This window comes from Mycobacterium intermedium (assembly GCF_002086275.1).
GTDB classification, from domain to species: Bacteria; Actinomycetota; Actinomycetes; order Mycobacteriales; family Mycobacteriaceae; genus Mycobacterium; species Mycobacterium intermedium.
This window is the reverse complement of the sequence record NZ_MVHT01000012.1, coordinates 1-57193: the sequence shown is the minus strand read 5'-3', so window position 1 is coordinate 57193 and position 57193 is coordinate 1. Positions and strand designations below refer to the sequence as shown.

General features: G+C 64.9%; 53 protein-coding genes and 1 riboswitch (1 of these 54 cut by a window edge). Of the genes, 27 read left to right on the top strand and 26 right to left on the bottom strand.

All coding sequences use genetic code 11. The annotated features are described in order from the left end of the window. From BST27_RS06920 to BST27_RS06900, 5 genes are all read right to left on the bottom strand, one after another. On the bottom strand, positions 1–332 hold the 5' portion of the coding sequence (locus BST27_RS06920; RefSeq protein ID WP_069418270.1) for a hypothetical protein. 88 nt of this gene lie to the left of the window's left edge; the window shows 332 of its 420 coding nt (coding positions 1–332); it begins with the start codon at positions 330–332; its stop codon lies beyond the left edge, outside the window. Between the two features lie 35 nt (positions 333–367). Beyond that, a complete protein-coding gene (locus BST27_RS06915) occupies positions 368–805 on the bottom strand; it encodes a nuclear transport factor 2 family protein (protein ID WP_069418271.1) in 438 nt (145 codons plus the stop codon). Between the two features lie 11 nt (positions 806–816). Continuing rightward, positions 817–1257, bottom strand: coding sequence for a flavin reductase family protein (locus tag BST27_RS06910; protein WP_069418320.1), 441 nt, complete (start codon positions 1255–1257; stop codon positions 817–819). A gap of 73 nt (positions 1258–1330) precedes the next feature. Then, a complete protein-coding gene (locus BST27_RS06905; protein WP_069418272.1) occupies positions 1331–2467 on the bottom strand; it encodes an FAD-dependent oxidoreductase in 1137 nt (378 codons plus the stop codon). Further along, complete coding sequence (locus BST27_RS06900) at positions 2464–3345, bottom strand: DUF1295 domain-containing protein (RefSeq protein ID WP_069418273.1); 882 nt, start codon at positions 3343–3345, stop codon at positions 2464–2466. Before BST27_RS06900 ends, BST27_RS06905 begins: the two co-directional genes overlap by 4 nt. A 199-nt stretch (positions 3346–3544) precedes the next feature. Here BST27_RS06900 and BST27_RS06895 point away from each other — a divergent pair, with 199 nt between their 5' ends. The 5 genes from BST27_RS06895 (at position 3545) to BST27_RS06875 (ending at position 7333) form a co-directional block, all read left to right on the top strand. Next, complete coding sequence (locus BST27_RS06895; RefSeq protein ID WP_232007216.1) at positions 3545–4408, top strand: hypothetical protein; 864 nt, start codon at positions 3545–3547, stop codon at positions 4406–4408. Between the two features lie 49 nt (positions 4409–4457). After that, positions 4458–4952, top strand: a complete 495-nt coding sequence (locus BST27_RS06890) for an SRPBCC family protein (RefSeq protein WP_069418274.1) — start codon at positions 4458–4460, stop codon at positions 4950–4952. A 227-nt stretch (positions 4953–5179) separates the two neighbouring features. Continuing rightward, on the top strand, positions 5180–5599 hold the full coding sequence (locus tag BST27_RS06885) for a TIGR03618 family F420-dependent PPOX class oxidoreductase (protein WP_069418275.1): 420 nt from the start codon (positions 5180–5182) through the stop codon (positions 5597–5599). A gap of 111 nt (positions 5600–5710) precedes the next feature. After that, positions 5711–6817 carry a type III polyketide synthase gene (locus tag BST27_RS06880; RefSeq protein ID WP_079219775.1) on the top strand — a complete coding sequence of 369 codons (1107 nt, stop codon included), beginning with the start codon at positions 5711–5713 and terminating at the stop codon, positions 6815–6817. A 12-nt stretch (positions 6818–6829) separates the two neighbouring features. Next, positions 6830–7333 (top strand): isoprenylcysteine carboxyl methyltransferase family protein, encoded by a 504-nt coding sequence (locus BST27_RS06875; protein WP_069418276.1) that lies wholly within the window; start codon positions 6830–6832, stop codon positions 7331–7333. A gap of 4 nt (positions 7334–7337) precedes the next feature. On the opposite strand, the gene BST27_RS32315 is transcribed toward BST27_RS06875, so the two are convergent. From BST27_RS32315 to BST27_RS06865, 3 genes are all read right to left on the bottom strand, one after another. Continuing rightward, positions 7338–7502: a hypothetical protein gene (locus BST27_RS32315; RefSeq protein WP_170062278.1), complete on the bottom strand. Its 165-nt coding sequence runs from the start codon at positions 7500–7502 to the stop codon at positions 7338–7340. A gap of 171 nt (positions 7503–7673) precedes the next feature. Then, on the bottom strand, positions 7674–8549 hold the full coding sequence (locus tag BST27_RS06870) for an NYN domain-containing protein (RefSeq protein ID WP_069418277.1): 876 nt from the start codon (positions 8547–8549) through the stop codon (positions 7674–7676). A 58-nt stretch (positions 8550–8607) separates the two neighbouring features. Continuing rightward, the gene (locus BST27_RS06865; protein ID WP_069418278.1) at positions 8608–9450 is read right to left on the bottom strand and encodes an SDR family NAD(P)-dependent oxidoreductase; all 843 of its coding nucleotides are present in this window, start codon (positions 9448–9450) and stop codon (positions 8608–8610) included. Between the two features lie 131 nt (positions 9451–9581). Between BST27_RS06865 and BST27_RS06860 the strand changes: the two genes are divergently transcribed. Then, on the top strand, positions 9582–10880 hold the full coding sequence (locus BST27_RS06860) for a fatty acid desaturase family protein (protein ID WP_079219770.1): 1299 nt from the start codon (positions 9582–9584) through the stop codon (positions 10878–10880). Here the strand turns inward: BST27_RS06860 and BST27_RS06855 are convergent. Next, positions 10801–11604: a transglutaminase-like domain-containing protein gene (locus BST27_RS06855; protein ID WP_069418279.1), complete on the bottom strand. Its 804-nt coding sequence runs from the start codon at positions 11602–11604 to the stop codon at positions 10801–10803. The genes BST27_RS06860 and BST27_RS06855 overlap by 80 nt on opposite strands. Positions 11605–11707: 103 nt before the next feature. Here BST27_RS06855 and BST27_RS06850 point away from each other — a divergent pair, with 103 nt between their 5' ends. Together BST27_RS06850 and BST27_RS06845 are read left to right on the top strand one after the other, a co-directional pair. Then, complete coding sequence (locus BST27_RS06850) at positions 11708–13906, top strand: molybdopterin-dependent oxidoreductase (RefSeq protein ID WP_079219771.1); 2199 nt, start codon at positions 11708–11710, stop codon at positions 13904–13906. Positions 13907–13920: 14 nt separating this feature from the next. After that, on the top strand, positions 13921–15528 hold the full coding sequence (locus BST27_RS06845; protein WP_069418281.1) for an arylsulfatase: 1608 nt from the start codon (positions 13921–13923) through the stop codon (positions 15526–15528). A gap of 24 nt (positions 15529–15552) precedes the next feature. Here the strand turns inward: BST27_RS06845 and BST27_RS06840 are convergent, their stop codons facing one another. Further along, the gene (locus BST27_RS06840; protein ID WP_069418282.1) at positions 15553–15825 is read right to left on the bottom strand and encodes a DUF4235 domain-containing protein; all 273 of its coding nucleotides are present in this window, start codon (positions 15823–15825) and stop codon (positions 15553–15555) included. A 290-nt stretch (positions 15826–16115) separates the two neighbouring features. Here BST27_RS06840 and BST27_RS06835 point away from each other — a divergent pair, with 290 nt between their 5' ends. Further along, positions 16116–17108 carry an alpha/beta hydrolase gene (locus tag BST27_RS06835; RefSeq protein ID WP_069418283.1) on the top strand — a complete coding sequence of 331 codons (993 nt, stop codon included), beginning with the start codon at positions 16116–16118 and terminating at the stop codon, positions 17106–17108. 11 nt (positions 17109–17119) lie between these two features. On the opposite strand, the gene BST27_RS06830 is transcribed toward BST27_RS06835, so the two are convergent. Then, positions 17120–17335 (bottom strand): hypothetical protein, encoded by a 216-nt coding sequence (locus tag BST27_RS06830; RefSeq protein ID WP_069418284.1) that lies wholly within the window; start codon positions 17333–17335, stop codon positions 17120–17122. Between the two features lie 101 nt (positions 17336–17436). Between BST27_RS06830 and BST27_RS06825 the strand changes: the two genes are divergently transcribed. The 3 genes from BST27_RS06825 to BST27_RS06815 all read left to right on the top strand — a co-directional run bounded on the left by BST27_RS06825 (position 17437) and on the right by BST27_RS06815 (position 22323). Continuing rightward, a complete protein-coding gene (locus BST27_RS06825) occupies positions 17437–18840 on the top strand; it encodes a serine/threonine-protein kinase (protein WP_069418285.1) in 1404 nt (467 codons plus the stop codon). A 16-nt stretch (positions 18841–18856) separates the two neighbouring features. Then, positions 18857–19570: an acetoacetate decarboxylase family protein gene (locus tag BST27_RS06820; protein ID WP_069418286.1), complete on the top strand. Its 714-nt coding sequence runs from the start codon at positions 18857–18859 to the stop codon at positions 19568–19570. Positions 19571–19749: 179 nt separating this feature from the next. Beyond that, positions 19750–22323 (top strand): FHA domain-containing protein, encoded by a 2574-nt coding sequence (locus tag BST27_RS06815; protein ID WP_069418323.1) that lies wholly within the window; start codon positions 19750–19752, stop codon positions 22321–22323. Between the two features lie 12 nt (positions 22324–22335). Here the strand turns inward: BST27_RS06815 and BST27_RS06810 are convergent, their stop codons facing one another. The 5 genes from BST27_RS06810 to BST27_RS06790 form a co-directional block, all read right to left on the bottom strand. Further along, a complete protein-coding gene (locus BST27_RS06810) occupies positions 22336–24042 on the bottom strand; it encodes a PPE family protein (RefSeq protein WP_069418287.1) in 1707 nt (568 codons plus the stop codon). A 179-nt stretch (positions 24043–24221) separates the two neighbouring features. Further along, positions 24222–24402, bottom strand: a riboswitch (cobalamin riboswitch). A 41-nt stretch (positions 24403–24443) separates the two neighbouring features. After that, positions 24444–25106, bottom strand: coding sequence for a GAF and ANTAR domain-containing protein (locus tag BST27_RS06805; RefSeq protein WP_069418288.1), 663 nt, complete (start codon positions 25104–25106; stop codon positions 24444–24446). Positions 25107–25298: 192 nt separating this feature from the next. Further along, positions 25299–26246, bottom strand: coding sequence for a M48 family metallopeptidase (locus BST27_RS06800; RefSeq protein WP_069418289.1), 948 nt, complete (start codon positions 26244–26246; stop codon positions 25299–25301). 150 nt (positions 26247–26396) lie between these two features. Continuing rightward, on the bottom strand, positions 26397–27230 hold the full coding sequence (locus tag BST27_RS06795) for a hypothetical protein (protein WP_069418290.1): 834 nt from the start codon (positions 27228–27230) through the stop codon (positions 26397–26399). Further along, positions 27227–27820, bottom strand: a complete 594-nt coding sequence (locus BST27_RS06790) for a TetR/AcrR family transcriptional regulator (RefSeq protein ID WP_069418324.1) — start codon at positions 27818–27820, stop codon at positions 27227–27229. The genes BST27_RS06795 and BST27_RS06790 overlap by 4 nt, the downstream gene beginning before the upstream one ends. A gap of 165 nt (positions 27821–27985) precedes the next feature. Here BST27_RS06790 and BST27_RS06785 point away from each other — a divergent pair, with 165 nt between their 5' ends. From BST27_RS06785 to BST27_RS06775, 3 genes are read left to right on the top strand one after another with little or no spacing between them, the layout of a single operon-like run. Further along, positions 27986–29623, top strand: a complete 1638-nt coding sequence (locus BST27_RS06785; RefSeq protein WP_069418291.1) for a class I adenylate-forming enzyme family protein — start codon at positions 27986–27988, stop codon at positions 29621–29623. Next, positions 29610–30383: a class II aldolase/adducin family protein gene (locus BST27_RS06780; RefSeq protein ID WP_069418292.1), complete on the top strand. Its 774-nt coding sequence runs from the start codon at positions 29610–29612 to the stop codon at positions 30381–30383. The genes BST27_RS06785 and BST27_RS06780 overlap by 14 nt, the downstream gene beginning before the upstream one ends. 30 nt (positions 30384–30413) lie before the next feature. Further along, positions 30414–31682: an amidohydrolase family protein gene (locus tag BST27_RS06775; RefSeq protein ID WP_069418293.1), complete on the top strand. Its 1269-nt coding sequence runs from the start codon at positions 30414–30416 to the stop codon at positions 31680–31682. A gap of 6 nt (positions 31683–31688) precedes the next feature. Here BST27_RS06775 and BST27_RS06770 read toward each other — a convergent pair whose 3' ends face one another. Further along, a complete protein-coding gene (locus tag BST27_RS06770; protein ID WP_069418294.1) occupies positions 31689–32471 on the bottom strand; it encodes an SDR family oxidoreductase in 783 nt (260 codons plus the stop codon). An 18-nt stretch (positions 32472–32489) separates the two neighbouring features. Next, complete coding sequence (locus tag BST27_RS06765) at positions 32490–34457, bottom strand: flavin-containing monooxygenase (protein ID WP_069418325.1); 1968 nt, start codon at positions 34455–34457, stop codon at positions 32490–32492. 148 nt (positions 34458–34605) lie between these two features. Here BST27_RS06765 and BST27_RS06760 point away from each other — a divergent pair, with 148 nt between their 5' ends. From BST27_RS06760 to BST27_RS06745, 4 genes are read left to right on the top strand one after another with little or no spacing between them, the layout of a single operon-like run. Beyond that, entirely contained in the window at positions 34606–34929 is a 324-nt protein-coding gene (locus BST27_RS06760; protein ID WP_069418295.1) for a hypothetical protein, read from the top strand. A gap of 2 nt (positions 34930–34931) precedes the next feature. Further along, positions 34932–35207, top strand: a complete 276-nt coding sequence (locus BST27_RS06755; protein ID WP_069418296.1) for a hypothetical protein — start codon at positions 34932–34934, stop codon at positions 35205–35207. Between the two features lie 57 nt (positions 35208–35264). Beyond that, positions 35265–36086, top strand: a complete 822-nt coding sequence (locus tag BST27_RS06750; protein ID WP_069418297.1) for a class I SAM-dependent methyltransferase — start codon at positions 35265–35267, stop codon at positions 36084–36086. Between the two features lie 30 nt (positions 36087–36116). Continuing rightward, entirely contained in the window at positions 36117–36914 is a 798-nt protein-coding gene (locus BST27_RS06745) for an SDR family NAD(P)-dependent oxidoreductase (protein WP_069418298.1), read from the top strand. On the opposite strand, the gene BST27_RS06740 is transcribed toward BST27_RS06745, so the two are convergent. Then, a complete protein-coding gene (locus BST27_RS06740) occupies positions 36896–38140 on the bottom strand; it encodes a cytochrome P450 (protein WP_069418299.1) in 1245 nt (414 codons plus the stop codon). The genes BST27_RS06745 and BST27_RS06740 overlap by 19 nt on opposite strands. Positions 38141–38354: 214 nt before the next feature. Between BST27_RS06740 and BST27_RS06735 the strand changes: the two genes are divergently transcribed. Continuing rightward, positions 38355–39026, top strand: a complete 672-nt coding sequence (locus BST27_RS06735; RefSeq protein ID WP_069418300.1) for a hypothetical protein — start codon at positions 38355–38357, stop codon at positions 39024–39026. Here BST27_RS06735 and fadD1 read toward each other — a convergent pair. Both fadD1 and BST27_RS06725 read right to left on the bottom strand, forming a co-directional pair. Then, positions 39023–40639, bottom strand: coding sequence for a fatty-acid--CoA ligase FadD1 (gene fadD1, locus BST27_RS06730; protein ID WP_069418301.1), 1617 nt, complete (start codon positions 40637–40639; stop codon positions 39023–39025). The genes BST27_RS06735 and fadD1 overlap by 4 nt on opposite strands. After that, entirely contained in the window at positions 40636–41268 is a 633-nt protein-coding gene (locus BST27_RS06725) for a TetR/AcrR family transcriptional regulator (protein WP_069418302.1), read from the bottom strand. The genes fadD1 and BST27_RS06725 overlap by 4 nt, the downstream gene beginning before the upstream one ends. 105 nt (positions 41269–41373) lie before the next feature. Between BST27_RS06725 and BST27_RS06720 the strand changes: the two genes are divergently transcribed. From BST27_RS06720 to BST27_RS06700, 5 genes are all read left to right on the top strand, one after another. Further along, the gene (locus BST27_RS06720) at positions 41374–42618 is read left to right on the top strand and encodes a hypothetical protein (protein ID WP_069418303.1); all 1245 of its coding nucleotides are present in this window, start codon (positions 41374–41376) and stop codon (positions 42616–42618) included. A gap of 257 nt (positions 42619–42875) precedes the next feature. Continuing rightward, a complete protein-coding gene (locus BST27_RS06715; protein ID WP_069418326.1) occupies positions 42876–43985 on the top strand; it encodes a ferredoxin reductase in 1110 nt (369 codons plus the stop codon). Between the two features lie 15 nt (positions 43986–44000). Continuing rightward, the gene (locus BST27_RS06710) at positions 44001–45404 is read left to right on the top strand and encodes a fatty acid desaturase family protein (protein WP_069418304.1); all 1404 of its coding nucleotides are present in this window, start codon (positions 44001–44003) and stop codon (positions 45402–45404) included. A gap of 56 nt (positions 45405–45460) precedes the next feature. Further along, the gene (locus BST27_RS06705; RefSeq protein ID WP_069418305.1) at positions 45461–46696 is read left to right on the top strand and encodes an FAD-dependent oxidoreductase; all 1236 of its coding nucleotides are present in this window, start codon (positions 45461–45463) and stop codon (positions 46694–46696) included. Then, on the top strand, positions 46689–47708 hold the full coding sequence (locus tag BST27_RS06700; protein WP_069418306.1) for a Gfo/Idh/MocA family protein: 1020 nt from the start codon (positions 46689–46691) through the stop codon (positions 47706–47708). The genes BST27_RS06705 and BST27_RS06700 overlap by 8 nt, the downstream gene beginning before the upstream one ends. On the opposite strand, the gene BST27_RS06695 is transcribed toward BST27_RS06700, so the two are convergent. From BST27_RS06695 to BST27_RS06680, 4 genes are all read right to left on the bottom strand, one after another. Further along, complete coding sequence (locus tag BST27_RS06695; protein WP_069418307.1) at positions 47697–48515, bottom strand: sugar phosphate isomerase/epimerase family protein; 819 nt, start codon at positions 48513–48515, stop codon at positions 47697–47699. The genes BST27_RS06700 and BST27_RS06695 overlap by 12 nt on opposite strands. A 347-nt stretch (positions 48516–48862) precedes the next feature. Next, a complete protein-coding gene (locus tag BST27_RS06690; protein ID WP_069418308.1) occupies positions 48863–49990 on the bottom strand; it encodes a glycosyltransferase in 1128 nt (375 codons plus the stop codon). 91 nt (positions 49991–50081) lie between these two features. Continuing rightward, complete coding sequence (locus BST27_RS06685) at positions 50082–50789, bottom strand: DUF4344 domain-containing metallopeptidase (RefSeq protein ID WP_372515546.1); 708 nt, start codon at positions 50787–50789, stop codon at positions 50082–50084. 396 nt (positions 50790–51185) lie between these two features. Further along, positions 51186–52232 (bottom strand): hypothetical protein, encoded by a 1047-nt coding sequence (locus BST27_RS06680; RefSeq protein WP_232007217.1) that lies wholly within the window; start codon positions 52230–52232, stop codon positions 51186–51188. Positions 52233–52470: 238 nt separating this feature from the next. Here BST27_RS06680 and BST27_RS06675 point away from each other — a divergent pair, with 238 nt between their 5' ends. Further along, positions 52471–55269 carry an MMPL/RND family transporter gene (locus BST27_RS06675; RefSeq protein WP_069418311.1) on the top strand — a complete coding sequence of 933 codons (2799 nt, stop codon included), beginning with the start codon at positions 52471–52473 and terminating at the stop codon, positions 55267–55269. A gap of 10 nt (positions 55270–55279) precedes the next feature. Beyond that, complete coding sequence (locus BST27_RS06670; protein WP_069418312.1) at positions 55280–56155, top strand: SDR family NAD(P)-dependent oxidoreductase; 876 nt, start codon at positions 55280–55282, stop codon at positions 56153–56155. On the opposite strand, the gene BST27_RS06665 is transcribed toward BST27_RS06670, so the two are convergent. Beyond that, positions 56156–57082 carry a putative antibiotic biosynthesis monooxygenase gene (locus tag BST27_RS06665; RefSeq protein WP_079219773.1) on the bottom strand — a complete coding sequence of 309 codons (927 nt, stop codon included), beginning with the start codon at positions 57080–57082 and terminating at the stop codon, positions 56156–56158. Positions 57083–57193 lie beyond the last annotated feature (111 nt).

The following is a 57193-nucleotide window of genomic DNA, read 5'->3' as shown; positions in this document are numbered from 1 at the left end:
TTCACGCAGCCGATGCAGGCCACACATCGCGAGCAGCCGATACACGCCAGGCACGCCACGCATTCCACGACGGCAGCGCACAGAACGGTGAGCAGGCTGGTGATCACGCCAACGCTACCCGCGGTCGCGACCGAACCGGCGACGGCGACGCTGCCGGCCGTCGCGGCCGAGCCCGCCACGGCGACGCTGCCGGCCGTCGCGGCCGAACCCGCCACGGCGACGCTGCCGGCCGTCGCGGCCGAGCCCGCCACCGCGACGCTCTCAACAGTGGCTACCGAGCCCACCACGGAATCAGGTTCGACGGCGGATGCGGATTCCAACGCGAGTGTCATGTGCACATCATCGCAAAACGACTCTGCCAGCGGGACTATGGATTTGCCAACGCCGAGTTGGGCGCCGTCCAATCCGTCGACACCTTGCGGTGTTTGATCCGCCACGTGTCACCGTCGGGAACCAGGATGTCGCGATAACGGCCGAAATGGTCCAAACCGTTGTGGGTCACCACGGTGAAATACGACGAGACCTGCGCCTGGTCGGGAGTCATATCGGTGAACAGCACGTTGGCAACATTGTGTCGCACGACGCGCCGCACATCTGGACTGTCCGTGACGTTTTCGGTGACGCCACCGAGAAACCCGATGATCTCGGAGTGCCCGCGCAATGGTTCAAAGCCGCGTATCTCGAGTACCCCGTCGGCACAGAAGGTTTCCGCGAGGTCGCCCACCCGGCCGGCATCGCCAGACCAGTTGTATCGCGCGAGTGTGTCGCGAATCTGTTCCCGCGCAATCAGTTCCCAGGTTTCCACCCATGCCTCCTTTACGCCTCGTGGCCCGGCTCCATGTCACGGACGTCGGAAAACGTCACCCAATGTTCCAGCTGCTCCGGTGGGCTGCCGGCCACCGGCTCCAACAGGTGCCCGACGTGGTCGCCGAGGGAAAAGCGATCAATGACTTTTCCGACGAACCAGGCGGCCGCGTCGTCGAGGATGGGCAACTCGGCCGGGCCACGGTGCCAGGAGCAGCGCTCGAATTTGTTGATTTTGTCCCCGGTATGGCCACCGAAGAGTTTTACGACCTCCAAGTGTTCGCGATCGAAGACGTGCACCGCCAGATGGGTGGCGTCGGCCGCCACTCTCAACGTGTGGTTCCGCTTCGAGAGGCCGACCAGGAAACGGGGCGGATTGATGCTGGTTTGGCTGGCGAAACCCACCAGGCAGCCGGCCAGAACGCCGTCGCCATTCGTGGTGACGACGAACATCGGATAGTCCAACAATCCGACCAGCTTCTCGAATGGCTCAACGGCTACATCGTTCACGGGGTCAGTGTCTCATTCAGACCAGGGGTCGGTTTTCCCGCACACCGCGGTACATGCCCCAGCGGACGATCCACGGCATGACCACGCGGTCGACGGACCACGGCGGCAAGCGGAACGCCTGCCCGGTCGGCAGAAACACTTCCAACCCCTCGGGCTGGATGCCGAACAACGATCCCCAGCGTCGACCCGGCGTCCGAAGCGCGCGCAGCGGCCGGTCGTCGAACTCGGCGCGAATGTTGCGGGCCACCAATGCATCTCCACGATTACGGGCCGAGCTGCGCAGCGAGTCGCTGGCCGCCACGTCGCCGACCGCGAAGACGCCGCGATGACCGGGCACCCGCAGTTCCGGTGTCACGACAACAAATCCGCGCTCGTCGAGCAGGTCCGGTGGTAGCCAGTCGGTGTTGGGCCGTACCCGTCCGATCGCCCAAAGCACCGCATCTGCGGACGCCGGAGGTTGTCCGGTGCTCCAGTGGACCGGTCCGCCGGTGATCTCGTCGCCCGCAAAGCCGTTGATGATGGCGGCACGGTGGCCAGGGTGCAGGTTGACGTTGAGGTGGGTCAGCCGGTCGTGGACACGCCGCCAAATCCGCGGGTGGTACTCGGCCAACGCGCGCTCACCGGGGTAGTACAAGTCAATCCGCTTGTCCGGCCAGGTCGTTGCGAGGTTGGCGGCGCTGGTGATTGCCGCCGCGCCGCCTCCGACGACGATGATCGAGTCGGCGGCGGCCAGCCGTTTGTGTGCGGCACGCAGCTCGGCGCCGATTTCGGCGGCGGACTGAACTGTGGGCCGTCGCCAGAAGCCGTTGCTGACACCGGTGCAGATGACCAACGCGTCGTACGGTTCGGTGACCGTGGCGCCATCCCCAGAGCCGTCGTCGCGGCGGGCGAAGACGGTGCGCGCGTTCAGGTCGACCCCGGTCAGCCTGGCTTGCAACGTCCGCACGCCATCGAGCCGTCGGAACCGGTCGAACGGAATCCAGTAATCACGAGCCCAATCGCTGGGCCGGGCCAGGCGCACGCCGAGTTCTTGACCGCTGACCAGCCCCGGCTTCACCGAGATGCCGACGACGTCGAAACGGCGGGTAAGCCTGATGGCGGTCAGGATGCCGACGTCGCCCAACCCCGCGACCACGACTCGCTTACGGCTCACGCCGGTCTCCGGCGCGGCGGCCTGGGCACGAACCGCGGTACCCGGTCGATGACGGCGTGATAGCCCGGTCGTCGTTCCAGGCTGCGCGTCTCCATCATGGGGATGCTGGCACCAAGGAACATGGCCAGCATTGCCAATGCGCCCGCAAACAACCACCACGCGTCCCGTGGCGACGCCGCGACCCCGAACAGCGCCAAGGCGAACCAGAAACTGAACTCCCCGAAGTAATTTGGATGCCGGGACCAGCTCCACAGGCCGCGGTCCATCACTTCACCTGGCTGCCGGACGCGGACGAAGCGGTGCATCTGCACATCGGCCGCCAACTCCAGCGCCACGGCGGCCAGACCGATGACGAAGGCCAGCCAGGTGAGCCAGCCGATGCCGGTACCGGGCCGGGTGACACAGACGTAGACCGGCAGCATCCCCGCGAACACCTCGACGGTGGGAATCAGGTGTATCGCGACGAGGTCGACAACGAATTCCCATCTTCCCGCGCGCTGGCGGAACATCGGGTAGCGCCAATCCTCGTGGTGCAGGCCGGGGTACGCGTAGACCCAGTTCGCGGTCAGGCGCACCGCCCACAGCACGACCACCACAGTGACCAGCCAACAACGCAATTGATCGACACCCGGCCCCGCCTGCATCCACCAGTAGACGGCCAGCAGCGGGGGAATCACGCTCCAGTACGCGTCGTAGAAGCTCGAGTTGTGGTAGGCACGGCTGAAGCCGAATATCACGAAAGTGGCCAGCAAATCGGCGATCAGAGCGTCCAGCCACAGTTTGCCGGTGGCGGGTCCCCAGATGAGCCAGGCCGCAGCGACGCCGATTGCGACAACGTAGGCCACCGTGACCAGCGCCAGCGATCGAGACTTACTCATCGACCTCCTTGCGCCTGTCCAGGTGGTCCGGGCCCGAATCGTGGTGGAAAAACGCTAACACGTTCTACTCGGTCATCGAGGGCAGCGACCGTGCCATGAACGGCACTCGTCGGCCGGCCCTTTCCTCCCTCAGTGTCTACACAAGTCGTAGCAGGCTCGCCGGTATGGTCGCACTGACGCCCGCTCTGGTTGGGAGCACATGACTGACATCCAGACCTCGATGCGCCCGCACGTGCGTGCCGCGGTGCGGGCCTCCGTGCGTGCGTCGAGTCCTCGTCCTGCCGCGGCCCGGCGGGCCGCCAAGGACTTCGACAAACATGTGTTGCGAGCCGTGCCCGCCGAGATCCGTTGGGCGTTCAGCCCGCCGCGGACCTGGCTCATGGGAGTGGTGGCAAACCTGATCCTGGCGGCGGCGTTGTTGTTGGTCCAGCCCCTGACCCCACAGGGACGCCACCACCAGCACTTCGATTGGGTGATTCTGGTTGGCGCCTACTTCTCCTCGTTCATCCTTGCCGACGTCACCACCACCAACCTGCTTGGCGCCGATCATCACCGTGTCCGGCAAGCGTTGTCGGACGGGACGCCGTTGTGGCGGGTGCTGTTGATCAAGGATCTGGCTCTGCTCGTGCTGGTCGGATTGCCTACCTTGGCCGCGGCGGCGGCGCTGACGCTGTGGCTGGAATCGCCGGGGCGCCTGAGTGTCACGGTCCCCAACGTGGCGGTGCCCATCCTTTCCTGGCTCGGGATAGGCAATTTCATCTCGGCGTTGTATCCGGTGACGGCCGAACCGCTCTATCGCCGGTGGCGACGGCGACGAGACGTGCGCGGTACGGCGATTTGGACCGCCGCGCTGACATTGCCGTATGTGCTCTACTTCGTCGCTGATCCGATGGACAGCGTCGAGCATCAGCTGTTGTGGACCCAACTGCCGGCGGCTATCGGCCCCATATTGGGACGAGACACCAAGAGCCTCGTGCATTTTGGGGTAGCGCTGGTGGTCTGGGTAGCGGGAACGGTGGCCGCCGTGCTGTGGGCACGCAAGCGCGGGGTGCGGTCCCGCTAACGGGGGGACGTACAGTGGGCGCGAGTAGCCCCGGTGGATCGGAGGGCCAATGACCGACCGCATAGAAATCCAGCGCACCGTAGCGGCGCCGGCATCCGACATCTTCGCGGTGCTGTGTGACCCGCAGGGCCACGTCGCTATCGACTCGACGGGCATGCTGCAGGACGCCGACGGAGAACCCGTGCAGGCCGTCGGCGACAGCTTTGTGGTGCACATGGACCGCGAATCGCTCAACGACTTTCCGCAGTTGGGCAAGTATGACGTCACCGTCCAGATCACGGAGTTCGAACGGGACCGGCTCATCGCGTGGACGATCCTCGGCCAGATCAAACCCCAGATCGGTCACGTCTACGGCTACCGGCTTGAGCCGAAGGAGGACGGTGCGGCCACGGTGGTTACGTCGTTCTACGACTGGTCCGACATCGGTCCCACGTGGCGTGAGGCTGGGATTTTTCCGGTCATATCCGAAGGTGCGTTGCGCGCGACCCTCGGCGTTCTGGACCGCACCGTGCGGCGCGGCTACCCTCGGGCGGCTCGCAGCTAGTCGAGCGACGACCTTTTGACCTCGGATAACCGCGCGTAGCAGATGGGTGAATTGCACCCGACGGAACGCGTCTGGTACCTCCCTCTGGTCGGCGTCGACGGGCCCAAGGGCGGCGGCCTTGCCAGCGCGTGCGCTGTCAGTGCCGCCTCGCACCGGCGTGATGGCGCTGTGCCGCTTGTATCGTCGTCGTCCGGGAATGAATCCCCCCGCAAGCTGTTAAAACTCGCATGAAACTCAACGACGCCGCCCGCGACCTCATCGGCAAGGGCGCGAACGCCACGCTGGTGACCCTGAACCCCGACGGCAGCCCCCATGTGTCCCTGGTTTGGGTCGCGCTGCAATCGACGCCGGACGGGGACGAACTCGTCACCGCCCATCTGGCCGAGCATAAAAAGGTACGCAACATACGCCACGATCCCCGCGTCGCCCTCACGATCGAGGCCCCAGACGAGCCCGGCCCTGGTATGCGGCCCTATCTGGCCGTCTATGGCACCGCACGGATCGTCGAAGGCGGCGCACCAGAGCTGCTGAAAGAACTCGCGCAGACGTTGTCCGATCCCAACGTATTCCCGCCGCCCGGCTCGCCTCCGGGCTTCCTCACCCGTGTCCGGGTCGACAGAATCGCCGGCGTCGGGCCCTGGCTATAGGGGTTTTCGGATCCGCCCTGGCCTGGGCAACTTCCAGGTTCACGGTGTGTTTAAGTTCACGTTGCCCGTGTTCGGGTGAACCTGCGGCGGAATGCCATACGTGCGCTAGACATGACCGTTACAACACATTTGACAGCCGCTGGCGCGATCGCTCATGCCAGCCGCGGCGCGCCTTACATCGTCGGCACAGCAGCCGCATTCACACCGAACCGGTACAACCAGGACGAAGTGTCGCGTGAGCTCACCGATGCCGCCGGGCCGGAATTCATGCGCTTCGCCGCGACCACCGGCGTCGACCAGCGCAGTCTGGCACTACCGCTTTCGCGCTATCCGAAGCTAAGTGGGTTCACCGAGGCGAATGACGCCTACATCGAGGTCGCCGTTGACCTTGGTGAGCAGGCGGTGGTGTCCGCACTCGCCGGGGCCGGCATCGAACCCCACGAGGTGGACACCATCGTGATGGTTTCGAGTACCGGAGTCGCAGTGCCCACTGTAGATGCGCGACTCGTCGAACGAATTGGACTGCGGCCCAACATCAAACGGGTACCTCTTTTCGGACTTGGCTGCGTGGCCGGTGCTGCTGGGATGGCGCGTGTACACGATTATCTGCGTGGCTACCCGGGGGATGTAGCCGTGCTGCTTTCGGTCGAGCTGTGTTCGCTGACGCTACAGCGCGACGACACCTCGATCCCCGCGTTGATCGGTGTGTCGCTGTTCGGTGACGGTGCGGCCGCCGTGGTTGCCGTCGGCGCCGATCGGGCTCTGTTGCACCCCAACGCATATCGGGGGCCACGGGTCCTGGCCACCCAGAGTCGGGTGCTCCCATCGACCGTCGATGTGATGGGTTGGCGCGTGGGCTCCAGCGGATTTCAGTTGGTGATGTCCCGCGATGTTCCGAAGATGGCCGATGACTATCTGGCCGAGGAGGTCGACGGTTTCCTCGCCCAGTACGGTCTGTCCAAAGAAGACATCTCGACCTGGGTATGCCATCCGGGCGGCCCGAAGGTTCTCGACTCGATCGAGGACGCTCTGGATCTGCCCGCGGACGCCGTGGCGCATAGCCGAGAGTCCATGCGCGACAACGGCAACATCTCCTCGGCGTCGGTTCTTGACGTGTTGCGTCGCACGCTTGCCGACCCGCCGGAACACGGAACCTTCGGGGTTATGCTCGCCATGGGTCCGGGCTTCAGCTTCGAGTTGCTCCTGCTGCGTTGGTGAGGGCGCGGGATCATGTATTACTACGCTTTCGTCTTCGCCATCGCGGTCGAGCGTTTGGTCGAACTGCTTGTGGCCCGTCGCAACGCCGCGTGGTCAATGAGCCAGGGCGGCAGGGAGTTCGGCCAGGGCCATTATCCGGCGATGGTCAGTATGCATGCGCTGCTGCTTGTTTCGTGTGTCGCCGAGGTGAGTGAACGGCACCGGCCATTCATTCCGTGGCTGGGCTGGCCGATGGTTGCCGTCGTGGCGCTCAGTACGTTGGTGCGCTGGTGGTGCGTTGCCGTGCTCGGCAAGCATTGGAACCCAAGGCTTATCGTGATTCCCAGTGCGCCGCTGGTGCGGCGCGGACCGTATCGATGGCTACACCACCCCAACTACACCGCCGTCGTCGCGGAGGTTGCGGCGCTCCCGTTGGTGCATTCGGCGTGGCTGACGGCCATCGTCTTCACAATTGTCAACGCCTTCGTACTCAAGGTCCGCATCGATACCGAGAACGCCGCCTTGGGTTACGCCTAGAAAGTCAAGCGCGCCGTCGGACAACGGTGTCCGCGGCCGCCGTCATTTGATCGGACAACCGCAACAGGTCACGCTCGCCGATCCCGTTCGGCACGGTGTATGCCAGCCGGCGTACCTCAATGGCGTAGTTGCGCAGGTGCTCGCGGAGCCGGGCCTCGATGCTGGGCATGGCTTCTCCTCACGGCAAAGGGTTGGCTGGCTACAAAGCTAGGCCGCCCCGAAGAGCGCCGCTAGACGAGCGTACCGTTTTTTACGAGACGTTGACGGTCGTTACAGGACGGCTACACGTCGGGACCAAAGTTGGGTCCCTAGGCCGACATTCGGCGCGGGCTAGGACCCGCTAGGACCCGTTGTCGCTACGCAGGCGCACGGTGCGTGTGGTGCTGCTCTCGTCGAGGTCGACGATGTCGCTTCGCGACCGCAGAAACTCGCTGAATGTTTTGTAGCCCAACGACTTTTCGCTGAACGACGGGTCCATCCGCTTCATCTGCGCCTTGACGACCGAGTTGTGCAGCCATTCGACATCGTCCTTCTCCTGGCCGATTCGCAACGCGCGCTCGAGCAGCCTGGTTGCGGCGACCTGTGGGTCGGGTGCGGCCGGCTCGTCGTCGCGGTCGTTGGGCGTGGCGTGTCGGCCACGCTTCTTGGGCTGCGGCGCCGGTTCCTCGTTTGCGGTTATCCCGGGCAGGGCGTCGTACGTGACGAACTCGTCGCAGGCCGCTGCCAGCGACTGGCTGCTCGCCCCGGCGACACCGATACCGACCACGTAGCGGCCGAGGCGTTTGCAGCGCTGAGCCAGCGCGATGTAGTCGGAATCGCCTCCGACGATCACCACGTGCGTCAGATCAGGCAACCGGAACATGTCTTCGACGGCGTCGACGGCCAGTCGGATGTCGGCACCGTTCTTGCCGTACGCGGCGGCCGGAAACAGCTGCACCAGATCGACCGCCCGTGCCACGAGCTGACGGTGGTATCCGGCGTTGACATCGGCGGACCAGTCCGCGTATGCGCGGGTGAGCACCAGGGTGCCGAACGAGGACGCGAAGTCGACGATGGCCCCGAGATCGACGGTCGCCGGCTGCAGCCGCTCCTTTTCCAGACCTTTGGCCTTGTCCCGCTGAAAGGCGCCGCGACCGTGCACCTGGTCGTAGCGGGAGATCACGATGTTGTCGAAGTCGAAGTAGACCGCCACGCGGGTCGTGCCTGATTCGGTCATCGTGCTGCTCGCTCGTCAAGGGCCATCCGGTCATCGTGCGCCAAGCGGACCAACCCCTTCAAGGTGCGATGGGTCGATTCGTCCATTCCCGGCCGGCTCGCCGCGACGAGCGGAACCATCCGCCCGCTGCCCCGGTGCCACCGTCGGTGGGAATGGTGTGGCCGGTGACGAACGCGGACAGCTCCGAGGCCAGGAAGAGGATGACGCGGGCCTGGTCCACGGGCTGGCCCATCCGTCCAACCGGAACCCACTGCGGCCACTGCGCCTGTTCTGCCGCGGACAGCCATTGGGAGTACGGCACTTGTAGCGATTCGGTGACGTCCGGGCCGATCGCATTGACCCGGACGCCGTCACTGCCCACCTGGACCGCGAGGCTGCGGGTGAAGTGGATGACCGCCGCCTTGAAGGCGGCGTAGACCGGATCCTGGGGGTAGCCCCGCAACCCTTCCAGGGACGAGACGTTGACGATCGCCCCCGCGCGCCGGTCGATCATGGCCGGCAGGAACGCGCGTGTCACCAGAAAGACGTGATGCAAGTTCACCCGGTAGAGCTCGTCCCAGAACTGCGGGTCTGTGTCGACGAACTTGCCCGGGTGTCGCAGCCAGTGCCCGACGTTGTTGACCAGCACATCTACCCGGCCATAACGATCCAGCACCCTCCGTGCCAGAGCGCTCACCTGGTCGTCCTGGCGGACATCGGTGACGATTGCCCACGCCGCCTCGCCGATCTCGCCGGCGGTTCGCCGGGCGAGCTCGCCGTCGATATCGGCGATCACCACCTGTGCGCCCTGCTCGGCGAACAACTTCGAGGTGGCGGCGCCGACGCCGCCACCGCCGCCGGTCACCACCGCGACTTGGTTGGCCAGCAGTGTGCCGGGGTATGAGTGCTCTGCCATGGTCATATCTCTACCCCCGGGGCGCGAACCAGTGAAGCTGATGAGAGGGTGGGAGGTGGAGCACCCGTCCATGCGGGAACAATGCTGGGCCAACCCCACGATCCTGGACGGACGGACGAAACGATGATGCTGCGGCAATGGCGATAACCGATGTAGCGGCTTATGCGCACCTGACTCAGGCGGACCTGGAGGCGCTGGCAGCCGACCTGGAGGCGATCCGCCGCGACGTGGAGGGTTCGCTCGGCGCCCAAGACAGGGCCTACATTCGTCGGGCCATCGCACTGCAGCGCATCCTCGATCTGGCCGCGCGGCTGGTGATTGCCGGGACCACCGGCAAGGTTGGCTGGACGCTGGGTACCGCGACGCTCGCGGTCGCCAAGAGCATCGAGAACATGGAACTCGGCCACAACATCGGCCACGGTCAATGGGATTGGATGAACGACCCGGAAATCCATTCCAATACCTGGGAGTGGGACATGGCGGGGGTCTCATCGCAGTGGCGGTATTCGCACAACTATCGCCACCACGTGTTCACCAACGTCATCGGGGTGGACGACGACCTGGGCTTTGGCGTGCTGCGGGTCACCCGCGACCAGGAGTGGCGGCGCAGCAATCTGTATCAGGTTCCGCGCAACGTGCTGCTGGCGGTCATGTTCGAGTGGGGCATCGCGGCGCACGGTTTGCATTCCGCGCATGAGCGGGCAACGACCCCCGCCGAGAAGTCGGCACACACCCGCGCACTCCTGCATAAGATGGCCCGTCAGGCCGGCAAGGACTTCGTCTTCTTTCCGGCTCTGAGCCTGCGTCGATGGCGTCGCACACTGCTGGCGAACCTGCTGGCCAACCTGCTGCGCAACGTCTGGGCGAACGTGGTGATCCTGTGTGGTCACTTTGCCGACGGGGCGGAGAAGTTCGACCCGGTCACGCTCGACGGCGAGACCAAACCGGAATGGTATCTGCGGCAGATGCTCGGCACCGCAAACTTCGACGCCGGCCCGGTGTTGGCATTCCTCAGTGGAAACCTGTGCTACCAGATCGAGCACCACCTTTTTCCCGACCTGCCGAGCAATCACTACGCGGAGATCGCGCAACGGGTCCGTGCGCTGTGCGTGAAGTACGACCTGCCGTACACGACCGGCCCGCTGATTCGACAGTATCTGCTCACCTTCCGCACCATCGCCAAGTTGGCGTTGCCGAACCGGTTCCTGTCCGCGTCGGTGCACGACGCGCCCGAGACAGCGTCGGAGCACAAGTTCCGCGACGTCGGCGCGCTCGGCGCTACGAGTGGGCCCCCCGGCACCGTGCCGCGGCACGGCCTGGTGACCGCGCTACGGAACGGACGGCGGTCGCATGTGCTCAGCGAATCGAAACGAGGTGGTCGATCGAATCGCGGGGCAAGTCGCCGTCAACGACGGCTGTCACCGAAAGCTGGTTGAGAGTGATCGCGCCTCGGTGATTGTCGAGAAACGCCGTATCGGCGGCGTCGCGGCCAGTGGCTATGCGCACCAACGTCTGTCGGGGCGCCAGCAGGGTCGCATCGACCACTCGCCAGTGCCCCTCGACGAAAACCTCGGCGACGGCGTGGAAATCCATTGGAGACAACCCCGGCGCATAGACCGATACCACGCGGGCGGGGATGTTCACGGCACGCAGCAGCGCCACGACCAGATGCGCGTAATCACGGCACACACCCTTGCCGGCGAGCAGTGTGTCCACGGCGCCGTCGATCGGATCACTCGAACCGGGTACGTATTCCAACCGGGTGCCCACCCACGAACTCACGTGTTCCAGCAGCCTCGCGGCGTCGTCATCACTGCCGAATTCCGTTGCGGCGAAGCCAAAGAACTTGTCGGCCTCGGCATAGCGGCTGGGACGTAGATAAAGAGACTGGTCGTATTCGGACCCGAGAGCGGGCTGTGTCTGGCCCACGACCGTCGCCGCGTAATCGACCCGCAGGGTGCCCTCCGAGGCATCGAACTTGTGAATCCGGTTGCCGTGCAGACCGTTGATTTCCACCGGTTGAATGGTCCGTCCGTCCAAGTCGAAGCGCAGCGACTCGAACACTTCGGCGCCCGGATGCGGCGCGACGGCTATCTGAAACTCGAGAGTTGTGGCGGCGGTGATTTCGACTTCCATTTCAACGCCCACTTCTCGTCTCATAGCGCGATACTCCGCTACCCGTGGGGAGTCGGCAACTGGGGGAGGTGCCGACGGCGCGCCGTGGGTACTTCCGCTACCGGAAGTAGCGCAATAAGGTGAGTCCGTGGAACCCGGTGAAGACGGCAAGCACCTGCGTACCTGCCCATTGTGTGAAGCGATGTGCGGCTTGGAGGTTCACGTAGCGGACGGTGCGGTCACCAGCATTCGAGGCAATCGCGACGACGTGTGGAGTCGTGGCCATCTGTGCCCGAAGGGAGTGTCGCTGGGCGCCATACACAGCGACCCCGACCGCATCCGCAGCCCGCTGATCAAGGTCGATGGGCGTTGGCAAGAAGTCAGTTGGGACGCGGCGTTTCGCCGCTGTACCGAGCTGCTCACGCCGGTGATCCAAAAGTACGGAATCGGAGCCGTCACCGCCTACACGGGCAACCCGCTGGCGCACTCGTTCTCGCTCGCCCGATACGCGGGTGTGCTGCTCGGCATGTCCGGGATACCGATCACCTACTCCCCGGGCACGGTCGACCAATGGCCCAAGAACTTGTCGTCGCATCTGATGTACGGCGGCTGGTGGGCCTTTCCGGTGCCCGATATCGAACGCACCGATCTACTGGTGATCATGGGCGCCAATCCCGCCGCGTCGCAGGGCTCGTTGCTGGCGGCGCCCAACGTGATGGGATTGATCGGCGCCGTCCGCAAACGCGGGAAGGTGATCGTCATCGACCCGGTGCGTACCGCCACCGCTGCCCAGGCCGACGAATGGCTGCCCATAGTTCCGGGTACCGATGCGGCGCTACTGCTGGCCGTCGCGCACACGTTGTTCGACGAGGACCTGGTCAAGCCTAGTCCGCACATCGACGAACTCGACACCTTGCGACGGGTGGTAGCCGACTGGCCGCCGAGCCGGGTGAGTGCGGCCACGGGCCTTGCCGAGGACCGGATTCGGAAGTTGGCGCGCGAGCTCGCCGGCACCGAGAAATCGGTGGTATACGGCCGAATTGGGCTGTGCAATCAGGAATTCGGCAGCCTGGCCAGCTGGTTGGTCGACGTGATCAACATCTTGACCGGACATTTCGACACACCCGGCGGGGCCATGTTCCCCCGGCCTGCGGCGTGGACGATCACCACGCAGCCGCTGCCGGGGTTGGAGGGCGGTGCCCCCGAATTCGGCCGCTGGCGTACTCGGGTGCGGGGAGCGAAGGAAGTTCTCGGCCAGGTGCCGGTGTCGTGCCTGGCCGAGGAGATCGCCACACCCGGCGAAGGCCAGCTCAAAGCCCTCATCACGATCGCAGGCAACCCGGTGTTGTCCACACCCGGCGGCGACCAGCTCGACGAGGCCCTGCCGAAGCTGGAAGCGATGATCTCCGTTGATCTTTGGCTCAACGAGACCACCCGGCACGCCGACGTGATTCTGCCCGGGCTCTCTCCGTTGGAGCAGCCCCACCACGACGACCTGATCCTGCAATTCGCGATCCGCAGCTTCGCGAATTACTCGGCGCCGGTGTTCACCCCTGGCGAGCGCCCGCACGAGTGGGAGATCTTCATACGTCTGACCGGCTTGTGCACCGGAACACCGGCCGAGGAGGTCGACGTCGCGGCGATCGACGACGGCTTCTTCGACTACCTGGCCTTCACCTGCGGACTCGACGGCGCAGAGATCCGCAAGCTCTACGACCACGGCGGGCCCGAGCGGATGCTGGATCTGACGTTGCGGACCGGGCCGTTTGGGGACCGCTACGGCGAGCACCCCGGCGGTCTCACGCTCGACCTGCTCAAGAAGAACCCGAACGGGATCGATTTCGGGCCGATGGTGCCGCAGCTACCGGACATTCTCGGTACCCCGGACAAGAAGATCCGGCTGGCGCCGCAATACCTGCTCGACGACCTGCCTCGGCTGGCAGCACGGCTCGAGCGACCGCCCGAGCCCCTGGTCCTGGTAAGCCGCAGGCACCTGCGGTCGAACAACTCGTGGCTGCACAACGTACCCGCGTTGATGAAGGGTAGAGACCGCTGCACGCTGCTGATCCACCCCGCCGATGCGGCCCGATACGGGGTTGCCGACGACGAGATCGTGACGGTGAAGTCCGCGGCGGGCGAAATCAAGGTACGGGCTGAGTTGACCGACGCGATCATGCCAGGCGCGGTTTCGCTGCCGCACGGTTGGGGACACGGCAAACCCGGCACCCGCCTGACGGTCGCGAACAGCTCACCGGGCGTCAACACGAATGTGCTTTCGCTACCGACATTCATCGACGAACCGTCGGGCAACGGCGCCCTCAACGGCATCCCGGTCACGGTCAGTTAGGGGAATACGTCAGCGTGAAACGACCCAACTTTCTGGTGATTGTGGCCGACGACCTCGGCTATTCCGATATCGGTGCGTTCGGCGGCGAGATTGCGACGCCCAACCTGGATCGGCTGGCCTATCAGGGGATCCGGTTCACTGACTTTCATTCGGCGCCGGCCTGCTCACCGACCCGGGCGATGCTGCTGACCGGGACCGATCATCACGTTGCCGGCATCGGCACCATGCTCGAGGTGGCCGTCCCCGGATTCCAGGGCGCACCCGGCTACGAGGGCTATCTCAACGAGAGGGTGGTCGCGCTCCCCGAATTATTGCGTGACGCAGGCTATTTGACGCTGATGTCGGGCAAATGGCATCTGGGGTCGACCATAGAGACGTCACCGTGGGCGCGCGGATTCGAGCGGTCCTTCGCTCTGCTCCCGGCCGGAGCCAGCCACTACGGCGGTTCGGGCGCGCGCGGATTCTCGCCCGTGCCAACCCTTTACACCGAAGACGACCAGTTTGTCACGGTGGGGGATGACTTCTACTCATCGGACTTCTACGCCGACAACCTGTTGCGCTACTTCCGCGAACGTTCCGAGGATGACGACCGGCCGTTCTTCGCCTACCTGCCCTTTCAGGCGCCGCACTGGCCACTGCAAGCACCGGACGAATCCGTCGCCGCCTATCGCGGCATCTATGACGACGGGCCGGACGCACTGCGCGAGGCGCGGCTGGCCGCGCTGAAGCGGTTGGGACTGTGTCCACCCGATGTGGAGGCTCACCCTGTGGTGGCCGACGGCGCTCCCGAGTGGGCTGACATGTCGAACGACCAGCGCGCATGGTCGGCCCGCAGCATGGAGGTCTACGCCGGCATGGTGGACCGGATGGACTGGAACATCGGGCGGGTGATTGAGTACCTGGCCGAGACCGGCGAGCTGGACAACACGGTCGTGATCTTCTTGTCCGACAACGGCGCAGAAGGAGCGATCGTCGAGGCAATGCCGCTGCGCGGCCCCGAAATCGCCGCACGGGTCGAAAAGCACTGCGACAACAGCCTCGACAACCTTGGCCGTCCCACGTCGTTCATCTGGTACGGCCCACGCTGGGCGCAGGCCGCAACCGCGCCGTCGCGCCTGCACAAGGCATTCACCACCGAAGGCGGAATTCGCGTGGTCGGCTTCATGACCTGGCCTGGCTTCGAGCGGCAGGGCGAGATCGGCACCGCGTTCTCAACCGTCATGGACATCGCCCCTACCGTGCTGGAACTCGCCGGCGTCACGCACCCAAGCGACGGTGACTCGACCTACCGGGGCCGGGAGGTGGTACCCATGCGCGGAAATTCGCTGGTGCCGTACCTGTCCGGCCGCGACGAAAACGTGCATGACAGCGACACCGGCACGGGCTGGGAACTGTTCGGACGGCGCGCCATCCGGCAGGGCGACTGGAAGGCGCTATTCCTACCAGCGCCGTACGGCCCGGGAACCTGGCAGCTCTACGATCTCGCAGCAGACCCTGGCGAGATCCACGATCAAGCCGACGCGCACCCGGACAAACTGGCCGAACTCCTCGCATTGTGGGACCGCTACGTTGCGGACAACGGCGTAATCCTCGAACCGATATCAGTTTTCGACGCACTCTGAGCTGCCGGAGATTGGCCGGCTGGCTCAGGACGGCGATTCGTGGGTGACTGCCTGGTACCCGCGGGCGGCCATGCGATCGACTGCCGCCCGCACCACTCCGAAAATCAAGCCCTGCAGTCCGGCGCCAAGGAGCGCACTCTGGGTGGACTTGCTCAGGTCTTTGGGGTCTGGTGGGCCTTCGTCGTTCGCGCTGAACCGCTGCCACACCTGGTTGAAGATCGAGCCAGCGAGGACGCCTCCCGCCACGCTGGTAGCAATCGACAGCGGGAAATACAAAGTCTTGGACGTAGCGCTCATAGGCAGCGGTATACCCGGCTGCATTCTCGTCGAATCGCTACATTCGAAAAGGCCGACGCGCCAGCATAGTTGACGTCTGTCGTTGGTCACGCGGGACGGTGGCCGAAGATATCGGGGCCGCCGGAGAATATCCCTGTTCATGGCCTACTCGTATAACCCACTACCCGCCCGATTCGTACATTAAACGTGAGATGTCCAACATTGGTTTGGACGGTATTCGGCGCGATTCCTGCCGTTTAGCCCTTGCGCGGCAGGGTATTCGGTTGTCCAGACCAAGGGAGGTCACCGCAATGATCGCGCAACAGGTTCGTAATCGCCCGTCCCCCAGCGAAACACCGTTAGGCGAGCGGCGAATACACCGCCGGTTCAGCGCGCAATCCATCCCGGTGTCCTGGACCAGTCGTCTTCTTGTCAAGAACACCGTGCGGGCGTGGGCGCTTCAGCCGAATCTGCAGTGGCCATTCGACTACGTGGACAGCCTGGCGGGCATGTTGCCGCGCTTCGGGTCGGCGACCAAAGAATGCGTGCAGCTCGAGCACTGCGCCGCTGAATGGGTATGCGCGCCCAACGTGTCCCCGTTGCGGGCGGTTCTTTATCTGCACGGCGGTGCCTTCCTGGCCTGCGGTCTCAATACTCATCGCTCGCTGGTGACCCGCCTCTCGGCGGAGGCCGGCGCGGGGGTACTGAGCATCGGATACCGCAAGCTGCCGAGGCACCGCATTCCCGATTCGATCGACGACGCCTTGGACGGCCTCCGTTACCTACGCGATCTGGGCTATGACGATGACCAGATCGTCGTCGCGGGCGACTCTGCTGGCGGCTATCTCGCCTTCATGAGCACCCTCGCCGCCATTGAGAGCGACCTGGTCAAGCCAGCCGGCGTCGCAGCCATTTCACCGTTCACAGACGCGGATCCGACCCGAAAACTCAAGCACCGCAACGCCCGTAAGTGCTCGATGTTCACCCGCGGGGCGCTGTCCATGTTTGCCCGATACCTCGGTGAGATCGTGTCGCCAGTGGATGCCGACTTGTCAGCTATGCCGCCGGTGACCATCCACGCAAGTTCGGACGAGTTGTTGTGCTCAGATGCCGAATTGATGGCGGAACGACTGCAAGCCCATTCCATCCGGTGCGATTTGCACCTATGGCGCCGACAAATTCACGACTTTCCGTTGGCCGCCGACATTCTGCCCGAAGGCAGGCGTGCCATTCGCTACATAGGTGACTTCATCCAGGAGGTCACGGCGCGAAGCGGCGGGAGCGTGCACGCGGCTGCGGGCTAAGCGCACATATTTCAGAACTGGTCGGGTCCATCCAGGTCGGGATCCACAGGAACCACCTGCTGCTGCTCCTGCCAGTCGGGAACACTCGTCTCCAACCCGATTTCATCCGTCTCCGCGGGGAGGCTGGATTCCTCCTCGTCGAACGGGGAATCGACGCCCGGGCGCTGCTGTTCGACGGCATCCGCCAGGGGCACGTCGTCTCGAAACTCACCGCCAGTGTCGCTCATGCACCGCAAATTTACTCCACGCAGCTGAAGCAAACTTGGCGCCGGGCCACCTTGGAGCCGGAATTTGAGTTCCCACCCCGCCCACCGGCTACTATGCGGCAATGGCGCTCGCCGAAGGTTCGACGTTCGCTGGCTACACCATCATCCGTCAGTTGGGGGCCGGTGGTATGGGCGAGGTTTACCTTGCCCAGCATCCGCGGCTGCCCCGGCAGGACGTGCTGAAGATCCTGCGGACGGATGTCTCCGCCGACGAGGAGTACCGGGAACGGTTTCATCGAGAGGCCGACACGGCTGCTTCGTTGTGGCATCCGCACGTCGTCGCGGTGCATGACCGTGGTGAAACCGACGGCCAGCTGTGGATCGACATGGACTACGTCGACGGCACCGACGCGGGCGAGCTACTTCGGGAGAAATACCCCGAAGGCATGCCGGGCGCCATGGTGACGCAGATAGTCACCGCGGTCGCCGAAGCCTTGGATTACGCCCACGAGAACAAGCTCATCCACCGCGACGTCAAGCCCGCCAATATTCTCATCGCCCACCCGGAATCCCGTGATTGCCGGATCATGTTGGCCGACTTCGGGATCGCGGGCCTGGTGGGTGAATCCACCGGGCTGACCGCAACCAACATGACGGTGGGAACGGTGTCCTATGCGGCGCCGGAACAGCTGATGGGGGAGGACCTGGACGGCCGGGCTGACCAGTACGCGCTGGCGGTTTCGGCGTTTCAACTCCTGACCGGGGCGCCGCCGTTTCAGCATTCGAACGCCGCCGTGGTGATCAGTCAGCATCTCAGTGCATCGCCGCCGGCCATCGGTGATCGCCGTCCCGATCTCCAGCCACTCGATCCGGTCTTCGCCAAGGCGCTGTCTAAGCAGCCCAAGGACCGCTACCTGCGGTGCATCGACTTTGCGCGAGCACTCAGCCACCACTTGGGCACGGGGGAGGATCTCGACGGCACCAGGCTGTCCGTGCCCACGGCACCACCGGCGCTCTCCAAGCAATCTCTGACTCGCCCCTCCGTCATCATTGCCGCGGTGCTGTCGGTCCTCCTCGTCGTCGCCGTGGTCATCGCACTACGAGAATTCATCCGCCTGGGTGACGAGGAACGTGCACACGATGCACCTCAGGCCACGACCACCGAGGACGCATCGGCGCCCCCCAACGCGCCTGCCACCACCGAGGCGAGCAGCACGCCGACCGATGCCACCACGCCAGTTCTCCCGGTCGTGGCGATCGGCGCGGAATGTGCACCCCTGGGCGCCATCGGAGTCACGAAGAACAACGCCACGGCTTACTGTTCGGAGTTAGAGGGCAGCAGTTCGCCAATTTGGTCGCTCACCGAGGGCACCGTGTCCAGTCCCACCATCGTCGCCACCCCGGAACCCAACGAAACGTCGTTGCCAAGCGAGGAGGAACGGCCGATCCTGGTGTGCATGCAGCAAACGGGCCAAACCCGCCGGGAATGTCGCGAGGAAATCCTCAGAAGCAACCCGGCGCCCTGATCGCGCAGGTATCAGAATGACCACCAGTGACAGGAACGTCCGGGCCGAGCTGAGCGGATTGCCGGGCGTAGCCGAAACCGTGTTGAGCCAGGCACTACTGGCGCGACTGCCGAGCAACCAGGCGGAGGCGCCGTGGGAATGCCATTGTTCGGCACTGATGTGGCTGGGCCGGGGCGGACGTGCGGCAGCCTCCGCACTGCCACCGGCGTTGGCCGGCAGTTCCGCGCTGGCCACGGTCGGCGGTTTCGTCCGTTACACCGACACGCCCGTCGGACCCTACGACGAGGTGCTCGGAATGGTGGCCTCCCACACGGGCTTCCGTCCATGGGGCACCGTCGTATTCATGTCGGTGGATTCGCCGCCGAGCCTTGTCGGCGGGCGTACCAACTGGGCGATGCCCAAAACGCTGGCACGCTTCGACGGTGACCTGGCGAGCGGTAGAACCATCACTGGGACGGGCGACGACGAACTGGCCTGGTCGGTCGGCGCGACGCCGCGCATCATCGGTCCGGCGATCCCGGTCAAAGCCAAGGCCACGGCTCGTCAGCAGTTCAGCGACGGCCGAGTCGGCGAATCCCTGCTGGTTTTCGCTGGTCGATTGCGATCCGCGGTCATCACCGTCGAGGTCTCCTCAGCGGGAACGCTGGGGACCTGGTTGCGTCCGGGCCGTCATTTGGGGGTTTTTATCGACTCCGCAAGCTTCACACTCGGCGCACCGCGCTTCGGCTGAGCAAGGCTGCCGCACTGCAGAAACGTATGTCAAATCTCTTGTTGTACAAAAGATTACGGTCGAAGGCTAGCGGCTACTGGGTGACCCCGGACTGACCGGGCAAGGTACTCGAAACACGACGACGGCCGCACGTTTTGCCAGAGTTACTCCTGCAAACCTTGCTAGTGCCGATACAGTTGGTGCTGATGAGCCAACCAGCCGCCCCGCCCGTGACCGTGCGGTATGACGGAGCCGAACGCACCTTCGCAGCGGGCCACGATGTAACTATCGGACGTGACCTGCGTGCGGACGTCCGGGTTGCCGATCCGCTGATCTCCCGGGTCCACCTGCTGCTGCGCTATGACCAGGGCCGATGGACCGCAATCGACAACGGCAGCCTCAACGGTCTATACGTGAACAACCGTCGGGTGCAGAGCGTCGACATCCACGACGGTCAGCGGGTCAACATCGGCAACCCTGACGGTCCGGCGCTGGACTTCCAGCTCGGCCGGCACCAGGGGTCGGTCGGACGACCCCCACCAACGACGGCCATGGCGATACCGCCCAGGCCGAGCGGCCCCATTCCCCAGGTCCCTCCGAGCGGGGCCCAGTGGCCCAGACAGTCCCCACCGCCGCCGTCGACCACGCGCATGCCTGCGGCCCAGGCGCCGTCCGGGCCACAGGGTCGATACCCGTCCGGTCCGCAGTCGGCGGTTCGGCCGCCCAGCGGACCGCAGCCGGCACCGCAGATCTACCGGCCGGCGGGACCGCCGCCGTCGTCACCTCGCGGTGGTGGCGCGACGTCGATGATGCGGATCCTGCGTCCGGGCCGAGGCGGCGGGGGAGATGTGCCGGCGGGCGCCATCAAGATCGGTCGTGCCGAGGACAATGACATCGTCATTCCCGAGGTGCTGGCATCGCGTCACCACGCCACGCTGGTTCCCACGGCCAATGGCACCGAGATTCGCGATAACCGCAGCATCAACGGCACTTTCGTCAACGGCACCCGGGTCGAGTCGGCCCTGCTGCGCGAGGGTGACGTCGTCACGATCGGCAACATCGACCTGGTCTTCGCCAACGGTTCGCTGGCGCGCCAGGAAGAGAGCCTGCTCGAAACCCGCACCGGCGGTTTGGACGTGCGTGGTGTGACATGGACGATCGAGGGCAATAAGACGCTGCTGGACAACATCTCGATCTCCGCGCGGCCCGGAATGCTCACCGCCGTCATCGGCCCGTCGGGCGCGGGCAAGTCGACCTTCGCCAAGTTGGTCGCCGGATACACGCACCCGACCAGCGGCACGGTGACGTTCGAGGGGCACAACGTGCACTCCGAATACGCCTCACTGCGCAGCAGGATCGGCATGGTGCCGCAGGACGACGTGGTGCACGGTCAGCTGACCGTCAAACAGGCGCTGATGTACGCCGCCGAGCTGCGGCTGCCCCCCGACACCACGAAGGAGGACCGCGCTCAGGTCGTGGCCCGGGTGCTCGAGGAACTCGAGATGACCAAGCATCTCGAGACCAGGGTCGACAAGCTCTCCGGTGGTCAGCGCAAACGTGCGTCGGTGGCGCTGGAGTTGCTCACCGGCCCCTCGCTGCTCATCCTGGACGAGCCGACCTCGGGTCTGGACCCGGCGTTGGACCGGCAGGTCATGACGATGCTGCGGCAGCTGGCCGACGCGGGTCGTGTGGTGCTGGTGGTCACCCACTCGCTGACCTACCTCGACGTCTGCGACCAGGTGCTGCTGCTGGCCCCGGGCGGCAAGACGGCTTTCTGCGGTCCGCCCAGCCAGATCGGCCCGTCCATGGGGACGACCAACTGGGCCGACATCTTCAGCACGGTCGCCGACGACCCGGATGGGGCCAAGGCCCGCTATCTGGCGCGGACGGGCCCGCCTCCGCCGGTGCCACCGGCGGAGAAACCGGCGGAGTTGGGCGAGGCGGCGCATACCAGCCTGATTCGGCAGTTCTCCACGATCGCCCGAAGACAGTTGCGGTTGATCGTTTCCGACCGCGGCTACTTCATCTTCCTGGCGATATTGCCGTTCATCATGGGTGCGCTGTCGATGTCGGTGCCCGGCGATGTCGGCTTCAATGCCCCACCTTTGACCAGCGAGGCACCCACCGAGCCGGCGCAGATCCTGGTGCTGCTCAACGTCGGTGCGGTCTTCATGGGCACGGCACTGACCATCCGCGACCTGATCGGTGAGCGGGCCATATTCCTGCGTGAGCAAGCCGTCGGCCTGTCCACCACGGCGTATCTGCTGGCCAAGGTTTGCGTCTACACGGTGCTCGCGCTCGTTCAGTCGGCCATCGTCACCGTGATTGCGCTGCTCGGAAAGCCGGGTCCCGAAGAGAGTGCCGTGGTGTTGGGCAGTTCCGCACTGGAGCTGTACGTCGACATCGCGGCAACGACCGTCGCCTCGGCGATGCTCGGGTTGGTGCTGTCGTCACTGGCCAAGACCAGTGAACAGATCATGCCCCTGCTTGTGGTCGCGGTCATGTCGCAGCTGGTTTTCTCTGGCGGCATGATTCCCGTCACCAACCGCCTAGGGCTGGACCAGATGTCGTGGGTCACCCCGGCTCGCTGGGGCTTTGCGACATCGGCATCGACCATCGACCTGACCAAGTTGTGTCCGGTTCCGCAGGTGCCCAAGGACTCGCACTGGCATCACACCCCCGGGGCATGGTTGTTCGACATGGCCATGCTCGCGGTGCTGAGCGTGTTCTACCTCGGCTTCGTGCGGTGGAAGATTCGCCTGAAGAGCGGCTGATCGGATAGCGCGTCAGCTGTCGGGCGCGCCGGGTGGCGCCGCGGCGTGGGGATCCCACGTGCTGGGCATGACGGGTGCGCGGGGTCCGTCGGCGTAGGCATCGTCGGCCAGGGTGATCAGGCCTGCGGCGCGCTCGGCGCTGTCGCGGCGGACGGTCCCGGCGAACCCCAGTGCTCCACCGCCCTGGTTGGAGGTGCCCACCCAAGGCTCCGGCGGGTCGTCGTCCGACTCCAGGTCCATGAACCCCCAACCCCGGTCGATTTCCTTGGCCTTGGCCCTTTTTCGCCGTGTAGCCGCGGCCGCAGCCGGCGCCGGCGCGCCCGCCGCCGAGGCTTCGGCAGCGTCGGGTTCCCGCGCCTTCTTGCGGGCGCCGGTGGCGGCGGACCGCTTGGCGTCCGAGCTCAGGCTTCCCACCAGATAGCCGAAGGCGTCCAGCGGCGACGCGATGCCCGCGCCGGTCACGGTCGGGGGCGCGGCGGTCGGCGGTGGAGACGTCGCCGGGGTGGCAGTGGAGACCGTGGCCTCCGCGGGAGCCGGTGTGGGCGCGGGTGCCGAAGTGGGGACGGTTGGGGCAAGCGCCGCGAGTGGCGGCGGAACCGGCGCAACCGGTGCCGGCGGTGGTGGCACGGCGGCCAGTGCTGCCAAGCCCTTGATGCCGATCGGTGCCAGCACCGCGCCGGCGGCCAGCGGCACCAACGGCGTGGTCAGCAGCGGTACCACGGCCGCGATGATCACCAATGTTTGCTCGAGCAAGGTCTTCAGCAGTGCGATGGTGTCGGTGATGACGGTGCCGATGATTTCGACAGTGACGAACAGGATGGTGAAGCTGATCGTCGCGGGGTTACCCGAAGCGAATGCCGCGGTGAGATCCAGGGCGACGAACGCGAACATCTGCGACAGGAATGCGACATAGCTGCCGATGTCCATCGGGTAGCCAAGCGCAAACGCGATGTTGAACGGGCTGAAGTAGGTGAGTGGATTGCCGAGGATGACCAGGTAAGGGTCGAATCCGGAAAACATCGCCTGGAAGAACGGCAGCTCCGACAGCGCGTTGATCAGCGGTTGTATGTAGGTGTCGTAGAAGTCGATATAGCCGATGTCCTGCAACCACCGGAAGAAGTCCAGCTGCTGGTCAGGCGGTAGTGGTAACGCCTCAGCCGCAGCGACCAGCTGGGCGTCCGCCGCCACGATCTGCGGTGCCGCTGTGGTCTGCGGTACGGCAGCCAGCGCCGTGGACGCGATCGTCTGATAAGTACTCATCACGGCGGCAGCCTGGACCCACATCCGCGCGTAGTCAGCCTCGTTCAGGGCGATCGGGATGGTGTTCACGCCAAAGAAGTTGGTGGCCACCAATGCCGCATGGGCGGCATGGTTGGCGGCCAACTCGGCCGGCGTCGGCATCGCGGCGAGGGCGGACGTGTAGGCGCCGGCCGCGGTCTGGTGTTGAGCCGCTATCGCGGCACCATCGGCACTGGCCTGGACCAGCCATCCCAGGTACGGCAGATGGCCGGCCACGTACGCCATGCTGGTCGGACCGTCCCAGTCTCCGGCCTGCACCGCGGCCAACAGCGCGGTCAGCTCGTCGGCCGTTTCGGCGTAGGCGGTGCTCAACGACAGCCACGCCTGTGCCGCCGCGTGCAACGGGCCAGGCCCGGGTCCACTGCTGAGCAGGGTCGAATGCACCTCGGGCGGTGCCGCCATCCAAATGGGGGCGCTCATCGTCGGCCGCCCTCAACGGGTGCGACGACCAGGCGCCAGCGTTGTCGGCGGCGCGAGACTTTCTGATTCGTGGCGGCTGCGCCGCGGGACTAATAAATCAACGACTATGGCGGCACGGGCGCCGGACAGGACTTGCAGCGTCATCACGGAATGGCTCTCTCGGGGTACACCGCCCCGGGTCGATGCGACGCAATGACGCGAGTCTCCTGGCTCTCGGATCGCTGCTCGCCTCACCTTCCAGCCTTCGGCCGTGGTTCATGAGGGTCGCTCCCCGATTACAGTGGCGGGACCGCGCCGGATTTACACCGGCTTCCTGCTTCGTCATTGCCCTTACTGGCGACATTGTTCCACCGTCGGCGGTGTGAGCTCCACTTCGGCGAGCACGATGTGACGCACGCCGCTCAGTCCAAGGCGTTGTTGCCGGACGTGTCGATCACTCGCTGCGCGACGTCGACGAGTTTGGCGTTGCCTTCCTGCGACAGGGCCCGCAGCATGTCGAAGGCGCGCAGATCGTCGACGCCGAAGCGTTCCATGATGATGCCTTTGGCTTGGCCGATACGGTCGCGACTCGACAGCGCCGCATGCAACTGTTCATCGTGACGGCCGGCGAGAATCGCCGCCGCGGCGTGGGCCGCCAGCACGGTGCCGATCGTCTCGGCTTCGGCGTCCCAGATGTTGGGCTGAAATCCGAACAGGTTCAGCGCACCGGCCGTGCGGTCGGCGGTGTAGAGCTTGAAGGACAGTCCGCTGAGTACGCCGAGCTCGATCGCCGCTGGTGAATACCGTGGCCAGCGCTTTTCGGTTCGGAAGTCGTCGGTCCGGACGATCGTGTCTTGCAGCGCGGCCTGGGCGCAGGGACCCTCTTGGAAGTCGTGTTGGAGTTGGTCCAATTTTGCGGGCAGCTCACCATCGCTGCCTAGCGATTCGAACTTGCCGTTGCCGTGGATCAACAGGACTCCGGCGGTGTCGGTACCCGGTATCAACTCAATTGCCGCTGCGGTGACGTCTTGCAGGATCTCCTCGACGGTACGTGGCGTGGCGGTCGTCTGCGCCAGCTTCGCCATGCGTATCGCCAGATCGTGTTTTCCCGCGTCATGTTGATGGTCTACCCATAAGAACAAATCGCACAACGTGATCGCCGCTGCGATGGGTGTTTGCCCACGTCAGTGCCACCGACAAGCCGCTGAGCGGCACCCGCGTGGGGCGCCGCTCAGCGGTCCTTGGTTTAACCCAAGCAATCAGGATTGTGGGTAGGGCTAGCGCGTCCAGGGTCCGTTCGGGGGCGGTGACCACTGCGGCGGCTGCGGGGCTGCCGCCGGCGCGGGCATCTGGGGTGGAACTTGCTGCGGATAGGCCGGACCTGCGGGCGCCAGCTGAGTCGGCCGGAAGAACAGCGACCCCGCGACGGCCCGGTTGCGCAGCGCCGCGGCGCGCCAGGTGTTCACCGGGTGCGAGGCCAACATGTTCGCCAGCCAGACAAAGAACCCGGTCTCCGTGCTGGCCCGGTTCGCCATCTCGTCAAAACTCACCGACCTGAGCAGATACTTGCCGGCGCTGAGCACGCCGATGGTGCGAGCAGCGCCCGCCGGTCGGAACGCGTAGCCGTAGTTGTCGGCCGTGTACTCCATCGACCGCGACAGCGTTGAACCCAGGAACGGGATCTTCATCGCCAACTGGGCGAGCTGCCGCCAATACGACGCGTGGCCTGCGGCGATGTGGCCGACCTCGTGTCCGATGACGAATGCCAAGGCTTCGGGGTCGCGGGCCTGGCCGCCGATTTCGAACAGGTCGCTGTAGACGCAGACGTAGCGGCGGAAGCCGTGGCCGCTGGCGAAGGCGTTGATCTGGCCGTTGCCGAGCACAACGTATGCGTCCGGCACCTCGCTGAGTCCGAACCGCTGGGCGGCTTCAACGACGAGCCAGTAGCCCTCGGGGAATTGGGTGGGCGACATCTTGACGCCGTTGGCGCGCTGCCTCCCGTACATCAGTCCTCGTCCCAAGTAGAGCAGCACGGGGAACAGCAGAATCGACAGCCACAGCATGCTGATCTTGCCCGAGAACGCCACCACGAGCGCCACCAGATACACGACCACGCTGGAAACGATGACCAGAACAAGCAGCCCGATCTCCCAGGGGTGCCGCTGGGGTTGGTGGGCGTGGAAGTGTCCGTGATGGGGTGCCGGCGGCGACTCCAAGATGGCCATATCTGTTGTGTCCTCGAAGGTCAGGCAGTCCGGTGGATCCGGGCGACACTAGAGTCCGGGGTCGTCCTTGGAGGATTCTCAATAGATTCTTGGAGGCGCTGAGCAGGCCGGCGCACATGTCATCGATGCTGGTCAGGGGGTCAGCCCGAGTCAGGGATGCGCCGCGAGGAAGGTTTCGTTCGGTAACCCGGCGGTCAGCCGCTCGACATCGAAAGGGTCCTCGATGAGCGTCGCGAGCCGCTTTGCGTCGACGAGAACGCTGACCTCGGCCGTCTGACGCACGAACAGTCGGAGAATGTACGGGTAGAGCCGCCGCATCAAAGCACGCTCTGGGCGGGTGCAGCGGGCAGCGCAGTAGCCAACGTGGCCGATCTCGTCGGTCAATATCTCGGTATAAAGGCGGTCGATCCGTTCCGCCACGTCTGGCTCGTCGGCGAACAATTGTTTGCCGACGCGGCGCAATTCGTCGAAGAGGATGCAGCCGGCCATTTCGCCCGCACCGACGAATGCGACTCCGAGTCGCTCGGGCACGAAAACTCCCATCTTGACGAATTGGCGCATTACCAGCCGTGGCACGACCACCTGCGACGGCAGGCCGAAAATGTCCAGGACGTAGGCCAGTAGGCGGGTGTGGTAGTGCTCCTCGAGCTCCACATACACCCGCTCGGGTGCCGCGTCGTCGCCGCTGTTGACGCCATAGGTTTCACCCAGAGCCACGCCGAATCGTTCCGCCTGGTTGAGCTTGGCGGTCGCCAACACGAACAGCGTCTGACGGTCGAGGTTCGGTTCCGGCTTGCGGCGGCGCAGGTTGCGCAGGAACACCTGGCGGTCGATGCGGTAGGCGGATCGGACGGGATTGTCCTCGAGTGCGGCGAAGAACTCCTCGCGGCTGGCGAGGCGGCGATGCAACATGTCCGCTTCACCGTCGCGCCGGACCAGAAAGTCGCGGTAGCCCTCAATACCGGTCTTCTCGGCCAGCTTCATGACGCCTCCATTCCTTGAACGATGGTCGTGACATATCGATCCAAAAGTGCGGACCTCGCGCGGGATCCCCCCGCGGTGGCCAGCAGTGCGAACAGCCCGGTCAGGAAGATCACGCCCAGTTCGCCCGGTTCGGCGTCGCGAGATACCCGACCCGCATGCTGGGCACGAGTGATCGCCGCGATGACGAACTCGGCGAGCGGGTGGCCGCCGAGTTCGTCTTCGACGGGCCGGGTCGGCGAGAAGTGCAGAGCCAGCATGTCCCGGAACACCACGGGGCCCAACTTGCGCTCGGCTGCCAGCACCTGACGCACCACCATCGTGAGCACCGACCGCAAGTCAGTTGATTTTCCGACCTTCGCCTGCAGTCTTGCCACCATCTGGGTTTCTTCGACGTGCTCCAGTTCGACCAGGACGTGCTCTTTGGTGGGGAAGTGGAAGTAGAAGGTGCCGCGCGCTACTCCGGCGGCCGTGACGATCGCGGCCACATCCGCGCCGGCCAGGCCGCGCCGCCCGATCTCGGCCACTGCCGCATCGAATATCCGGGCTCGGGTTTGCAGGCGCTGAGATTCCCGCGCGCCCGTGCCCTTGATGGCCGCAGTGGCCGCACCTGGCCCGGCTGCGGACCCAGTGGGCGTGGTGGTGGGCACTCCGGCAACGTATCCATTTCATCGACGACTGTCAATGACGAGTGTCAGCGAAATGGCGCGCGACCAACCAAGCCGCAGGGCGTCCGCGCACTTTCCTATGATCGAGAGATGCACGCCGGCACGGTCGACATCGTGTCCTCGTCTGCGTTCACCGCCGAGGAAGCGGCCCGCTATCACGCCGCCGGTTGGTGGTCGGAGGCGACTCTGTCCGACGCGGTGCGCCGCAATAGCCAAGACGCCCCGACTCGCCCCGCGTACGTCGACCATCCCGGCGACCAGCCCGGCCAGGTGCTGACCTGGCGTGAATTCGACTCTGCGGCAGATGATCTGGCCGTACAGCTCGCCGGCGCGGGTGTGCAACGGGGCGATCGGATTGGGGTGTGGCACGGCGACTGCGCGGCGCTCCACGCGCTGTACATTGCGATCGAACGGTGCGGCGCAGTCGTCGTCGGTATCGGCGCGCGCGCCGGAACCCGTGAAGCGGCCGGAATAATGCAGTCCGCTCAACCGAAGCTGCTGATCGGCGACCACCAGCGCCGCGACGCCGCATCGAGCGTGGCCGCTCAACTCCAGGTGCCGTTGCTGGTAATGGCCGACGCCGACGGGGAGGCGCTGCGGCTCAACGGCGATACGAAGCCCGGGCCGGTGACAGCGGACTCTCAGCTCGGGCCCGACGACGTCTTTCTGATCAACTCCACCTCCGGAACCACGGGGCTGCCCAAGTGCGTCGTACACACCCAGAATCGTTGGCACTACTTCCATCAGAAGGTGGTCGCCAACGGCCTGTTGACCCCCGACGACATAATCCTGCCGGTTATCCCGATGCCCTTCGGTTTCGGGATCTGGACCAGCCACACGACGCCGATCTATCTGGGCGCCACCGCGGTATTGTTGCGACGCTTCACGCCCGCGGCAACATGCGAGGCGATCGAACGCCATCGAGTCACTGTCTTATGTTGTGTCAGTACACAATTGACCATGTTGATGGCGGACAGCGCCAGCCGGGCGCACGATCTGAGCTCGTTGCGGGTGGTGTTCACCGGTGGTGAAGCGTTGCCGTACCGTCCGGCCGTGGAATTCGAAGAGCTCACCGGCGCAACGATTCTGCAGTTCTACGGGTCGAACGAAACCGGCATGCTGAGCGCCACCACACTGGCTGACCCACGCGAACGCCGGTTGCGCACCGCGGGACGCGTTGTCGCGGAGATGTCGGTGCGACTCTTCGACGGCGACCGGGACGTCACCGACACCGGGCAGGGCCAGCCCGCGTGCCGGGGGCCGGCCACCAGCCTCGGCTATCTCGGAGGTACGGACCACGACAAGTTGTTCACCCGGGACGGGTGGATGCGGATGGGAGACATCTGCCAGATCGACGCGGACGGCTACCTGAGCGTGACGGGTCGTACCTCCGACTTCATCTTGCGTGGCGGGAAAAACATCAGCGCCGCGCAGGTCGAGGACGCGGCCACAACGCATCCCGCTATCGCGGTGGCGGCGGCGGTGGCGATGCCCGACCCGGTATTTGGTGAAAAGGTATGCCTCTACGCCGAACTCGGCGAAGGCCAGACCATCGACCTGCCCGGACTTACCAAACACCTACTGGCACTGGGAGTTTCCAAAGAGTTGTTGCCCGAACGACTGGTCGTGGTCGACGAGCTACCACGGTCGTCCGGCTCAAAGGTTGCCAAAGGCCAGCTCCGCGAGGATATTCGAGCCAGAATGGAGGCCGAAGATGAACACTCCTGACGCACGCAGCGGCGGCCTGGAAGTGTGGGCGCCGTCGGTGGTCCCGCCGATCGGGGTCGAGCTGTCCAACGAGCAGGCGCTGGCCGTGGCCTTCCGGCACCTGGCGTCGATCGGTTTCGCGGAGAACATGGCCGGCCACATCACCTGGCAGCTCGACGGCCAGACCGACATGCTGGTGAATCCGTGGGGTCTGTGGTGGCAGGAGCTCACCGCATCCGACATCTGCGCGGTGGACGCCCAAGCTCGGGTGATCCGCGGCAAGTGGGATGTCACACCGGCGATACATATCCACACCGAACTGCACCGGGTCCGCGCCGACGCCCGGGTGGTGATTCACAATCACCCCTATTACGTGTGCGTGCTGGCCGCCTTGGGTCGGTTGCCCGAACTCCTGCACCAGACGGGGGCGCTGTTTCTCGACGACCTGTGCCTCGTCTCGTCCTACGACGGGGAAATCGACACTCCCGCCCGTGCAGCGGATCTAGCGGCACATATCGGCCAGGCCAATCTGACCATCTTGGCCAACCACGGCGTCATCGCGACCGGCCGCAACCTGCCCGAAGCCGTCTACCGGGCCGCCTCTATCGAACGGGTCTGCAAGCTGGCCTACGACATCATGCTCACCGGCCAGACGCCTTCCCGAATGAACTGGTCAGACATGGCAGGCATGCAGAAATCCCTCATCGAACGGGCGGCCGATGTCTACTGGGCGGGCGCGGCGCGAATGACGATCAAGGCTGATCCAGATGTCCTCAACTGAGTACCGGGCATCGATAGGAGACTGCCGACGATGAAGTCGATCGAAGAACTGGCGAGCAACCTGGATTTCACGACGGCCAAGACCGGTGCGGACCGGACGGTCACGTTCCTGCCGGATCCGCCCCGAGCGCCACGGCGCTATACGGTCATCTCGGTCGACGACCACATCGTCGAACCTCCGGACACGTTCACCGGACGTCTGCCGCGGCGGTTTGCCGACCGTGCGCCTCGAGTCGTGGACACCGCCGAAGGCGGACAGACCTGGGTGTACGACGGTCAGATCCTGCCCAACGTCGGGTTCAATGCCGTGGTGGGTCGGCCCGTGTCCGAGTACGGCTTCGAGCCGGTTCGGTTCGATGAAATGCGCAGGGGCGCTTGGGATATTCATGAGCGCATCAAGGACATGGACCTGAACGGCATCTATGCTTCGCTGAATTTCCCGTCGTTCTTACCGGGCTTCGCGGGCCAACGGCTGCAGCAGGTCACCAAGGACCGCGACCTGGCGCTGGCCGCGGTGCGCGCGTGGAACGACTGGCATCTCGAAGCCTGGGCAGGCCCATACCCCGATCGGATCATCCCCTGCCAGTTGCCCTGGCTGCTGGATCCCGAACTGGGCGCCAAGATGATTGTGGAGAACGCCGAGCGTGGCTTTCCTGCGGTGACGTTCAGCGAGAACCCCGCCATGCTCGGATTCCCCAGTATCCACTCGGGATACTGGGATCCGATGATGGCGGCGTGCGCCGAGACGGGGACCGTGGTCAACCTGCACATCGGATCGTCCGGGTCCTCGCCGTCCACCACCGACGACGCGCCTCCCGACGTGCAGGGCGTGTTGTTCTTCGCCTATGCCATCTCGGCGGCCGTGGACTGGCTGTATTCCGGGCTGCCGACCAGGTTTCCCGACCTCAAGATCTGTTTGTCGGAGGGCGGCATCGGCTGGGTGGCCGGTCTGCTGGACCGCCTGGACCACATGCTCAGCTACCACGAGATGTACGGCACCTGGCGCGACCTCGGTGAAACCCTCACTCCCGCAGAGCTGTTCACGCGCAACTTCTGGTTCTGCGCGGTCGAGGACAAATCGTCGTTCGTTCAGTACGAGCGGATCGGCGTGGACAACATCATGCTGGAGGCCGACTACCCGCACTGCGACTCCACCTGGCCGCATACCCAACAGACGATTCACGAAGAGATCGGCGGGCTCCCCGCCGATGTGATCCGAAAGATAACCTGGGAGAACGCATCACGGTTGTACAACCACCCGGTGCCGCCCGAGGTACAGCGGGACCCGGAAGCGTTCTGACGGCTTCTACGTGACCCACTCGGGTTGCTGGGAGTCGTCGACGGCGGAGAAGTCTTTGTGGCCCAAACCGGCGACGCAGCCGCCGTCGACGACGAATTCCGAACCGGTGGAATAGCTGGATTCGTCACTGGCCAGGTACACGACCAGGTTGGACACCTCCTGTGGTTCGGCGATGCGACCCAGCGCCGTCTGGAAGATGTCTTCGGGCACCCATTCGGTCATCGGTGTCCGGATCAGTCCAGGGTGGATCGAGTTCACCCGAATTCCGAAGGGGCCCAACTCTAATGCGGTTGATTTGGTCAGGCCGCGCACCGCGAACTTGGTGGCGGTGTACCCGTGGCAGGCAATCGTGCCGGCCAACCCTTCGATAGAGGAGATGTTGATTATGGAACCGCGGCCGGCGGCCTTCATCGGCCCGACGGCGGCGCGGATGCCCAGGAATACACCGGTGAGGTTGATGTCCAGGATGCGTTGCCACTCCGAGAGCGCATAGTCCTCAATCGTGCCGATGTTGATGATGCCGGCGTTGTTCACCAGCACGTCGAGGCCGCCGAACTCGGTCACGGCCGTCTCGACGGCGGCGATCCACTGATCGGGATCGGTGACATCGAGGTGGACGTAACGGGCCGCGTCGCCGATTTCGTCGGCCACCGCCTTGCCCTCGTCGTCGAGGATGTCGCCGGTCACCACCTTGGCGCCCTCGGCGACCATGGCCCGAGCGTGCGATGCGCCCATGCCCCGGGCGCCGCCGCTGATCAGTGCGACCTTGCCGCTCAACCGGTTTGGCATGCAAACTCCTGATTTCTCTTATGGTCTCAGTAGATAATCGTCGGGGTCGGGGCGGTGGGTCCACTTCCAGTAGTCGACGATCCGCCAGGCGAACAGGGTGGGCACGTCGCCCGCCGCGTTCTTGTAGTAGCTGCTTGAGACCGCGGGATGGGTGTAGACCATTTTCTTGAGTTGTTGCCGGCTGCGCCGGTTGTAATCCTGGCACACCTCGCTGCGCACCATGGCGGAGCGGACCCCGGCCGCGAGCGTCATGTCGATGCAACCAAGGATGTAGCGCATCTGGCATTCGGAGTTGTAGATGATGCTGGTGCCGTTGACGGCGTTGGTGCCCGGACCGTACATGCAGTAGAAGTTCGGAAAGTCGGGCACGGTGATGCCCAGGTAGGCGTAGGCGGCGTCACCCCACGCAGCGTTGAGCTCGATCCCGTCGAGGCCCCGCACGTTGATCGGGCCCAGTTGGTGGTTGACGTCGAAACCGGTGGCCCAGATCAAGACGTCGGCGGGCCGGTGGACTCCGTCGACGGTGCTGATGCCGTCGGCGGTGATCTCCGCGATGGCGTCGCGGATGAGCTCGACGTCGTCGCGCTGCAACGTGATGAGCCAGGTTCCGTTGTCCTGCAACGTGCGTTTACCCATCGGCGGGTAATTGGGCGTGACCTTCGCCAGCAGGGCTTCGTCGTCGGTAAAGGCGCGCATCCAGGCGATGAACACTTCGCGCACCTGGTGATTGGCCGCGCTCACCGACAGGCCACCGGTGTCCCAGTCCGGATCGACGACCGTCAGGTCGGTCGCGCCATCGGCGATCGGCCACCACGTCACAAACCGCAGCCACCGTCCGTAAAAGGGCAGGTGGCGCACCGCCCATTTGGCGGGCTCGCTGACGGCCGCGTGATAGTTGATGTTGGGCGCCATCCATTGTGCGGTGCGCTGGTAGACGTCGACGTGTGCGGTGATGTCTGCGATCGCCGGCACCAGCTGAAATCCGCTGGCGCCCGCGCCGATCACCGCGACTCGCTTGCCGGCCAGCTCCACACTGTCGTCCCAGTCCGCGGTGTGAAATGATGGACCCCGAAAGTCTTTGCCGCCCTTGATATCCGGGATCACTGGGTTGCTGAATTGGCCGACGGCGCAGATGACGGCGCGCGCGGTCAGCGTGTCGCTGCGACCGTCGGGGCCGCGGGTGCGCACGATCCAGTTGGCCGCATCGTCATCCCACGCCGCGCCCACCACCTCGGTGTTGAACCGCACGTGCGGGGCGATGTTGTGGCGGTCCATCACGTCGGTGAGGTACTGCAAGATCTCGGGCTGTTCGGAATAGAAGTGCGACCAGTGGTCGGTCGGTTCGAACGAAAACGCGTAGTAGTGGTTGGCGATGTCGACTCGGCAGCCCGGGTAGCGGTTGGCCAGCCAAGTGCCGCCCGCTCCCGACTGCTTCTCGATGATCACGAACGGCACGCCCGCCTGCTTGAGCTTTATCCCGGCCAACAGCCCGGCTTCACCGCATCCGATCACCACGACGGGGAATGCCCGCCGCTGCTCCGACGTGGACCGCAACGGCGGGCCGTCCTGGTCGGCGTTGGATATCCGCAGGTCGGCGGCCACGTAGTCGGTGAACTCGTCGGTGACCTGCCCGGCGCTGATCACGTCAAGCATCGTCCGCAGCTGATCCCGATCCGGCACGAAGGGCGGCGGGCAGCCGCGATCCCGATATTCGCGTACCACGTCAAAGGCGCGCCCACGCACCTTGTCCTTGTCGGCCTCGCTCATGCCGCCCTGAATGTCCATCGCAATCAGCGCGAACGGGCGGGGCAGTTCGGTGAGCAGATTCAGGTCCCCGGTCATGTGCACCATCGACATCAACAGCGCCGGCACGCTTGCGTCGGCGATGGCCGCCCGGATCGCGGCATCGGAATCGTCGAACGGCAGCCCGATTAGGCGCGCGATGTCGGCCGGAACGGCGGCGCGAGCGGGGCCCGGAAGTGCCACCCTGCCACCATACATATCACGGTCGATGTATGGCGATAGCCCGTCGTGCAGTGTCGGCGGCCGACTCCACCCCAGTCGATCGCCCCACTCGCCCACCTGAGATCGTGGTTCCCAGAGTCGCAGAAACTTCGCTGGAGTCCGGATAACGATGTCAACGCTGTCAAAGTCCCAGATCGACTGGGTTCGGGCAACATTCGGCGGCGCGATCGCCGGCGGTGTGTTGTGGGCGGTCGTTGTCAAGATGTCGACGATCCTCGACAAGAGCTTGTCGACCCAGCTACGGGTGGTCTATTCGGTCGGCGGCGGGTGCCTACCGATATTGCTGATCGGTGTGGTGCTGTTGCGGTGGGCCAGTCGGTCCTCGACCCGCACCGCCGCGGTGGCGATGCTGATCGCGCCCTGCACCGGTGTGGTGCTGGTGGCCTTGCTGCTGGTCTTTTTTGGGCTGCCCAGCCTGCTGACGGGTCGATAACCATGGACGAGCTGCGTTCGGCGCCCCGCGGCCGCATCCCGGAATTCGATGAGGCAAGACGTTCTCCCGCAATGATTTTGACCGGACTGGCGGCCGGCCTGTTGGTCGCCTACCTGGGGCTGATCTTCGTGCCGCCCGCCGCTCCCGTGGTGCCGTTCCTGCTCGGCTTGGCAATCATGCCCTTTCAGGTGGCCAAGGCATTCGCCCTGGGCGCATGGGCGGCCGCGTGCGGCGTGTTCGTGTTTCTCGTGACGCTCTTGATCCTGCTCGCGCTCTAGCGCGTAGCGTCGGGGGAGGGGAAGGCCGGGCAGGCCCGGGAGGCCCCAGGAGGTCAAGTGACGACTGACAAAGTGGACTTCAGTTCGGTTCGGTGGGGATCGGTCGAGTGGACGAACCTGGTGACCCTCTACTTGCGGGCTTACGAAAGCCGTTCGCAATCCTCGATTCTCGGTGATCATGCCGCAGCGGATGCCGTCGACCGCATCGACTACGATTTCAAACGCGTGCATCGCGCCTCGCTTCCGGCATGGAACCAATATCTGGTCGCGTTGCGCGCCAAACAGATCGACGACTGGTCAGCCGACTTCCTGACCCGTCACCCCGACGCCGTGGCGTTGCACCTGGGTTGCGGCCTGGACAGCCGCGCGTTCCGGCTTGCCGTGCCGCCTTCGGTGCTGTGGTTCGATCTCGATCAGCCAGGGGTCATTGCGTTGCGGCGCCGGCTCTATGACGAAACCGACAGCTACCGAATGATTGCCTCTTCGGTGACCGACCCGCGGTGGCTCGAGGACGTCCCGGCGGGGCGACCGACACTCGTCGCCGCCGAGGGCCTGCTGATGTATCTGGCCGAGCGCGACGTGCGGCAGCTGTTTGTGCGGATCATCGATCGATTCGGCACCGGCGAGCTGCTGTTCGACACCGTGTCACCGCTGGGACCACCAGCGTCGAAGGTTTTTACCAATGGCATCGTGAAATGGGGAATCGGGGACATCCGCGCCTTGGAAACCTGGCATCCGAAGCTGCGCTTCCTCGAGCGGAAGCCTGTCTTGGCGGGGCACCGGCAGATCGAATCCGCCCCGGTCCGGTGGGCCTACCGGTTATTCGGGGCGCTGCCTGCGGCGCTGTCCTACGACGTGCTGAATCGGTTCGCCTACTGAGCGACCGGCGGGATCGACTAGCGTCGTGTCATGAAACTATCGGGCAAGACTGTTCTACTCACCGGCGCCACTGGGGGCCTGGGACGCGCGATCGCTTCAGCGGTCGCCTCGCGCGGCGCACGTTTGATTCTGAGCTCCCGCAAGCAGCAGGAGCTCGACGAACTCGCCGCGTCGCTCCCAGGCGACGGGCATCGGACGATCGTCAGCGACCTCGCCGAGCCTGGCGCGGGCCTGGCCCTGCTCGCCGAGGCGGGCGACATCGACGTCCTCGTCGCCAACGCGGCATTGCCCGCCTCCGGGCGGCTCGACAGCTTCACCGCCGAGCAGGTCGATCGTGCCCTCCGGGTCAACCTCGAGGTACCGGTACAGATGACCCGGGAACTGATCCCGGTGTTCACCAACCGGGGATCGGGGCACTTCGTCTACATCTCCTCGATTTCCGGCCAGACCGCGACGGCCCGCGCGTCGTTGTATGCGGCGACGAAGTTCGGCCTGCGGGGCTTCGCGCTGTGTCTGCGGGACGACCTGCGCCCCGCCGGTGTGGGCGTGTCGGTGGTGAGCCCGGGAGCGATCAGCGGAGCCGGGATGTACGCCGACTCGGGAGCGCCGCCGCCGCCGTTCATCGGCACCGGCAAGCCGGAGCAGGTCGGCGCCGCCGTCGTCAGCGCGATCGAGCACAACCGCGGCGAGGTGACCGTGGCGCCGCTGCGCCAGAAGCTGCTGGCCCGGTTCGCGGCGAACGCGCCCGAGGTAGCCTCGCGCCTGACCGGCGAGGTCGCGGCCAAGGCCGCCGACCAGATCGCGGCCGGTCAGACCGACAAGCGTTGATCGAATTCGACGGGAAGCGTTGTCGGCCCGGACAATTCGGTCGGCGCTCGCCATTGGGCGGGTCCGACGCGACGTGGGGTGGCGATGCGTCGGGTGAGCTCGCGTAGCGCTTCGGCCAGTTCGATTCGGGCCAGGTGCGCTCCTAGGCAGTAGTGCACGCCGCCTCCGAAGGTCATCAGTTGCGGCGCACCCGCTCGGGTGATGTCCAGACGGTCGGGGTCCTCGTAGACAGCCGGGTCGTGGTTGGCCGACGCGGTGTTGGCGACGATGAAGTTGCAGGCTGGAATATGGAAGTTGCCGAGTTCGACATCCTCGGTCGCGACGCGCAGCGCGCCGAACGTGATGGGGGAGTATCGGATGAGTTCCTCCACCGCTTGCGGCGCCAGTTCGGGATGCGCGGCGAGCAACGCCCACTGGTCGGGGTGATCGCACAGCGCCTGTACGGCCGCGGCGAGTTGGTTGCGCGTCGTGTCGGTGCCGGCGTTGAGCAGGATGACGGCGAGGTAGACCATCTCGTCGTGGCTGAGCCGGTCGCCGTCGACCTCCGCGCGAATGAGTTCCGAGATCAGGTCGTCGGCCAACGAGTGCCGTCGGCGCTCGATCAGTTCCTCGACATAGGCCTCCAGCTGGTCCCACGCAGCGACGATCGATGAGGCATTCTCGGCGACGGTGCAACCGAAGGCCTTGCTGATGTCATTCGCCCAGGTGGAAAACAGTTGCCAGTCCTCCCGCGGGGCTCCCAGCAGACTGCAGATGATCGGGATCGGGTAGGGGCGAGCGATGTCGGTGACGACGTCGCAGCGCCCCCTGACTACCTGCGCGTCGACCAGTTCGGTGATGACGTCGACGCACGCGCCGCGCATCCGTTCGGCCGCCCGGGGTGTGAAGGCGCGGGCCACCAGGCGGCGGAGCCGGTGATGCTCGGCGGGGTCGAGACTGATGAGCAGCCGGCATACCCGGTCCCAGACTCGGCCGGAGGTGATGCCCTGCACGACCAGGCTCATTCCCTTCGGCACGGCGAAGCGGCTGTCGCGCAGCACGGTACGCACCAGGTCATAGCTCAGCAGTTCGGGTCCGTAGGGACCCACGGCGACGGGTCCCTGCTTGCGGGCCTCCCCGATCAGGCGGTGCACTTCGCCGGGGTCGCGGGCTTGGTGATAAGCAACCGTCGGCAATGCGAGGTCGAAGACGCTTGGGGTCTGGCTGCGCTCGCCGGTAAGAGTCATGGCGGTCTCCTCAAGTCGGGTTGAACCCAACTGTCCGGCGAATCGCCCAATGAACCATCGGGCAAAGTGCGAATCTTCGCGGCGCCTATGTGCGTATATGCGCGCTGCGGGCGGGGTAAGCATTGGCAATTTCGCTGATGTCGGAGTCGCGCATGGCGAGCGGCGGGGCCTGACGCCGATCCCGTCGGCGCGCCTGTGATGGCATCCTGGCCTGGTGGGAGTGCTGTTCCGTCTGCTCGAGCTGCTGATTCTGATCCTGCCGCTCATCGGCGGGCTGTATGCGGCCCTCAAGGCGTTCTCGGCCTACACCAAGCGGCTGCGTGAAGAACCTGCGGCAGCGGCGGTGGACGGCCCCACCGCACCGGCTGGCCCCACCGTCACCAATGACGCCGCGCAGTGGCGCGCCATCACCCGGGCGGTGGAGGCGCACGAGAGTACCGATGCACGCTGGTTGGAATACGAGCTGGACATCAGCAAGCTGCTCGACTTCCCGGTGATGACCGACATGCGCGAGCCCCTGACGACCGCGTTTCACAAGGCCAAACTGCGGGCCGATTTTCACAAGCCGGTGCGAGCCGAGGATCTGCTCGACGACAGGGAAGCCGCCCGAGAGTACCTCGATGCGGTCGAGGACTACGTGACGGCATTCGACGCCGCCGAAGCCGACGCGATACGACGGCGCCGCAGCGACTTTTCGCGCGAGGAACAGCAGCGGATTGCGCGTGCCCAGAATTTGTTGCGGGTGGCCGCGGACGCCGGCGCGACACCGCAGGAACGCGAGCGGGCATATGCTCTGGCGCGCAACGAACTCGAGGGGCTCATCGTGCTGCCCGCGAGCACGCGCGAAAGCCTCGAGCGCGGCATCGCCGGCGAGATCGACGGCTAACCTTCCCGCGCGAGCTGTTCGCCAGAGATCCTGACGTGGTAGGCCGTGCCGCGTGGCTCACGCTCCCACAGGGTTTCGCCCTCCCCGACGTCAACTCCTTCTTTGATGAGCTGGCGTTTGAGCACCTTGTGGGTGGCGGTACTGGGCAGATCGGCGGCGATGCGCACGTACCGCGGCCAGGCTTTGGGCGACAGGTCGGGCTGTGCGGCAAGGAATTCCGTGAATGAGCCAGGATCGAAGGAACGGAGGTGCCGGTCGTCGTGCAGGACCACCGCCGCCATCACCTGGTCGCCCACCCGCTCGTCCGGGACGGCATACACCGCGACCCGGTTGATGGCGTTGTGCCGCAACAGGACCCGCTCGATCGGAGCGGCTGCGAGATTCTCGCCGTCCACCCGCATCCAATCGGCGGTGCGACCGGCCAGATAAATCCAGCCGTCGGCGTCCCGATACGCAAGGTCCCCTGACCAGTACATGCCGTGGCGCATCCGCTCGGCATTGGCGTCGGGATCGTTGTAGTAGCCGGTGAAGAAGCCCGAGCCAGTCGTGTTGACCAACTCGCCCACCGCCTCGTCGGCATTGACCAGCGTCCCATGCTCGTCGAAGCGCGCTGTCGCGCATTCGGTCACGGTGTCGCTGTTGTATATCGCGACTCCATCCACCCCTCTGCCGATCGAACCCGGGGGTGTGCCCGGCTCACGGATCACGATGACGGCGTTCTCGGTCGAGCCGAAGCCGTCCTCGACCTGAACCCCGAACCGTCGACTGAACTCTTGGATGTCCTTCTCGTTGGCCTCATTTCCGAACGCCACCCGCAGCGGGTTGTCGGCGTCGTCGTCGCGCTCCGGCGTTGCCAGGATGTAGGCGAGTGGTTTGCCGACGTAGTTCATGTATGTCGCGTTGTACCGGCGAATGTCGTCGAGAAAGTTGGACGCCGAGAATTTTGCCGGCACGATGGCGGCACCCGAGGCGACCGCCGGGGCCCACCCCCCGACGACCGCGTTGGAATGAAACAGCGGCATGGACACATAACAAATGTCTTGCTGGGTAAGCCCAAAGCGTTCGGCCAGGTTGCGCCCGGCGAAGGTCGGCATCAGATGTGAAACCTGAACTGCTTTGGGCTCGCCGCTGGTCCCGGAGGTGAAGATCATCATGAATGCGTCCATCATCTCCACCTGGCGATACGGCGCCAGATCACCAGCGCCGGAGAGCAATTCGGCCCATTGCGGCGTCGACGTTTCGAAAACCCGGACGCCGTCCAGGTCCAGACCGTCCAGCAGACCCCGGTGTTCGGCGTCGGTCACGACGATCTGGCAGTCGGCGCGCCTGATGTCGGCGGCCAGGGCGGCACCACGCCGGGTGGTGTTCAGGCCGCACAAGACATAGCCGCCGAGTGCCGCTGCTGCCATTTGGGTCAGCATGTCGGGAGTGTTGCCCAGCAAGCTGGCGATGTGCAGTGGTCGGCCATGGTCCGCGACACCGATGAGGGCGGCAGCCTGGGCCGCCGACTCAGCCAAGTACTCACTCCAAGTCCACTGCAGCTCACGATATTTCACGGCCACCGCCGAATCACCCACCCGCTCGCGCAGGAGTGCCTGCATCGTGTCTGTCATGAAATCGGGTCCATTCGGCTCTCGATGTAGGAGGTGATTATGTCGACCAGCACGCGGCGGTCTTTGGTGGTGTCAACCGGATGTTGCATGGCCAACTGGTTCGCGACCATGCCGCGCAACGCGATCAGTAGGTGGGTGCCGATTTCCGCGCTCTGCGTGGGGCTCAGATTCTGGTCGATCATCGTGCCCAGCGCGCTGAAAGTCTTGTGCAGTTGCATGAGATGCTCGGTCTCCGCGGCACCGCGGGTTGCGCGGGTGCCGATCAGGATCTCGGTCGCCGCACGAGCCGTCGGGCTCGACATCGCCTGCCAGGCCGCCGTCACCACGGTATCCACTCGGTCGCGTGTAGTCATGTCGGCTGTCGTCGGCGGCAGTGACTTCAACGCGTCCATCAGATCGGCAAAGCCCCGGTCGACGACCGCCATGAGCAAGCCGTCGCGATCGCCGAAGTGGTACTGGATCACGCCCCAGGTGACGCCCGCCGTATCGGCGATGTGCCGACCGCTGGCCGCCGCCAGCCCTTCGTTCAACACGATCTGGGCGGTGACGTCGATCGCGCGCGCACGCGTGCGTTCGGCCCGCGCCTGTTTACCGTGGGCGGGCCGGGTCGGGGCAACTCGTCGCGCCATGCCGACTAGATCACCACACTCGCAGAATCTCCGGCTTGGGAGCCGATCAGATTGACCATAAAACATTGCAGTTGTTATGTTATCTGTGACGCGTAAGGGAGCTCAATGGCATACGACGAACTGACTCAGCCCGAGCTCGCCCGGCTGGTACCCGAACTCCTGCTCAGCGGGCATCTCATCGACCGCAGCGGAATGGGGCACGTCCTTGCCGCATTCGGGCAGTCCGGCATGACCGCCGTGGCCATCGAGGAGTGGATGGGCGCAAGTCCCGTCTACACCCGGCGCATGCGCGCGGCGTTCGGGCTGACCGGAGATACCGTCGCCGAGATCTTCAAGATGATGCAACTCGACGTCGGTGCCCCGCCGCAATTCATGGACTTCCGGTACACGATCATCGACGACTACCACGGCGAGTTCTACCTCGACCACTGCGGAGCCCTGCTCGACGTCGAGCCGCTCGGCGACGAAGCGGTCAAGCAGATGTGCCACGACATCGAGGATCCGACGTTCGAGGCCACGGCGATCGCCACCAACCCCAGAGCCCGCTTCCGGCCCATCCACCGGCCGCCGCGGGTTCCGTCCGACCGCCACCCACACTGCGCGTGGACGGTCAGCATCGACCCCGACAACGAGCCGCTGCCATTGCCCGAGGAGGCCGAGGTCATCGGCGCCACCGAAGCCGCCGGCGTTCGGCTGAGCGAAATTGAGTCGGCCGGTGACGGGATCACCGACTATCGGGGCCCATTGACCGACGACGTTCAATTTCATCAGTGGTCGCGCTCGGCCCTGGTCCGGATGGCCGAAGAAGTTGCTCTGCAACACCACCTGCTGTCGTTGTCGTTCGACCTGTCGGTGCGTGGCCGATGCGAAGCCGACCAAGCGACCGACCTGCTGCGAAAGCAATTCATCGGGGTGGCCGGGGTGGCGGCCGCCAGACTTCGGCGCTGTCTGGGGCTGGGATCGGGAGTTGCGGACCTAGCCCGCGTCCTTCGACTGCATCCGGCGCTGAACCCCTTGCAGTACACCGGGATCGCGGTGACCGCGCAAGACGGCGACGTCGTAGAGGTGCGACTCCCCGCAGACACTCCGGCGGTGCGCGACCGGGGCTGGATCGCGACCATCGACGAGGAGCACCTCGAACCGCTACGGGCGATCGGGGTGGGGGTCGATCCGCACTGGAACGATCTCGCTGTTCATCGCGACGGCGACGCGCTGGTGGTCGAGGTCCGCTGGTCCCAGGACGCCGTAAAGCGCAGCCCTGAGGTCGCGATGACCGAATTCTCCAAGGGCGCGGCGTTCGAGTTCGCCGACCGCGGCATTCCGCTGCCGCTGACGCCCATCAAGCGCTAGCACCCCGGCCGCGCCCGCCCCGAATGTGACCCCCGGTCATCCCGATTTCCGGTCTTTCTGCTGCTCATCGCATGTTTGCGCGGCGCAGAACCGGGGCAAGTCAATCAAGACAATCGGCCCAATTGATCCGCCACGGCGCACTCTGGTGAACGGCTGTTCAGCCCTGCGCTCCATGTGTTCAATTTGAATTGCATTCAATATCAGTGTATTTCACCTTTCAGGTTTAGCACGGTGTACGACTGTCTATGCATATGGTCATGGCGGAACGTGGCGCTCAACCCCAGGTATCACGCGGACGGCGGTTGTTCCTGCGCGCGGTGGGGAGATTGTTCAAGCCGCTGGAACCCGACGACTACCTCGAGATGATCAACCCGCTATGGACGACGAAGGAGCTCCGCGGCAAGGTCGAGCGGGTCGAACCACAGGGGTCGCAGGCGGCGAGCATCCTCATTCGGCCCGGGTACGAATGGCCGGGACACAAGCCCGGCCAATACGTGCGGCTTGGCGTGGTCATCGACGGCGTCTACCACTGGCGGGCGTATTCGCTGACCTCTGACCCCGAACCCGAGGACGGATTGATCAGCGTCACTCCGAAGAAAGTGGACGGCGGCGTCGTGTCGCCGTACCTGGTCGAAACGATCCAGCCCGGCGAACTGGTGCGCCTGGGCGAAATAGAAGGCGTTTTCACGCTGCCCGAACCGCTGCCGAAGAAGATGCTGTTCATCAGCGCCGGCAGCGGCATCACCCCGATCATGAGCATGTTGCGCAGCCTCGACCATCGCGGCGCACTCGGCCCCGACGGTTGCGACGTGGTGCACATCCACTCGGCTCGCACCCGTGACCAAGTCATGTTCTTGCCCGTCCTTGAGGACCTCGCCGACCGCTATGAGCGCGTGCGGCTGGACGTGCGCCTGACGGGGGAACGGGGCCGACTCGAACCCGCCCACCTTGACGAGGAGTGTCCGGACTGGCGGGAACGCGAAGCGTTCTGCTCGGGTCCGGAAGAAATGCTCGATGCGCTGATCGAGCATTGGGAGAACAACGGTGACCCCGACCGCCTGCACTTCGAACGGTTCCAGCCCAAGATCGGCGGTGACGCCGGCGACGGCGAGGGCGGCGAAGTCTGCTTCCTCAAGAGTGACAAGAAGGTCGAGTGTGACGGCGGGACATCGATTTTGGAAGCGGGGGAAAAGGCCGGACTGGAATTGAACTTCGGCTGCCGCATCGGCATCTGTCACACCTGCGTGGGCACGTTGAAATCGGGCAAGCTGCGCGACCTGCGCTCGGGCGAGATCAGCGAGCCCACCGAACAGGACGTTCGGATCTGCATCAACGCCGCCGAAGGCGACGTCGAACTTGAACTTTGATCGAAAGGAGCCGCAGTGACTTCAACTCTGCAACGCACCCAAAGTCCATTTGCCCACCTGAGCGAGCAGGAACGGGAGAAACTCGGCAGAGAACTGGACGCGATTCACGACGAAGTATTCGCCGATCTCGGCGAGCGCGACCGCCGCTACATCAAGACGGTGATCTCGACACAACGTCAGATCGTGGTAGTCGGTCGGGTGTTGCTGCTGGCGTCTCGGTCAAAAACCGCGTGGCTTCTCGGCACTGCCTGCCTCGGTATGGCGAAGATCTTGGAGAACATGGAGATCGGGCACAACGTGATGCACGGTCAATGGGATTGGATGAACGATCCCGACATCCATTCCTCGGTCTGGGACTGGGACACCGCCTCGACCGCCGAGTCGTGGAAGCACTCCCACAACTACATCCACCACACCTACACGAACATTCGTGGCCTGGATAAGGACCTCGGCTACGAGATCATGCGGATCGATCCCAATCAGAAGTGGACCCCAGCCTATCTGGCGCAGCCGCTGTACAACTTGCTGCTCACCGCGTTGTTCGAATGGGGCGTGGCGGTGCACGACATGGACATCGAAGCCATCCGGGCCCGCGAGAAGCCGTGGTCGGAGGTGCGTAAAGACCTCAAAGGCATTGGTGTCAAGGCACGCTCGCAAATCATCAAGGACTACATAGGTTGGCCGCTGATCAGCGCCGGCGCTTTCGCCTTGGCGCAGCTGGCCTCGGGTGGCCGGCTTGACCAGCCGTCGACATCGCGTCTTGGCCGGCGACTCCGCAAGATATCGAACAAGGGTCGGGTCGGCGCCACCGCTACGTTCCTGGACAAGGTGTTGCCCGGCGCGGAAAGCACCTACCTGCGTACCCTGGCCGCCGACGCCCTGGCCAATGTCATCCGCAACGTGTGGGCACACGCCATCATTTTCTGCGGCCACTTTCCCGACCAGACCTACACCTTCAGCAAGGAAGAAGTTGAAAACGAGACGCGCGGCGAGTGGTATCTGCGCCAGCTGGTCGGTGCCGCCAACATCGAGGGCAGCCCCTTGTTCCACGTGATCAGTGGCAATTTGGGTTACCAGGTGGAGCATCACCTGTACCCGGACATGCCGAGTAGTCGGTACTCCGAGATCGCGCCGAAGATCAAGGAGATCTGCGAGCGCTACGAGCTGCCCTACAACTCTGGACGCTTCTCAAAGCAGTGGTTCTTGGTGCACCGCACCATCTTCCGGTTGGCGTTTCCCGGCGGAAAGCCGCGCCCGAAGCCTGGGCCGTACCGCAGCGGGAGCGGTGCCGCGGAACGACGTGAAGCCAGTGAAGCGCAGCGTTTCCGCGACCGGGTGCCCGCCGAACATCCCGCCGCCGGGCCGGAGCACGAATCCGGCGGGGTCGAGGTGCAGCCACCGCCGCGCGGCCAGGAGTAACGCGTCGGATCAGGTTTCCGCGCTGGTCATTGACAGCGGCTTATGCTTGAGCGCTGATGGCCTATACAACCACGTGCGCGATCGTCGGCGGCGGTCCGGCGGGGATGGTTCTGGGTCTGTTGCTGGCTCGCGCCGGTGTGCAGGTCACCCTGCTGGAGAAGCACGGCGACTTCTTGCGCGACTTCCGTGGTGACACCGTTCATCCGACGACACTGCGGCTACTCGACGAGCTCGGGCTATGGGACCGGTTCGCGGCCTTGCCGTTCACCAAGGTAAGCAAAGCCGAGTTCGACGTGGACGGGCGCTCGATCACCTACCTCGACTTCGATCGTTTGCGCCAGCCCTTCCCGTTCGTCGCGATGGTGCCGCAATGGGATCTGTTAAACCTGCTGGCCGAGGCTGCCGAAGCCGAACCGATCTTTACCCTGCGGATGAACACCGAGGTCACCGGGCTGATTCACGAGGGGGGCAGGGTGGCCGGGGTGCGCTACCAAGGCCTCGACGGCCCCGGTGAGCTGCGGGCCGAGCTGACCGTGGCATGTGACGGGCGCTGGTCGATCGCCCGCCATGAGGCCGGCTTGAAAACTCGTGAGTACCCGGTGAACTTCGATGTGTGGTGGTTTCGGCTGCCCCACGACGGAGGTGTCGATTTCTCCTTCCTGCCCCGCGTTGGCCCCGGGAAGGCGCTGGCCGTGATCCCCCGGGAGGGTTACTTCCAGATCGCATACCTGGGGGCCAAGGGCACCGATGCTCAGTTGCGTGCGCGGGGCATCGACGAGTTCCGTCGCGAGGTTGCGGCCTTGGTGCCCGAAGCGGTCACCACGGTGGACACTCTGACCTCGATGGACGACGTCAAGCATCTCGATGTGCGGGTAAACAGGTTGCGGCGCTGGCATGTTGATGGGCTGCTCTGCATTGGTGATGCCGCGCACGCGATGTCACCGGTGGGTGGTGTGGGCATCAATCTGGCCGTCCAGGATGCCGTCGCGGCCGCCAAGATCTTGGCCGAGCCGCTGCGACAGCATCGGGTGACCGACCGCACGCTGGCCGCTGTCCGACGCCGCCGCGCATTTCCCACCGCGGTGACCCAAGCGGTGCAGCGGGTAATGCAGCGCGCGTTGCTCGGCCCCCTGCTGCAGGGCAAGGATTTCGCACCACCGATGGCCCTGCTCGGTCTGGTGGAACGGATACCGTGGCTGACTTTCGTGCCCGCATACTTCATCGGTGTCGGGGTCCTCCCCGAACGCGCACCCGCATTCGCCCGTCGCCGACCCGGTGAATGCGATGGGTGAGTCACGGCCTCGCGCCCCGCTGCGTATCGGCATTCTGGGAGCCGCCCGGATCGCCCCGTTGGCCCTGGTCAATCCGGCGAAGGGGAACCCGCAAGTCGAGGTGGCCGCGGTGGCGGCACGCGACGTGTCACGGGCCGAGGCGTTCGCCGCCAAACACGGCATTCCCAGAGTGCACGACAGCTATGTCAAGCTCATCGGCGATCCGACCCTGGACGCCGTCTACAACCCGCTGCCCAACGGTCTGCACGGTGTATGGACGCGGGCGGCCATGGCCGCCGGCAAGCACGTGCTGTGTGAGAAGCCGTTCACCGCCAACGCCGCCGAGGCGCGGGAAATTGCCGACCTGGCAGCGAAGTCCGGCCGGGTGGTGATGGAGGCTTTCCACTACCGCTACCACCCACTAGCGTTGCGGATCGAACAAATCATCGCCTCGGGCGAATTGGGCGACCTACAGCGGGTGGAAACGTCAATGTGCTTCCCGCTACCCAAGTTCTCCGACATCCGATACAACTACTCGCTCGCCGGCGGCGCACTGATGGACGCCGGATGCTACGCGGTTCATATGGCCCGCATCTTTGGTGGAGCTACACCGGAAGTGGTCTCGGCTCGGGCCAAATTACGTGGCCCGCAGGTGGATCGAGCCATGATCGCCGAGTTGCGTTATGCGGGCGGGTACACGGGCCGCGTCCGCTGCTCGATGTGGTCGTCGAAGCTGTTGGACATGAGCGTGCACGTCGTGGGTGACCGCGGCGCCTTGCGGGTGCTGAATCCTGTAGTGCCCCAGCTGTTTCACCGGCTATCCATTCGGTCGCCCAATGGCAACCGGAGGGAGCGGTTCCCCCGTCGTGCGTCCTACGCCTACCAGCTGGATGCATTCACCGCCGCGGTGCTGCACGGGGAACCGGTGAAGACGACACCCGAAGACGCCGTGGAGAACATGACGGTGATCGATGCGATCTATCGGGCGGCCGGTCTTCCGCTTCGCCAGCCGAGCCGCATCTCACCCAGCTGAGGTGCCCGCCAACAGACGCCGTGCGGCTTCGACGCACGGGCGTAGGCGGTCGATGGGGTCGACGCCATTCATCGCCGGGGACCGTTGTGGCACTTCGATTTCGATGATGATGTCGCGGGGAAGCGCCGACAGAATGTCGTGCAGCGGAAGTTCGCCTTCGCCCGGCACCATCCGCTCGAACATGGCTTCGTCCATGTAGTTGTCACCACGCGGCCGGAATGTGGTGTCGCTGAGTTGGGCATACCCGATGAACCCGGGCTGGAGGGCGGCCAGGTCCGCTGCGCCGGAACCGGACCGCACCAGGTGCATGGTGTCGATGAGGAGGACAAAATCCGGCCGCGCAACGTGTTTCAGAGCGGCCAGGGCCGTGGGGAGATCGCCGACCGTTAAGCCGGGTACCGGTTCGAGGGTGGTGATGATGCCACGCTGCGCGGCGAGGGCCGCCAGGATGGAGAACTGGTCAAGGGTGCGGCCAAGATCGGGGTCCAGGCTGACGACACTGATACGAGGGGTGCCGAGTTCCGCCAAGACGTCCAGGTCCCCACAGTAAACGGCGACGTCGGTGTCGGGCAGCACCAGAAAACCATCGCCCAGTGAGATCGACGCACCGCGGTGGTTCAGGGCGGCGCGTAACTCCATCCGCAGCGCGGTGTCTTTCAAGGTGAAGGGCCGGTACCCCAGAGGCACCAGCGGGAACCCCCGCACGGTGGTCGAGATATGTCGGCACCCTACGTCGGCGGCAAGATTGACGAGGCCCACCGGAGGCAGCCCGAACACGCTGAGACAACCAATTGCGAGCCGGTCCATATCTTCCTTTGTGGGGTCGTAGCGCCACAGTTAAGGTGTCGGCTGACGAAGTTTGGTGCTCCGCTTCACAGGGTAAGCCAAATTTCTCGTGGTCGTAGCCCCTGTTAAACGTGTGTCTAACGCGTAGGCGCCCGCAAAGGGCGCCGAATAGGCGGCCGACAGGAGGCCACGAAAATGAATGTCAACAAAATCGTTGGGACCATTTCACTGACTGGCGCCTTGGGTGCCGGCGCGCTCGGCGCCTCCTCAAGAGCACGTTCAGCTCAACGTAGAGGCACCCGTGACCAGGCCCGATGCGCCGCTGCGGCTTGTCGCACAACAATTTTCGTGGTTTACGGGATGGAGAATCAAGCACTGTAAGGGAAATCGCGGTCATTGCCGAGCGGCATCAACATGCCGGCGGCCGCGCGGTGCCACGTGAACAGTTCGGCACGATGGCGCGCGTGTTTACGGCGATCCTTCTCGGGCCGGCCGACCACGCTGCGGACCGCGTGTGCGATGGCCACCGGATCGTTGTCGGCCAGGGCGCCGCTGTCGGTGGTAACGATCTCGGCCAGCGCGGAGGTTCGCGACACCACCGCGGGCGTGCCACATGCCAGCGACTCCAGTGCGGCTAAGCCGAACGTCTCGTGGGGTCCGGGTGCGAGGCTGACGTCGGCGGCGGCCAGCAGCCCGGCGACGGTGTGTCGATTGGAGATGAAGCCGGTGAAGTCGATTGGCAGCCCGGCTGCCTGCCGTTCCAGCTTTGCCCGCAGCGGACCCTCGCCGACGACGACCAGGCGAGCATCGACACCCGCGTCGCGCAATGCGGCGACGGCATGGATGCTGCGATCGGCACGCTTCTCCACCGAGAGTCGGCCGCAGTGCACCAACAGCGTCTGTTCGGGTGCGGCCCATTGTCGGCGCACCTCGGCCGAGTGTCGGCGTGGGTGGAAAGTGTCGAGGTCTACACCGAGGGGCACGGTGACAACGTTTTTGGCGCCGATGCGGTCGAACTCCTCGCGGGCGAATTTCGTCGTGCACACCACGGTGTCGTAATTGGCGGCGGTGCGCCGGTTGGCGAGGTCGGCGAACCTCTGTGCGCTTCGTTGCGGAAGTATTTGCGCCGCAAGGCGATCCAGGCGCTCGTGGGAGATCATCACAGTCGCGGCGTGATGGTCGCGGCCCCAGCGCCCCAACGATCTGAGCGTGAGCCGATCGGACACCTCAAGGGCGTCCGGTCGCAACGCCTCCAGCACCGCGTGTACGGGTCCCGGCATGATCGCACGGTAGCCGCCGGTGAACGGAAGTACCCTGGCCGGCATAGTGATTCGTACGACGCCGGTGTCAAGCCGCGTTCGTTCGGCGTGGGGACCCGGGACGATCAGGAAGACTTCGTGGCCCCGCGCGCAATACTCGGCACCCAGGCGGTCTACCGCGGTACGCAGGCCACCGGAGCGAGGTCCGTAGAAGTTGGCGACCTGAACGATGCGCATAGCGTGAGGAAAAACGGTCCTCGTGTGCGGTCGACGATCTGTGACCGACACCGTCCTGAACAGTCCGTGAACTCCTGCTCGGCTGCCCGCCTCAGCTCGGCTTCTTCAGGTGCGGTCCCAGCATCTGATGCCACGCCTTGGACATGTTCTGGAACTCGTCTTCGCAGTTGTCGGCGCGGTCTTCGGGCAGTTCACCGGAGGTGACGATGTTGGCGTTGGCCGTCGTGTCGGAGCCGTAGATCCAGCATTCCCAGTTGTACATCCGCGTGATGTCCATCGAGTGGCCATCCCAGAACGGGAGCTCGTTGGCGTCGCCATCCTCTTTGGCGCTCAATTTCCAGTCCTGCGCGGTGTTGGTCGCAATCCGGACACCGTTGGGATAGGGCTTTCCGTCCGCCCCGGGGGCAAGCAACATGAACGCCGACAGCTGGTCGGCCACATCCTCTTCCCGTCCGGTGAACGCGAGTTGGTAGACGGCCAGGGTGGCGTGCCCGAGTTCGTGATAGAACGCTGCGATCATGGCGTCGACGGCGGCCTGCACCGAGTCTGGATTGCCGTTGTTGGCGAAGCGCCGCTCGCTCTGCTGGAGATCTTCGTAGCAGAGCTGAATCTCGTTGACGTTGGGATCCCAGTAGTCGTTGGCCTCGCCACACTGCTTGCCGACTGCCGTCAGATCGTAGGGCAGGTTCAAGGTGTCATTGACCTGTTGGCTGACGGTCTCCAACAGTTTGGCGTCTTGCATGAGCTGGCGGCCGCGCTGTGCCTCATCCGTCTGGGCGTCTTCGTAGCGGATGTTCATCGTTGCTGTCGGTGCGGGGTCGGCCGTCGGCGTCGATGACTGGGCCGGTGCGGGTTTGTGGTCAGCTTGCTGGCTCGAGCGCTCTCCACAGCCTGCCGACGCCAGGAGCACGGCGCAGGCCGCGACCGCGGTGACTGATCTCCTCATCGTGCAACTCCCTCGGATACACAACCCCAACCCCGGTCTCACAGAAGGCGACTCTGCGCACCCGGCTATTGGCTGAACCGCGTGAGACCACTGAGAACGGTACGACACATCCGCATCCCAGATGACGGATTTCGCAAAGCGCCGTGCGGACCCCACCGGCCAGGACGATGTCGTCACCAAGTTCGAGTCACGTTCGAAACGGAAGTCGCTCATCCACTTGCCATTACGCACGGTCGTCTTGGTCGCGAGCTACGGATTGGACAGCAGTAACGTCACCCGTCCATCGGAAGTTGGCTCGGGAAAGACACTCTCGTCGAATCCGTAGTACCGGCGCTGGCTGGCGGTGAATTCGTCGATCACTTTGCCTGTGGCGCTGAGCCTGCCGTTGTGGACGTGGGCAATCATTCCCCTGAAGTCGGCCACGGACAGCGCTTCGGCAAGCAACAGCGCCTGTCCGCCCGAAGGCAGGGCAACCAAGACGCCGGCGCCCGCGTAATTGTTGCCGCCGCGGCCGGTGCCGCGCGGCGCCCAGTAGATGGGTTGGGAGATCACCGTGCCTTCGACGCGGAAATAGCTGCCAGGACGGTCCGCATCCGCGACGGTGACCACGGGCAACGCGGCGATGGCGCGTTTCTCCTTCAGCCACATGGCCCCCAGCGGGATGCAGACGATCGCATAGATCAACACCACGACCACCAGCACGGGTTTCCAGGCAATCTCCCAGCCGAGCCGGCGGGGCGAGACCGGCATGTCCCGAAGCTGTTCGTCGAGTTGACGTCGGCCGAAACGAAAGACGTACCAGGCCAATACGCGTGCCAATGCCAGCAGGGCAAGTATGGTCAGCCCCACTATCCCGCTCACCCGGAAATAAAAGGTACTGTCGCCTTGGTTGATGGTCGCGGCGAACATGACCGCCGGGATGGGAGCAGTCAGCAGCAGCAGTAGGGCATAGGACGGGTGGCTGGTTAGGTAGGGATAGGTCACCGTCCACGCGCGATTGCCGCCGCAAACGGTCGCTGGGCCGATATCGGCATGTACCACCGGCGTCCATGAACCCTGCACCACTCGAGGCCTGATCAGTGAGCGCACAAAGAGGGATCCGAAGACGAGGGAAATGATCAACGCTCCCCAGAACACCCCGTCCAGCCGTTCGCCGGTGCCCGGCACGCCGAAGGCCCCGTGGATGTCGATGACTTTCCCAATGAAGAACGTCAACGGCATCACGAAAAGCAGTTCAATCAGCCATACCTGGATCAACTGGGGAATGCGCGAGCCAATCCGGTCAAACGCCAGCACTCGTCGCCAGAGGAATCGCAGCACGGGCACGACCGGGGACTTTATCCGATGAACGCGGTAGCTGCGGCCGACAAGCGGGTGGAAATCACTGTCAACCCGGTGTCCGAGGTGGTTGAATTAGCCGACTCTGACGAGGGTCGCTCCACGAGCTCAAACGAGGCGAAGGTGACGCAACAATCGAGCGGTATCGGCATGCGGCCGTGACACCTGACCCCGCGACGCAGTTGAGGTTCATGCGGTGATTGCTCGATTCACCCAGCGTTTCGCGCTACTGGTCATCGGCGCATGGGCGCTCGCCGTCGTCATCGGTAATAGTGTTGCCCCGCAACTCGAACAACTCATCACCCTCCAGGATCAGCCGTACTCGCCCTACGGCACGCCTAGCTGGGAAGCGGTGCAGTGGTCGGCAAGGGCGTTCGACGAGGCACCCGGCGACAACATCGCCTACGTGGTGATCGAAAAGGACAGGGCCCTCGACGACAGCGACCGGCTGTACTACGACCAATTGCTGGCCGCGTTACGCAGCGATTCTCGGCATATCGTCGAAGTTGAAGACCGGTGGGGGATTCCGGCCACCGCAGATGCGGCAGTGAGCGCCGATCACCGAGCCGTGTTCGCGGCGCTGCGACTGTCGGGCATGATCGGCACGTCGCAAGCGCGAGAGTCGATCACCGCGGTGCGTTCCATCGTGGCCCAGATGGGTTCCCCCGACGGCGTCCATGTCTTCGTCACCGGCCCTGGCGTCACCATCATGGACGAGTTCGCGGCAATCGACAGACACACGCAGCTCATCACGCTGGCGACGTTCGCCGTGCTGTTGTTCCTGCTGTTGATCCTCTATCGCTCCCTGATCACCGCGATGGTGCCGCTGGTTACGGTTGTGATGTCGTTGGCCGTAGCCAAACCGATCATCACCCTGCTCGTCGACCGCAACGTCATCGGCGTCAATCTGTTTTCGCTCGAACTGAGCACGGCGGTCGTGGTCGGGACCGGCACCGTGTTCGCGGTTTACCTGATCGGGCGCTATCACGAACGGCGAAGAGAAGACTTCGATCCGTCGGACGCCCTGACCGACGCCTACCACGGTGTAGCCCCGGCCATCGTGGCCTCCACCCTGATCGTGGTCGCACCCTTGGGCGCGGTGGGCTGGCTGGACCTTGCCCGCGTCAGCATGTTCGGGACGACCGGCATTCTGTGCTCAATCGGTGTCATCGCGGCGGGTCTTGCGGCGCTGACGCTGACCCCGGCGTTGATTGCGCTTGCCGGTCGTTTCGATCTGCTCAAACCACCAGAGCGCAGGCGCACGCTGCGTCGCTTCCGGCGGATCGGCACCGCTGTGGCGCGCTGGCCGGCGCCGTACTTGGTGGCCAGTGGCGTCTTGGGGATAGTCCTGGCGATAGCCCTGCCGGGGGTGCCGGTCGGTTGGAACGAGGCGGCGGCGACCCCTCGTTGGGCCCCCTCCAACCTCGGATATCAGGCCGCCGACCGACACTTTCCGCCCAACGAACTGCTACCCGCCGTCGTCACCATCGAGACCGATCACGATCTTCGCAATCCGACCGGTCTGACGGCCGTCGAAAAGATCACGACCGCGATAATGTCCATCCCCGGCGTACGCATGGTGCAGTCCGCCAGCCACCCCGCCGGACTGGTATCCAAACAGGCCGCACTGACGGCGTCGGGCGGAAACCTCGGCGACAAGCTCTACGATTTCGGGGACCTGTTGGCGGCGCGCCAGGACGCGCTGCCCAATCTCGAGACCGCGGCGAATGAAGTGGTCAAGTCGCTGGATCTGCTCCAAAGTGCCATGCAGCAGAGCGTGTATGGCATTGGTCAGGTGAGTTTGGCCGTCCATCTGACGCAGGACGCGATCGTCAAACTTCGGAGCCGCTCGGCCGACGTCGCCGAGATTTTCGAACCGCTGCGCAGCTTCGTAGGGTCGATTCCGGACTGCGTGGCGACCCCGGTGTGTGCGGCCGCCCAAGGGGCGGTGGGCTGGGCGAACGGGGTGGCCGACACCGCCAAGAACCTGGCCGACGGGGCAGAGCACCTGGCCCAGGGGATTGCCGACGCGGCGGCCACGTCCGGAGGGGCCAGCTTCGGGCAAATCCTGGACCAAGTAGCCGGCCAGATGGCACAGGTACGGGCGTCGGCGGCACAACTGAAGCTGGTCTTGAACAACCCCGCCACGCCGGTATCCATCCTGGAATTGCCGGGTTATCTGCATGAACTCGCTGCCGTCTCGCCGGATGCCCCGGGCGCGAACCTCTACGCCTCCCGCAGGATCCTCACCGATCCGAACATGCGGCCCGTCCTTGCCGATTTCATCTCGTCGAGTGGACTCGCGACGCGGCTACTCGTCTACGGCGAGGGAGACGAGTGGGGAAGTGAAGGTGCGCAGCGAGCTCGTGCCATCGTCAATGCGGTGCGGGATGCGACGCAGGACAGCACCCTCAAACCGGTTGGGCTGCAACTGACCGGCGTCGGGCCAACCACCCGCGACATCCAAGACCTTGTCGGCGGTGACCTGCTGTTGTTGGTCGCCATCACGCTTGTCGTCATCTTTGCGATCGCCGCACTGCTGCTACGAAGTCCGCTCGCCGGCATCGTCGTATTGGCCACCATTGCGATGTCCTACGTCTGCGCGCTCGGCGCCAGCGTGATGTTCTGGCAACGCCTGCTTGGCTACGAATTGCATTGGCTGGTCCCGCCGATCGCGTTCGTGTTGCTCATAGCGCTGGGCTCCTCGGGCAACCTGCTGTTGGCGCGGCGCATGCGTGAAGAACGTCCGGGCGGACCGCGGGTCAGTATCATCCGCACGTTCGCCGCGACGGGCGCGGTCATCACCGTCGCCGGAATCGTCATTGGCATCACGATGTTTGGGCTGGCGACCAGCAGCGCGCTGAGCGTGGCGCAGATCGGCGTCACCGTCGGCCTCGGTTTGTTGCTGGACGCCCTCGTGGTGCGCAGCTTCGTGCTGCCGGCCATCGTCGTGGTGCTCCAGCGCTGGATCTGGTGGCCGCGCGAGCCCGTGTGAATCGGATGCCATGACTGACGACAAGCTGCTCGCCGGACGCGGTGTCGCCATCGTTGGCGGCAGCCGAGGCATCGGACGAGCGGTTGCCGAACTCGTCTGCGACCTCGGCGCGGGTGTCGTGGTCAACGGGCGCGACGCAGACGCCGTCCAGGAAACGGTCGATGTACTCGCCGCACACCACGGCAGCGCCACCGGCCTGGCCGGAGCGGCATCCGAGGAAGCCGTCGCCCAGGGGCTGATCGAGAAATGCCTTGACGCATACGGTCGGTTGGACGTGCTGATCAACTGTGCCGGTGTAGCCGAACCGCCGCATTCCTCGATCCTGAGTATCTCAGCGAGCGAATTCGACGATCTGATTCGGGCCCACCTCGGTACGGTGTTTCACACCTGCCGAGCGGCCGCGCCGATCATGGCCGCGCAGGGCAGCGGGTCGATCATCAACACCGGTTCCGTGGCGTTCCTCGGCGACTACGGTGGCACCGGGTATCCGGCCGGCAAAGGCGCGGTGAACGGGTTGACCGTAGCGATTGCGGCGGAATTGAAGGGGTCGGGGGTGCGGGCCAACGTGGTTTGTCCTGGCGCCAGGACGCGATTGTCAACCGGCGCGGAATACGAGGCACACATCCAAGACCTCCACCGTCGTGGATTGCTCGACGAGATGACCATGCGTGCCTCGCTCGACGCCGCCCCGGCGTGCTTTGTGGCCCCCCTCTATGCGTATCTCGCCAGTGACCTGGCCCAATCGCTAACCGGCCAAATATTCCTTGCCGCAGGCGGATTCGTCGGCAAGTTCAACAAGCCGACGCCGCAGGTGCTGGGGTACCGCGACCACCATGACTCGGATCCCTGGTCGGTCGAGGAGCTACACGTCATGATCGCTGGCTGACTAACCAATGAGGCTGAACACCACCAACAGCGCAGCGTAGGCGACGACGACGACCGCCGTCCCGACCGCACTGACCCGTCCCGAGGCACCGTCGATGGGGTCGAGCCAGCGCCGGAACGGACGGGACGCCGCCGGCACCAGGATCCATTGCAGTAGAGCGACACTGACGACATTGCCGACGAAAATGGTGGCAGCCGGATTGACGCCGACATCGCCTAGGGCCGGTGCCAGTGTCTTGGAGAGCAGTATCACGGTCGGATACAGGCACAGGACCACCAGCATCGCCGACTTCCAACCCGGGGTGATCTTGGTTTGGCCGTCGGCGACCCGAACCGTCGACCCGAATGGGGCGCTGCGCGGCAACTCGGCAAAATCCCGCGTCAATTCATTACGCAAGCGCGGCAACGCTTCTTGGCGCTCGCGCGACCGAATCCAGGAGTTCAGTTGACCCGCGGTGCGGAAGCGCAGCACAGACATCCACTGGCCAGAGTTGTCCGCCGGAAGCAGCAACGTTCCCTCATAACCCGGGAAGCCGGAGCTGACCAGCGTCAGATCGCTTTGGGCCGAGACGAATTCGGCTTCCTTGCCCGACGCGACGCTGTGCAGGAAAACCCCCGCATTGGTGGGTGGAAGCTCGCCCTCGGCGAGTATCAACTCAGCAGCGCACCGCCAGTAGCCGTGCGCCTGCCCGTCGCGGAGGACGGCATCGCGTTCGGAACTGTCCAGCCACGCGTGCAACTGATCGGTGCGCTCAAAGGTAACCTCGACGGCGAAATCAAGCGGTCTGCTGCCCTGCACCGATTCGCGTGCGCCGAGGTAGCCGGGTGCCCTGTCGGCGCACGCGACGTACACCGCGGCCCACCGGCCGAATCCCGCCGGGTCAGCGGGCGGATGAAAGATCGTGATGGCGCGGGCGGTACCAGTCATGTGAGTTGTCTACCGGACGCGCCTAGTCGAGCACTGAACCACCCCGGGTTTGATGCACACCTTCTTTCGAGGGAAGGTTGTTCGCATCATGGCGAAGAGGTACGACGAGGA

Bases quoted from the DNA above. Each gene is read 5' to 3' on its own strand.
- BST27_RS06910 (WP_069418320.1), bottom strand. From the start codon at position 1,257: ATGTTCGTCGTCACCACGAATGGCGACGGCGTTCTGGCCGGCTGCCTG.
- BST27_RS06900 (WP_069418273.1), bottom strand. From the start codon at position 3,345: ATGAGTAAGTCTCGATCGCTGGCGCTGGTCACGGTGGCCTACGTTGTC.
- BST27_RS06895 (WP_232007216.1), top strand. From the start codon at position 3,545: ATGACTGACATCCAGACCTCGATGCGCCCGCACGTGCGTGCCGCGGTG.
- BST27_RS06890 (WP_069418274.1), top strand. From the start codon at position 4,458: ATGACCGACCGCATAGAAATCCAGCGCACCGTAGCGGCGCCGGCATCC.
- BST27_RS06885 (WP_069418275.1), top strand. From the start codon at position 5,180: ATGAAACTCAACGACGCCGCCCGCGACCTCATCGGCAAGGGCGCGAAC.
- BST27_RS06880 (WP_079219775.1), top strand. From the start codon at position 5,711: ATGACCGTTACAACACATTTGACAGCCGCTGGCGCGATCGCTCATGCC.
- BST27_RS06875 (WP_069418276.1), top strand. From the start codon at position 6,830: ATGTATTACTACGCTTTCGTCTTCGCCATCGCGGTCGAGCGTTTGGTC.
- BST27_RS32315 (WP_170062278.1), bottom strand. From the start codon at position 7,502: ATGCCCAGCATCGAGGCCCGGCTCCGCGAGCACCTGCGCAACTACGCC.
- BST27_RS06870 (WP_069418277.1), bottom strand. From the start codon at position 8,549: ATGACCGAATCAGGCACGACCCGCGTGGCGGTCTACTTCGACTTCGAC.
- BST27_RS06865 (WP_069418278.1), bottom strand. From the start codon at position 9,450: ATGACCATGGCAGAGCACTCATACCCCGGCACACTGCTGGCCAACCAA.
- BST27_RS06860 (WP_079219770.1), top strand. From the start codon at position 9,582: ATGGCGATAACCGATGTAGCGGCTTATGCGCACCTGACTCAGGCGGAC.
- BST27_RS06855 (WP_069418279.1), bottom strand. From the start codon at position 11,604: ATGAGACGAGAAGTGGGCGTTGAAATGGAAGTCGAAATCACCGCCGCC.
- BST27_RS06840 (WP_069418282.1), bottom strand. From the start codon at position 15,825: ATGAGCGCTACGTCCAAGACTTTGTATTTCCCGCTGTCGATTGCTACC.
- BST27_RS06835 (WP_069418283.1), top strand. From the start codon at position 16,116: ATGATCGCGCAACAGGTTCGTAATCGCCCGTCCCCCAGCGAAACACCG.
- BST27_RS06830 (WP_069418284.1), bottom strand. From the start codon at position 17,335: ATGAGCGACACTGGCGGTGAGTTTCGAGACGACGTGCCCCTGGCGGAT.
- BST27_RS06825 (WP_069418285.1), top strand. From the start codon at position 17,437: ATGGCGCTCGCCGAAGGTTCGACGTTCGCTGGCTACACCATCATCCGT.
- BST27_RS06820 (WP_069418286.1), top strand. From the start codon at position 18,857: ATGACCACCAGTGACAGGAACGTCCGGGCCGAGCTGAGCGGATTGCCG.
- BST27_RS06810 (WP_069418287.1), bottom strand. From the start codon at position 24,042: ATGAGCGCCCCCATTTGGATGGCGGCACCGCCCGAGGTGCATTCGACC.
- BST27_RS06805 (WP_069418288.1), bottom strand. From the start codon at position 25,106: ATGGCGAAGCTGGCGCAGACGACCGCCACGCCACGTACCGTCGAGGAG.
- BST27_RS06800 (WP_069418289.1), bottom strand. From the start codon at position 26,246: ATGGCCATCTTGGAGTCGCCGCCGGCACCCCATCACGGACACTTCCAC.
- BST27_RS06795 (WP_069418290.1), bottom strand. From the start codon at position 27,230: ATGAAGCTGGCCGAGAAGACCGGTATTGAGGGCTACCGCGACTTTCTG.
- BST27_RS06785 (WP_069418291.1), top strand. From the start codon at position 27,986: ATGCACGCCGGCACGGTCGACATCGTGTCCTCGTCTGCGTTCACCGCC.
- BST27_RS06780 (WP_069418292.1), top strand. From the start codon at position 29,610: ATGAACACTCCTGACGCACGCAGCGGCGGCCTGGAAGTGTGGGCGCCG.
- BST27_RS06775 (WP_069418293.1), top strand. From the start codon at position 30,414: ATGAAGTCGATCGAAGAACTGGCGAGCAACCTGGATTTCACGACGGCC.
- BST27_RS06770 (WP_069418294.1), bottom strand. From the start codon at position 32,471: ATGCCAAACCGGTTGAGCGGCAAGGTCGCACTGATCAGCGGCGGCGCC.
- BST27_RS06760 (WP_069418295.1), top strand. From the start codon at position 34,606: ATGTCAACGCTGTCAAAGTCCCAGATCGACTGGGTTCGGGCAACATTC.
- BST27_RS06755 (WP_069418296.1), top strand. From the start codon at position 34,932: ATGGACGAGCTGCGTTCGGCGCCCCGCGGCCGCATCCCGGAATTCGAT.
- BST27_RS06745 (WP_069418298.1), top strand. From the start codon at position 36,117: ATGAAACTATCGGGCAAGACTGTTCTACTCACCGGCGCCACTGGGGGC.
- BST27_RS06740 (WP_069418299.1), bottom strand. From the start codon at position 38,140: ATGACTCTTACCGGCGAGCGCAGCCAGACCCCAAGCGTCTTCGACCTC.
- fadD1 (WP_069418301.1), bottom strand. From the start codon at position 40,639: ATGACAGACACGATGCAGGCACTCCTGCGCGAGCGGGTGGGTGATTCG.
- BST27_RS06725 (WP_069418302.1), bottom strand. From the start codon at position 41,268: ATGGCGCGACGAGTTGCCCCGACCCGGCCCGCCCACGGTAAACAGGCG.
- BST27_RS06720 (WP_069418303.1), top strand. From the start codon at position 41,374: ATGGCATACGACGAACTGACTCAGCCCGAGCTCGCCCGGCTGGTACCC.
- BST27_RS06715 (WP_069418326.1), top strand. From the start codon at position 42,876: ATGGCGGAACGTGGCGCTCAACCCCAGGTATCACGCGGACGGCGGTTG.
- BST27_RS06705 (WP_069418305.1), top strand. From the start codon at position 45,461: ATGGCCTATACAACCACGTGCGCGATCGTCGGCGGCGGTCCGGCGGGG.
- BST27_RS06700 (WP_069418306.1), top strand. From the start codon at position 46,689: ATGGGTGAGTCACGGCCTCGCGCCCCGCTGCGTATCGGCATTCTGGGA.
- BST27_RS06695 (WP_069418307.1), bottom strand. From the start codon at position 48,515: ATGGACCGGCTCGCAATTGGTTGTCTCAGCGTGTTCGGGCTGCCTCCG.
- BST27_RS06690 (WP_069418308.1), bottom strand. From the start codon at position 49,990: ATGCGCATCGTTCAGGTCGCCAACTTCTACGGACCTCGCTCCGGTGGC.
- BST27_RS06685 (WP_372515546.1), bottom strand. From the start codon at position 50,789: ATGAACATCCGCTACGAAGACGCCCAGACGGATGAGGCACAGCGCGGC.
- BST27_RS06670 (WP_069418312.1), top strand. From the start codon at position 55,280: ATGACTGACGACAAGCTGCTCGCCGGACGCGGTGTCGCCATCGTTGGC.
- BST27_RS06665 (WP_079219773.1), bottom strand. From the start codon at position 57,082: ATGACTGGTACCGCCCGCGCCATCACGATCTTTCATCCGCCCGCTGAC.